The following is a 50,166-nucleotide window of genomic DNA, read 5'->3' on the forward strand; positions in this document are numbered from 1 at the left end:
CTCGTTGGCTCCCCGGCTTGGACTCGAACCAAGAACCTGCCGTTACTGTACCGCATGCTCCGGCCCCGCCGGACAGCGCCACATCCTGAACGAATAGTGACCGGAAAACTCCCGATCAGCCCATAGTTTTATGGAGCTGAACACGTGAGTTGACCTCAGCCCACGATACGCGTTGTTTCGTGTTGGATCGACATGATTCGGGTTATTTCGCGTGGGTTGAGGGGGTTTTCGGTGAGTAAAAGGTGAGCGCAACTGCGCCTGCCCGGGGACCCCGAGACTCAGATTCGGTAGTCGTCGTGGAGGACCACGCGGGCAAGTTCGATTGCCCCGCCGGGCATCGCCCAGTAGTGAAGGCGCCGCGCCGACGCGGCCTTCTGCTCGACGTACGAACGCCACGCGGAGGCGCCGTCCCCGCGCTCCGGACCCAGTCGGTGTGCGTCTCGATCTTGCCGAGTCAGCACTCGCACACAAGCCCGCGCGATTTTGTCGCGCAGCGCCGGATCAGCGCCCGCGACCTCTTCGACAGATGCTGCGAAGCTCTCCGAGAAGGTGAACGACGCGAGGGGAAGCTCGACCTTCTGCTCTGCGGGGATCTGCTCTGCCCACGTCGTGGTGATTCGGTAGTGCATGTCCTCGCACGTGTCGAGGAAGTAGCGGCCGAGCCTCATCGGGAGATCCGCGGTGCGCTGCTGCTTTCGGGTCTTCGACGCGAGCTGCCGGGCCGTGCTCAGCTCCTTGCTGAGTCCTTCGATTTGCTGGCGCGCCGCGGTGAGCTCCATCGCAAGGCCTTCCGCCTGCAGTCTCAGCCGGGCTATCTCCGCGTCGTTCTCCGTGAGTTGCGGCGTGGGTGCGGGCACCGCTTCGGGCTCCGGAGTCGAGGTGGTGAAAGTGCCACCGACTCGGTTCGAGACGTTGGCGACGACCCGAATGCCATCGGCCTCCGTGCGGGCGGTGAAGATCGGGGCCAAGTCTGCATCCAGCGGTCCTGTCGGGTACAGGCGGGTCGCTCCCCCGTACACGTTCAGGTCTGACCGTCCGAGTTCCTCGAGCCGTGTGGAGAGCCAGTTCGACGCCTGCTGAGTGACGGCGACCACGTCGGCCCGGTGGCTGATGGCGTCGATGAGCTCGGCGGCCGGCACGTACGGATCGGTGCGTCCCGCTGGCGTTGTCACGACAACGAGAGGGAAGAGCCGGCGTGGGTCAAGAATCTGCTCCGCCAAGGCCTCAGCAGCGTGACGGTCAGCGATGGTCACGGGCTTGCCGTTCGTGTTCATGCACGCCTCCCCTCTGGCGCCCACGATGATATCCGCATTCGCCGACGGCGGTCGTCGACGAGTACGCACGCGGCCTCAGTGCCCTTGCGCCCACCAGGCGATGGCGAGGGGCCGCCACCACCTCAGCCAGGCAGCGACGATGGCGCCGCCGGCGAGGAATCCGATTGTGAACTTCATGCCCGCCACATACCCGGTCCTTCCCCGAACGGGAGGCACCGGGTATGTGGCGGGCATGACATCTCTCGTTCCCGTTGCAGCCGAGCAGGCGTCGCTGCGCCGCACGACTCGGCGCCGTCACTTCCGCGACGACAGCCGGGATGTCCGCATCGCTCTCGCTGACTCGTACATGGCTGAGCGGACAGGTCGATTCGAGTGGCGTGCGGAGCGGTATCGCGCTGCGCTCGACGCCATGCAGGAGCTCGGCCTCAACCACAATCAGACCGTCCTCGATATCGGGGCTGGCTGGACGGAGCTTGATGCGGTGCTGCGCACGGACGGCCGGTGGCGAGGGCGGTACATCCCCGTCGACTTCGGCGTCGACGGAACAGACCTGGAGACCTGGACCTCGCCGCGTTCCGTGGACTTTGCCGTCGCGCTGGAGATCATCGAGCATTTGCGTGATCCGTGGCGACTCGTCGACGAGCTGCAGCGAACGGCACCGGCAGTCATCGTCAGCGTCCCGAATCCGGAGACCACCGACGTGCTCGGCATGGATGACGACCACAAGACGGTGATCCACCGGGCAGAGCTCGAGGATCGAGGATTCGTGATCTCCGATCGCACCTTCTACGGCGGCTTCTACTCCGCGGGTCTTCCCGACGCGCTCCTGGCCATCTGGTGTGCCTCGCCGACCAGCGTCACGCATACGCCGCCCGCGCCCCCGATGTACCGCCGTGGGATGATGCCCGCGGATCCCACTCTCACTCGACGAAGGGGAGACCGATGACTCAGAACCGCGCGAAGCAGCGCAGGAACGATGCCCGGGCGTCACGGGCGCTCGACCTGGGCGGAGTGCAGCTCCCCCTCGACCTCGTGACGGAATCGAATGCGCTCCTCGGGAAGAAGGGATCCGGGAAGACGACCGCCGGGATCGTCCTTTTCGAGGAGATCTACGGCGTCGGCGTGCCTGCCGTCTCGATCGACCCGAAAGGCGATCACTGGGGCGTCCGATCCGGCGCCGACGGGACTCCCGGGGGCGGCCTCCCCGTCCCGGTGTTCGGCGGCCTCCACGGTGACCTGCCGCTGGAGCCGGACAGCGGCGAGTATCTCGCTGATCTGCTGCGCGGCAAGAACCTGAGCGCGGTGCTCGACGTCTCAGAGTTCTCGACCGCCGAGCGTCGGAAGTTCCTGACCGCCTTCGTCGGACGCCTGTACCGGCGCCCCGAACGCGAACCGATGCATCTGCTCATCGAGGAAGCGCACGAGGTCATCCCGCAGCGCGTCGATGCGGGCGACGCACCGATGGTCGGCGCTTTCGAGCGCCTCGTGAAGCTCGGACGGTTCAAAGGCATCGGCGTCACGATGCTGTCACAGCGCAGCGCATCCCTGAACAAGAACGTGCTCACCCAGGTCGACAACCTATTCATGCTGCGCACCGTCTCTCCGCAGGACCGGGCAGCCGTCCGGGCGTGGATCGAGACGCACAGCGAGTCGTCCACGATCATCGACAGCCTCCCCTCGCTCGCGACAGGCGAGTGCTGGTTGTGGCAGCCCGAGCGTGGGGAGCCGGTGAAGTTCCGGTTCCGGGAGCGTCGTACCTACGATGCCGGAACGACACCGAAGGTGGGTGAATCGCCGCGGCCTCCGGCGACCCTCGCTGACATCGACCTGCGGGCCATCGAAACGGAGATGGCGTCGACGATCGAGCGGGCGAAGGCGGACGATCCGAAGGCGTTGCGTCGACAGATCACGGAACTGCAGCGGCAGCTCACCGCGAAGTCCGCAGTCGCCGCTCCGGAGCAGGTCCCCGTCGAGATCCCCGTGCCGGTGATCACCGACGCCGAGCGGAGGGACTTCGAGGCGATGATCTCTCGGTTCGAGCACCTGGTGGTGAACGAGTCGGGCGGACTCATCCGAGAGCTGAAGGACATGATGACCTCGGGTGAGGCGCTGGTTCAGCGCCTCCGATCGGCCATCGACTCCGCACCGACTCCATCGCGCGGTGAGGCCGTCGCCGCGCGAGTCGTCACTCGACGGACGCCTGCCGCGCACAAGCGGACCTCACCGGTTCCGCTCCGGCAGACAACCTCCAAGGCGTCGCCTACGCCACCCGCCGGCGACGATCAGAAGCTCACGAAGATGCAGAAGGCTATCGCCAGCGCTCTGGCCACGCACGGCACGCTCTCGCAGCGTCAAATCGGGCTCTTCACTGGCTATGCGCACAAGTCCGGATCGTTCGCGAACAGCCTGTCCGGGCTGCGCACGCGCGGGTACATCGAAGGCGGCGGGCAAGCGATCAGCATCACATCCGCTGGTCACGACGCTCTCGAGGCGAACGGCGGCTATGAGCCGTTGCCGACAGGACGCGACCTGGTCGACTGGTGGTTGAGTCGCCTTCCGAAGGCTCAGACGGCGATGCTGGGCGCGCTACTCAAGGTGTTCCCCGACCCGCTGAGCGTCGACGAGCTCGCGGAGCGAACCGGCTACGCGGCAAGGTCGGGGTCGTTCGCTAACAACCGATCGAAGCTGAACGTCGCCGAGCTCATCCATGGCGACCGAGATGCTCTCTACGCAGCGGACGCGATCGGCGAGGCGTACCCACACGGCTGAGGCGGAAGGGCGCAAGGGTTCCCCGGTTGCCGTCTTCGACGATCGATCTCGAACTCACGAACTACTGCGCACGGGCTTCTCGTCGGATGCTGTCCAACAGGGAGCGAATCATCCGACAATGTTCGATTTCGTCTCAGGCTGGGCAAACGACATCATCGATCCATCCATCACAGGTGAGCATTCGAGACATGCCCTCGATTGGGATTCGTCGTGCCTCTTGCTCTTAGGCCCGTAGCGCCCGTTTCAAGAGTCTCGCACAGATAGTCTGGTGGGAATGGTCCCGAAACTCCCTTCCTGGCAGCACATGCCCCGGAGCCGGAACCGAGTGATAATGAGGCTCGTTATCACTCTCTCGGTGAGTGTCCTCCTTTCGTTCGGAATTGCATCCACTGTCCATGGAGAGCTCAGTGGCGCCGGCAACCCCACGGCTGTCGCGAAGCTGGCTGGGACACTGGCCGATCCTGAGGCCCATGTGACACATGTCGGCACATGGGAGCCCGGCGACGCGGGAGAGCCCCTCAGCGGTTCTGTGCTCTGCCTCGTCGGCGCCTTGCTGGGGCTCGCCATCGTCTGGTGTATCGGGACGCGACGCGCACAACCCGAACGACGAGCGCTCGACTCCCACCTCTGGTCGGTTACCCTCGCGCCGTTCCCCCGTCGCCTCCAACGGTCTCGGGTTCTCCGTTTGTCACTGGCTCAACTAGCGCTGTCCAGGACCTGATTTTCTGAACTGCTCAAGAATCTCTCGCAGGCATCCCACGAGAGTTTCGTTGCCGCGCCGATGACACACTTGGAGAACTTCGATGTCCCGTCCTGATGCCCAGCCCGCGACCAGGATCGCTGCGCCCCTACGCACGCGTTCACCGCGACTCACTGCGATGTTCGCCGGCGTCGTTGGCGTTCTCCTGCTTATGGTCGGGTGCGCGCCGACCGTCGACTTGCAGCCAGCGGATGATGCCAACGTTCCCGAGTGTGCGGACGTGACAGTCCGCCTGCCTGATGTCATCGGAGATCTTCCGAGCCGAACTACGGACGCGCAAGCTACGGCCGCGTGGGGCGATCCCACGGCCGTCGTCTTCACCTGCGGACTCGAACCGCCCGCGCCCACCACGTTGCAGTGCGTCACCATCGGTGCGGTCGACTGGATCGTCGACGACTCGGACTCCCCAAACCTGCGCATAACCACGTACGGAAGGGAACCAGCCGCACAGGTGTACGTCGATACCACTCGTCTCTCGGCGGACAACGTTCTGGACGCCCTTGCCCCAGCCGTGCAGAAGCTGCCCAAGTCCGGCGCGTGCACAGCTCCCGACACTGATACGAACGCGACCTCAGCCCCGCAGCCGCAGTCCGAGGTCACGAAAGGCCTGTCGTGAATGCGCAGCCCCTGCGGGTGGCAGGTCCCGCCATCCTGGTCGCCGCCGGCATGCTCACCCTCGTTGTCGGCTTGATCATCGGAGGCGGTGCGGCCCCTCGGATGACTAGCGATCCAGGTGCTCTGGTTCGCTGGGGGCTACCGGCCGCAAAGCTCTTCGTGAACCTGTCCGCCGCGGTCATGGCCGGTTCTGCCGTGCTCGCACTTTTCGCGCTTCGTGCAGGAAAGAAGGAGTACGATGCGGCCCTCGACCTGGCATCGGCCGGAGCGGCTATCCTCACGGTCAGTAGCGGAACCACCGCGTTCCTCACCTTTCTGTCATCGTTCAACCCGCAGGTGTCGTTGGGGGCGGAGTTCGGTCAGCAGTTGGGGCGGTTCCTGCTGGAGACTGAGCTCGGGCGCGTGTGGTTGATCACCACGGTGGCCGCCGCAACGATCACGGTGCTCGCATACGCGTTCCGTGGCTGGGGCGCTGCGGCGCTTGTCGGTGCGTTGTCCCTGATGTGCCTGGTTCCGATGGCCACACAGGGCCACTCGGGCAGCCTCGCGAACCATGACTCCGCAGTCATGGCACTCGTCTTGCACATCATCGGCGCCGCCGTGTGGCTTGGCGGACTCGTGACTCTGATCTTCCTGCGTCCGTGGCTGCAGGAGACCCGGATGCGGGTCGTCGTCGAAAGGTACTCGACGCTCGCGCTGGTCGCGTTCATCGTCGTGTTCGTGTCCGGCATCGCGCGGGCGCTCACCTCGATCACGGGTTGGGGGGACCTGATCAGCGCGTACGGTGCCGTGCTCGCGCTCAAGGTCCTGGCTCTTGCCGCACTTGGAGGGCTGGGGATCGCTCACCGACGGAGATTCATCCATCGTGGCGTGGGAGAGAGGGGCGCATTCTGGGTTTTCATTGCCGTCGAGTTCGCGGTGATGGGGTTGGCCAGCGGCGCGGCTGCGGCGCTGGCGCGCACACCCGCGCCCGCTGACACCAGTGCGCCCCCGCTGACGACGCCGGCTGAGATCCTCACCGAAGCCCCCCTTCCGGTAGAACTCACGATCGGGCGCTGGGTCGTCGGCTGGGACATCGATTTGCTGTGGACCCTGGTCGCCGGCTTCGGAATCTTCTTCTATCTCGCAGGCGTCCACCGTCTCCGGCGACGCGGCGAGTCATGGTCCACCCCGCGTACGCTCTCATGGGTTGCGGGGATGCTCCTGTTGTTCTGGGTGAGCTCCGGCCCGATCGCGGTGTACGCGGACTATCTGCACAGCGTGGATGCGATCGGCCGAGCACTGCTGGCCACCGTCGTCCCGTTGCTTCTCGTGCTGGGTGCCCCGTTCGCGCTTGCGATGCCGGCGATCAACAGCCGCACCGACCAGAGCAGGGGCGTACGCGAATGGATGCAGGTAGTCGCCCGGTCGCGGCCGATGACACTTCTCACCCATCCCGTCGTCGCAGCCGTCCTGTTCGCGATGGTGCTGTGGGCGGCGAGTGCAACCGGGATTCTCCGGTGGACACTGGTCGACCCTCTCGCCCACGAACTCCGTACCGTGGCGCTGCTCGCCGCGGGCAGCATCCTGATGCACTCAGTGGTCTCGCCCCGGCGGGCGCGTTCTCGGGCTCTGCGGGCGATCGTCATCGCATCGGCCATCCTCACACCTGTTGCCCTAGGCGCATGGGTCATCATCCAAAACGGCCTCATCGCGGCCAACTGGTTCGGAGCGATGGGACGCACCTGGGGTCCTGATCCTCTTGCCGACCAGGGCACAGCCGGGTTCGTGCTCGCGACGGGAGCTGTCGGCGTCGGGCTGGCAGCTCTTCTCGGGCACCTCAAGCGAGCGCGGAAGCCATGAGCAGCATCCCTGATCCTCCCGACCGGGCGGCCCGGCGCGGCGTCACGATCGTCAGTCCCGTTGACAGGCCCCGGCGGGCGCCGCCTGAAACGCCCAAAGCCCCTCTCTTTCCCCCGGCCCCCTTCAACAAGACTCCGCCGCTTCTCAGGACAGCGCCAAGGACCAAACCATGCCCTCGAAACTCTCTCGCTCGATACGCCTGACCACGACCGCCCTCATTTCTGCTGCCATCGCGACCTTGCTGTTCGCCGACCCGGCTGCCGCCCACGACAATCTTCTCGACTCCACACCATCCGCTGGCGACACCGTCGCGAGCCTGGAGGCCGTCTCCCTCACGTTCAGCGGTGAACTGATCGACTTCGGGCAGGCGAGCTTCGCACAAATACAAGGGCCTGACGGGCTGTATTACGAGACATCGTGCTCGACCATCGACCTCAACGTTCTGACCACTCCGGTTGCACTCGGCGAGGCGGGGACCTACACGATCCTCTGGAACGCGGTCTCCAGCGATGGGCACCCGATCTCCGAGTCCTTCCAGTTCCAGTACGCACCGGAGGAGGGTGCCGAGCCTGCACTCGGATGGGATCTGCCCGCCTGCCAGAACGAGCAGACCCGCATCCAACCCGGCGCAGTCGCGTCGGCGTCGCCCACGCCTACCCAGAGCGGGCAGGCAGCAGCAGCCACCCCCGCTCCAGCCAAGTCGGACAGGGCATCCGACGGGTCCTCCGAAGGCATGTTCGTTCTTGTCGTCCTCGGAGGGGTGTTCGTTCTCGCCGCCGTGATCGCGATGGCCGTCTGGCTCATCCGAGCGCGTGGCCGCCGGTCCAAATAGGCACAGGTGGTGGCGGGCGGGGCTCTAAGGCGCCTCTGCTCGTCACCACCGACCGACATTTCAACCGTGAACTCCGCCGGACATGGCCTGCTCGTCGCTCCCTGCCCGCTCAAAGAATGCGCAAACATGGGACGAGTATAATTCGGAGGATGCACCGTTCGTTGCGGATCCCCGGTTCCTCGCGAACGAACGAGCAGCTATTGATAATGCGGCTCATTACCAGTACCGGACTGGCGTTGCTGTTGCTCTTCGGAGCGACCGCCACGATGGGGCATACGGATTCTCGGGGCGGCGAGGGCGTTCCCGTTGCCGTGACCGGACACGACAGCTCCGCTGTCGAATCGCCCGCAGCCGACCCCAGTCCCCAGCAGATCGTTGCTCTCTCGGGAGAAATGAACGCATCGCTGGGTGTCGCTCTGTGCACTCTGGGCATCCTGTGCGGGCTCACAGCGATCATCCTGATCGTGCGGCTGCTCTGGTCTTCTCGGCTGGCTTCCCCTCTCCGGGCCGGACCGCGCCCACTACCTCGTGTGTCGGTGTTCGTCTCCCCGCTGCGCACCACTGCGTTCTCCCTCTCTCAGCTCGGTCTCTCGCGAACCTGACGTCCGATGCGCCACCCTCGCGGTGGCGATACCGCGAGCTCACGCTCGTCCCGTCGTTCGTCTTGTCGTGTCATTGGAGTACCCCGTTGAAACCTGGTGTGAAAGCTGGCATCGTCACCGCTGCAGTCGTCGTAGTGCTGATGCTCGTCGTGTTCGTCGTTGTCCTCGTCAATCAGAACGGAAAGGAGCCGCCCGCGTCACCCGGCTCCGCATCCTCCGTCCCCGTCCAGCGCGAGAACTCGCATGTGCTCGACGAGGGCGGTGAGGGTGCCGTCACCGTGGTCGAATTCCTGGACTTCGAATGCGAGGCCTGCGGAGCCTTCTATCCGGTCGTCGAAGACCTGCGGACGAAATACGACGGAAAGATCAACTACGTCATCCGCTATTTCCCCCTGCCGGGGCATCTGAACTCCAAGAACGCCGCCGTCGCTGCCGAGGCCGCCGCGCAGCAGGGTCAGCTCGAGGGCATGTACCGCAAGCTGTTCGAAACACAGACGGAGTGGGCTGAGGCGCAGGAGTCCCGTGCGGACGTCTTCCGGGGCTTCGCCGAGCAGCTCGGCCTGGACATGGCAGCGTACGACAGGGCCGTGGCAGATCCCGCCACCGCCGAGCGCGTGGATCTGGACGTGAACGACGGCCAGGCGCTCGGAGTCGACAGCACGCCGACGTTCTACGTCGATGGCAAGAAGCTCCAGCTGCAGCGGTTTGACGACCTGGAGAGCGCCATCACGGCCGCGATGGAGACTCAGTGACGATTCTGGGACTATCGCATCGCCGAGCCATTATCGTCGGCGCCGGACAGGCCGGGCTGGCAGTCGCCTCCGCGCTCAGAACTGCGGGCCTTGCCCCGCAGCGAGACTTCGCGATCATCGACGCAAACCCACGCGGAGAGCGCTCCTGGGCCTCTCGGGCGGACTCCATGCAACTCCTCACCGACGCTCAGCACAGCGCCATCGGAGGCGTCCCCCTCCCTAGCGATCCCGCCCGCCGCCCGTATCCACCCGAGATGGAGCGGTACCTCACCGCCGTCGAGACATCGATCGGCGTAGCCACGATGTGGGGGATCCGCGCCACCGGAGTAGAACATCGCGGAACTGGCTCAACGCTCCTCCTGCGCACCGCCGAGGGAGCGGTCCAGACGCGCAACGTTGTCTGCGCCACAGGATTTGCCTCGCGGCCCTCGCTCCCCGCATGGGCGTCAGAGCTCATCGTGCCGGGAGTGATTCTTCACAGCGCGGACTATCGCCTCTCGCGTCAGATTCCTCAGGGTGACGTGCTGATCATCGGCGGAGGGGATAGCGGTACCCAGGTCGCCGGCGAGCTCGCTCACTCCCACGTCGTCACTTTGTCGACCAGATCTCGCCACCGGCACGGCGGACGCACCGCGCTCCCGCCCAGGGGCACCGTCCGCTCGTCTTGGTTCCGACGCCAGTCACCGACACCTGCGAGCGACGAACGACTCGACAAGCTGCTTCGGAGCGGGGTCACGTTCGCACCTGGTTCGATCGGCGTTGACGGTCAAGATGTCTTGTTCGCGGACGGTACGCGAGTGAAACCTCAGTCGGTGATCTTCGCCACCGGCTACCTACCCGGCGACCAGTGGCTTCCGCAGAGCGTGCGTGACGGGGCGCATCGCCGCCTACGACGGGGCATGACGACTATGCCCGGTCTGTTCGTGGCCGGTCATCCCCGGCACGGAAGGCACGGATCCGACACGTTCATCGGCGCGCAGCGGGACGCATCCGCGATAGTACGTCGAATCATGAATCGTCCCTGACACACAAGGAGAAGCGTATGGGAGCCGAACACAGTCACACCCCGGCGAGCACGCCTCGGCGGCGACTGATCATCGCCTTCGCGATCACGTCGACCGTCTTCGTCACCGAGGTGGTCGGCGCCGCGATCACGGGAAGTCTCGCGCTGCTTGTCGACGCTGCGCACATGCTGACGGACGTCATCGGCCTCTCTCTTGCGGTGACCGCCGCGCATCTCATGAACCGACCGCCCTCGGCGCGCCACACCTGGGGTCTGCGACGAGCCGAGGTCCTGGGTGCGCTCGCCCAAGCGGCGTTGCTTCTCGGAGTCGGGATCTTCGCCCTCGTGGAAGGCATCAGGCGACTGTTCGAGCCTCCGGAGATCGCCTCTGGCAGCTTGTTGTTCTTCGGCATCGTCGGCTTGCTCGCCAACGTCGCCTCTCTTCTGGTTCTCATGAGCGGCCGCAAGGCCAACCTCAACATGCGTGCCGCCTTCCTCGAAGTCGTCAATGACGCTCTCGGATCCGTCGGCGTGATCACCAGCGCCATCCTGATCGCCACGCTCAACTGGTATCGCGCTGACGCCATCGCCGGCATCCTGATCGCCCTGCTAATCATCCCGCGTACATTCATCCTGCTGCGCGCGTCCGGGAGCGTTCTGCTGGAGTCCACGCCTCCCGGACTTGACCTGGACGCTGTGAGAAAGCACCTCGAGGAGTTACCGCACGTCGTCAGCGTCCATGACCTCCACGCCTCCCAGGTCTCGACAGACCTTCCCACCCTGACGGCGCACGTGGTGATCAAGGACCAGCTGTCACAAGAGGACTCCGCGGCACTGCTTCGCTCGCTCCAGGAGTGCGTTGCCGAGCACTTCCCCGTGAGCGTGGAGCACTCCACGTTCCAGATCGAACCGCAATCCCACCCCGAAGAGCACACGACTCACGCGTGACAGCCCCCGTCGCGCCGTCAACGATCATCTATCGAAGGAGAACCATCATGAAATGCCCCGTCGACGGGACCGCCCTGCTCATCACGGACCGCTCAGGCGTAGAGATCGACTACTGCCCTCAGTGCCGTGGCGTGTGGCTGGACCGAGGTGAACTGGACAAGATCATCGATCGTGCCGCTGGCGCGATGCCTGCGCCCTCGGACGACCGTGGATACTACCCGCCCAGCGGCGATCACAATCGTGATCGCGGGCATGACCGCGGCCACGGTCACGATCGCAATGGCCGCAACGGTCGACGGCGTCGGGAAGGGTTCCTGGGTGACCTGTTCGACTTCTGAGACCCTCAGATCCCCTGTATGGCCCCCCGTCGTGTCCCGACGACGACGAACCCTCCTCGCTCTCATCGTGGTTGCAACGCTCGGCGTTGCGGCCCTGTTGGCAGGAGTGGAAAGTGCAGCTGCCAGCACGACTGCACCAACCGGCGACGTCACGACAGTCGCACCGTCGCCGACCGCGACGCCGCCGACCACGGCCTCCCCGTCACCGACGCCATCGCCATCCGAGACCCCCGACCGGTCGCATGAGAAGCGGAACGGAGAACAGGGCGTGCAGCGGGACGACCTCGGCTTCGCGGGCCTCCTGGTGGTCATCGCCTTCGCGTTCATCTTGACCATGGGCGCCTCCGGCGTCCTCTTGGCCGGCCGTGCTCGCCGCCGCCGAGACCGGGCCGAGGCGGCGGCGGCCGAGAAGGAGACCGGCGATGCGTAGGACGATTCCCCGGTATGCGGTCGCGTTCGTGGTTGCCGGGCTCGTGGTGCTGATCGATCAGGCAAGCAAGGCTGCAGCTCTCGCCGGTCTGAGCGAGACAGAGCGTATCCCCGTGCTGGGCGACCTGCTCGGTCTGCAGCTCGCGTTCAATCCCGGCGCTATCCTCTCCTTCGGCTCGGAGGCGACCTGGGTGCTCACCGTAATCGGCGTGGCCGCGGTGGTCGTGCTGTTCATCGGTGCCCGTCGCTCGCGTACGACGTGGTGGGCGGTCGGGATCGGCTTCATCCTCGGAGGGGCAATCGGCAACGTGCTGGATCGTCTGCTCGCGCCTCCAGGATTTGGTCGAGGTCACGTAACCGATTTCCTCGCCTACGGGAACTGGTTCATCGGCAACCTCGCAGATGTCGCGCTCGGGATCGGCTTCGTGATCCTGGGGTGCGGGCTCTGGATCCGGAGGCGGAGGATGGCGCACAGAGACGTGGGAGAGGCCCAGAGCGCGGGGGCTGGGATGAGAGGATCATGACGCCGAAGAAGCGCACCCCCTCCGTCTATCAGCGCAATGCTCTCGCCCCGAGCCTGATCGCTGCCGCCGTGCTGTTCCTCGCACCGGTATTGCTGACCAGCAGCTGGTCAACGGTCGTGCTGTTCGTGACGGCGATCCTGGCGATCATTGTCGGCTGGTTCGCCTTCCAGGCGCGGCAGTGGTGGTGGATACCCGTGTTCGTCGCCGTCGCGGTGATCTGGAATCCCGTGCTCCCATTCCCCTTCATGGGCCCCGTCTGGATCGGGGTGCAGCCCGCCGCTGCGGTGCTCTTCCTCGTCGCGGGCAGCTCGATCAAGGTCCTGAGGTCGTGACAGCCGCAAACGTCGCCTGCCGCGTCGTGCTGCGCTCCGGGCAAGCTGCGCAACAAAAGGAGGCTGCGACACCGCGATGACTCTGGCTCGCCCGCCCGTGCACGTCGCCGGAGCTGTCCGCTCTGGTGGCGACGTTCACCGTGCCCGGCGACGTCCATCGACGATGCGCGCGGGGCTCGTCGACATCCAAGTCGTGGAGTCTGTTCGATGAGCCCCTGGATTCCGGATTCTCCTCCGACGTTCGCCGACTATGTCGCCGTGCTCCCGGGGCCGTTCCCAGTGTTGCCGGTGCTAGCGGCGGTCCTGGCGGTTGCATACCTGGCAGGTGCGATCCGCCTGTGGCGCCAGGGGCGGCGGTGGCCGGTGTGGCGCACAGTCAGCTTCCTCCTGGGATGCGTGCTGCTCGCCGGTACCACCGGCCTTGGCGTCGAGGCTTACGGGTATGCGCTGCTGTCGGTGTTCATGTTCCAGCAGTTGACGCTGATGATGGCGATCCCTCCTCTGCTGGTCCTCGGCTCCCCCGGGACCCTCCTTCTGCGCGCCACCCCTCACCGTGGGATGGGACGGGGTCTTCTCCGAACGGCACACGCAGGCTTGCGGAGCCGTGCAGCCAGGTGGGTGCTCAGCCCGTGGCTGGCCCTGCCGATCTATCTTGCGGCGTTCTACGGTCTGTACCTGGCAGGCCTCGCTGATCGCATCCTCGCCACCATCGAGGGTCACGTAGCCCTTGAGGTCGCATTCCTCGTCGCCGGGGTCCTTTTCACCCTCCCTGTGCTCAGCTCAGACCCGCTGCCGATGCGGCTCAGCCACGGCGGTCGGGCGATCGATGTCTTCGCTGAGGCCGCCCTGCACGCGTTCTTCGGCGTCTTCCTGATGATGGCGACGACCATGCTCGTCACCCAATTCGTTGCGCCCACCGAGGCTCTCGGTCTCGATCCGCTCGAGGACCAGCGCCTTGCCGGCGGACTGGCCTGGTCGTACGGGGAGGCTCCCACCCTCCTGATGCTCGTGTACGTGATGCACCGATGGTTCCGCGAGGATACAGCCCGTGCTGCGGCGGAGGATCGGTATGCGGATGTGCACGGCACGAGCGAACTGGATGCGTACAACGCCTATCTCGAGTCGCTGCGTAAGAAGGACGCCTGAGAATGATGACGACCGCTGCGCTCCCCCGGCCCAAGCCGCCCCGAGCATCTCCTACAGCCCACTCCTCGGGACTTCCCGACACGCCGATGCTGCGTCTGCGCACCGCGCTGCCCCTCGCCGTCGTCGCAGGTGTCCTTCTCGATCTGTCCACTCCCGATGTGGGATGGTGGCCGCTCGCATTCATCGGCGTCGGGCTCTCCCTGGCGACTCTGATCGGACGAAGCATCGGGGGCGCCCTTGCAGTCGGGCTCCTGTTCGGCGCCAGCTTCTACACCCTCCACCTCGCCTGGGTGGGCGAGTTCCTCGGGCCCGTCCCCCGTCTCGCCCTTTCCGGGTTGGAGACGCTCTTACTGGGACTCGGAGCCATCCCTCTCTCTTTCGCCTATCGATGGACACGCCGCCTCCCGCCCCGTGGCGCGATCCAGCTCGCCGTCGTGTCGGTGATGATCGGGGGGCTGTGGACTGCCCGGGAAGTCGCCGTCGGCTCCTGGCCGTACAGCGGGTTCCCGTGGGCCCGCCTGGGGATGACCCAGGTCAATGGTCCGTTTCCGGAGGCTGCGTCGTGGATCGGCGTCACAGGGCTCTCGTTCCTCGTTGCCGTGACATCTGCCGCGCTGGTGCAGTGGATTCGCGCCGGCGGGCTAGTCTTCCCGCAAGGATCCCTCTTCCCCGTCGTCATCATCGGCGTCCTCGCCGTGACACCCCAGTTCCCGACCACCAGCGCCGGGACCTTCACCGTCGGGTGGGTGCAGGGCAACGGCCCTTCCGGATACTTCGATGACAAGTCACCGGGAGATATCCTCCGTGCCTACTCCTCGGCGACCGCGTCGCTGTATGGGAAGCAGACGGATCTCGTCGTGTGGCCGGAGGGAGCCGTCGACTCCGATCCGCTCCGCGATCGCGACACCGCTACGACGCTGGATCAGATCGCTACTGCCGCGGGATCACCGCTCCTGGTCAACGCCGCAACCACCCGCGAAGAGAAGACCTTCAACACCTCGATCCTATGGACGCCCGGGGCTGATAAGCCTCAGCTTCACGACAAGGTGAACCCAGTGCCGTTCGGCGAGTACGTCCCAGATCGGTGGCTGTATGAGAAGATCGCACCGGATCTCGTGCGGCTCATCCAGCGCGAGTACACCCCCGGGACGAACCCTCCCATCATCACCGTTGGCACCACCCGTGTGGGCCTGGCGATCTGCTTCGACGTGATCTTCGACGACGTGATCCGCGCCGGCGTCGAGGGCGGAGCGGAGCTCTACGTGTTCCAGACCAACAACGCCGACTTCCGCGGCTCCGACGAGAACCTGCAGCAGCTCGCCTTCGCGCGAATGCGCGCGATCGAGACAGGAAGAACGGTGATCAACGTCTCCACCGTCGGCACCAGCCAGGTCATCGATCCCACGGGGACAACCATCCAGTCGATCGGCGTCGACGTCGCCGCCGCCGACATCACCGAGGTTCAGCTGCGGACCGGTCTGACGGCAGGCGTCATTCTCGCTCCGTGGCTGTCCGTGCTCATCCCCGTGGCGGCGCTCACGCTCGTTGCCGCCGCCGGAGTACTCGATCTTCGTCGACGCCAGCCCGATCGTCGACCCCGCCCGCTGAAGAGGAGAACCACCCCTTGACTGTGCCCCGCACCCACGACGCGGCTCCCGAAGTACGTCTGCGCCGAGACCGCATCGCCAAGCCGGAACCTCACGCCGCCTCCCTTGTCGATAAGAACCGACCGCTCACCCGCGCTGACCTGCGGCGACGACGAGCGGCATCATCCTCCGCCGTGAGCGAGCAATCCGTCCGCACCTCGGAGGAGGAACGGATCCGGACCGTCTCCATCCCGGCGAGCGAAGCCGTGACCGAGACCGAGACCGTATCGACGACCTCTGCATCCCACCCCGCCACCGTGAGATCGCCGCGCATGACGCTTTCTGCCCCCGCAGGCAACCATGCGCGCCGCGTCAGTCGGAAGCTGGCCGCCATCGGGGCTCTGGTTGTAGCAGGGACGTTCACCGTCGGGATGACCTTTCCCGCCGCCGTCGTCGGCGGCCAGGCTTTAGGCGCCGCGACCCGGTACAGCGCCCCTGCGCAGGCCGCTCAGGTGCCAGACGATCAGATCCAGGCCTTCGTCACTCCCGGCGAGGTCCGCACCGAAACGTTGGACAGGCAGAGCGGCTTCAGCGTCGCGTCCACGGCGGATATCGCGGCAGTGGCGGGTATCAGGCACTTCACCGGAAGCAACCCTGTCGACCCGGACGCCGCCGTGCAATGGCCATTCCCCGTCGGCGTCCCCACCTCTTCCAACTACGGCCCCCGTGGTGGCCGGCAGCACGAGGGCGCCGATTTCACCCCCGGGGAGGGAGCAGAGATCCAGGCTATCGCCGGTGGAGTGGTGCGCATCGCCACCGAACAAGGAGGCGCCTTCGGCGTGACCGTGTACATCGAGCACGTTGTCGACGGTCAGACCGTCTTCAGCCGATACGCCCACATGCAGTACGGATCGCTGAAGGTATTCGAAGGACAGAACATCGGCGCTGGCCAAAAGCTCGGTCTCGTCGGCAACACGGGCAGAAGCTTCGGGGCGCACCTGCACCTCGAGATCACGACCGATGACGGGAAGGTCAACCCTGTGGCATGGCTGCAGGAAAAGACGCGCGACTAGTTGTAGTGTCCAGGGACGTTGTTTGATCTGGTTGCCGTGACATGACGAGAACCTCCGGTCAGAGTCGAGCTGCTTAGACACCCGCTCAAGTCCCGGAGGTTCTCGTGTCTCTCGGTAATGCGGCGCTGACGCCGCGCCAACGTCTGAGTATCGCGCAGTTGATCATCGACGAGGGATGGACGGTCGCGGCGGCGGCCGACTACTTTCGCGTCGGATGGCCGACCGCTCAGAAATGGGCGCGACGATATGTCGAGCTCGGTGACGCCGGCATGGCGGATCGGTCCTCCCGACCTCACTCGCATCCGTACCTGGTCAAGAAGATCGTCCACTTGCGCATTCGTAAACGATTCGGCCCTGTTCAGATCGCCGGTCGACTCGAGATGTCGCGCTCCACCGTTCACGCTGTCCTCACCCATTGCCACCTCAACCGCCTTACGCACGTCGATGTGAAGACCGGTGAGCCCGCCCGACGTTACGAGCATGACCACCCGGTCTCGCTGATCCACGTCGACGTGAAGAAGCTCGGCAACATCCCCAACGGCGGCGGCTGGCGCTTCGTCGGCAAGCAGCAAGGCGCCAGGAACCGTCAATCCACACCTGGTCTGGCTCGAAACACGCGCCGTCACGAGATCCTCGGCTACGCGTTCATCCACACCGTCATCGACGACCACTCCCGCGTTGCCTATGCGGAGATCCACGACGACGAACGCGCCGAGACAGCCATCGGCGTTCTCCGACGCGCGGTCTCCTGGTTTGCCGACCACGGTGTCCGCGTCGAGCGCGTCCTGTCCGATAACGGCTCGGCCTACCGATCCCACGCCTGGAAACGCGCCTGCGCGGACCTCGGCATCGCACCAAAGTTCACTCGCCCACGCCGTCCACAGACCAACGCAAAGATCGGGCGCTTCCACCGCACCCTCGCCGACGGCTGGGCCTACGTGAAGCACTACAACTCCGAATCAGCCCGCCGCGCAGCCCTCCCACAATGGCTGCACTTCTACAATCATCACAGGCCCCACACTGCCATCGGAAAGCTCCCACCGATCACCCGGCTCTCAAACAACCTGCCTGGACACTACAACTAGTCGGCACCTCTTCGGACGCCGCTGTGCCAACACTCCGACCCTGCCTCCGTCCCCGCCTGTGGCCAAATTCTCATCCACCGAGTTCCCCTCGACCGGACGACGTTCGCGGGTCGACGCCGTCGGTACTGGCTCCCGGAAGGTTGGCGAGGATTCCGGAAGGCGATGACGGACTGTTGGACGACAAAGATCACCGCGCCGATCGCAAGAACGACGAAGCCGTCTTTCCGTGATCAGGGCCGCTGCGATGCTCCCCGCAATGATGCACAACGCATACGCGGATGGTGAGGGGCCGATCTGGAAGCTTGCCCAACTCGGGTCGGGACTGGGGATGCTGGCAGGCAGATGCATGGAGACTCTCATCGTCGGCGGGTGCGACCGCCTAAGCCGTGGAGTGATTTCTCCACCGCTCCGTAGCCATCGGCCCCCAATTCGCCGGTGCAGATGCAGCCCGTTTCATCCATGACGCGCGGGTATGTGCCACGTCCACTCAGTCTGCGACTGTCCTAGCCGCTTCGCCGGAACACGCTCATCTCATGTCCAGGTATGCTTAGAGAGATGCTCTCGATGTCGCCCGATTCCCGACACGAGAGCAGCCGTCGACGCGCATCGATAACGAGTCTCATTATCAGCGTCTGCGTTGCGCTTCTCTTCGTACTGGGCGTCGCGTGCTCGAGCTCCCCCAGTGTTGAAGGCGCTGGCGCTTCCCTCTCTAACCTTCTCTTCCAAGTCGAGCAGACGGATGCGGATCTGGTGTCCGCCTCGAAGGTGACAGAGACAGATAGCATCCTAAGCACATCGGGCGGGTTTGGTCCGCTCATGACACCGATGATGTGCATCCTCGGCGTCATGTGTGGTCTACTTTTCACAGTCCTCGCGATTCGCTTGTACCGACGCCCAGCCCTCCCCGATCGAAGACTGGCCGCGATTCTCGCACTGTCGCTAGTCGTCGTTGCTCCTCTTCTGCGTCAAACCGCCCTTTCACTAGCGCAACTCCGGGTTTCGCGGACCTGAGCCCCTGGTGACAGAAGGGAGTGCTGCGAATTCCCGGTGAACCACGTCTGCCGTCGTCTTCCCAGCGTCCCCTCCAAGGTCGGGTTGCCGCTATCGCCTCCAGGAGGCCAAGACCGCTTCCGGTGATGACACCAAGCCCCCCCCCCCCGCACACGGATCTCGGGCAACAGTGAGCAGCGGGCTTGATGAGGTCGGCGAGGCGCCACATCTCTTGAGTCTCGCGGCCGACTTCCAGAGTTCCATCGAGCGACAGCCCGATGGAACTCCTTGGCCGAAGGCCCACACCGTACCCGATCCGCGATGACCATCTGCTCCACGTGGTGACCAGGGTGCTACCTATTCATCTACCCATGCAGGATCCAGTTATGAAACCCAAACGGGCCGGACAGCCCCACACCGAACCCGATTCCGATGGGCGCCAGGGTTCACCCCATGCTCATCAGCGGATCGACCGACATCGAGCCCGTGCCCGTCGACTCACGCGCTCCCTCCTTGCAGCGACACTTTCTCTGGGGATTCTGGCTGGATGCGCCTCAAACGACTCACTTACGCAGCAGTACCGACAAGGCGACGAGAAAGGGTACATCGCCGGCGACTTCCAAGTCGTAGAGATCCCCAAATCCGCGCGCGGCGAAGCTGTCGTGTTCGAGGGGGTCACGGAAACCGGTGAGGCCGTCTCCAGCGACGACTTCCTGGGCGACGTGCTGGTGGTGAACTTCTGGTACGCCGCGTGTGGTCCGTGCATCGTCGAGGCGCCTCTCCTCGAGCAGGTCTGGCAGAAATCCAAGGACGAGGACGTATCTTTCCTCGGCGTCAACACCTACGACCAGCCGGCCACGGCGCTCTCCTTCGCCAAAGACAACGGCGTCACCTACCCGAGCGTTATCGATGTCGTCGACGGGAGAGTCAAGCTCGCCTTTGCACAGGTCACGCCGATTCAGGCGACACCGACCACCCTCGTCATCGACAGGCAAGGACGGGTGGCCGCGCGGATCATCGGGCAGCTGGCCAGCGCATCGATCCTGTCGACCCTGGTCAGCGACGCGCTCGACGAGGATTCACCATGAATCCTGGAACCATGATCGTCGATGGCGCTCTCTGGGTCGCGATTCCCGTCGCACTCCTCGCGGGCCTGGTGTCGTTCGTCTCCCCGTGCGTCCTGCCGCTCGTCCCGGGTTACCTCGGATATCTGGGAAGCGCAACGGTCGCTCCCGTCGGCCCATCTCGACCGGGCGGAGCAGTGTCACCCGAACGTGCCCGACTCCTTGCGGGTGTTGCCCTCTTCATCGCCGGCTTCACGGTCGTCTTCGTCGCAGTGACAGTACTCGGGGGCGCCTTCGGTCTCGTGCTCCTGCAGTACGCCAACATCCTCACCCGGATGTTTGGCGTCGTCATCATCGTGCTCGGTTTCATCTTCGTCGGGTTCTTCGGTATCGCCCAGCGGAGCATTCGTCCGCGCGTTCAGGGCAGAGCTGGCCTGATCGGGGCGCCGCTGCTCGGGTTCGCTCTCGGAGTGGGGTGGACGCCCTGCATTGGCCCGACGCTCGCAGCAATCATCTCGATGTCATGGAATCTCGGCGATCCCGCCCGCGCGGGCTTGCTGGGGCTTGCGTACTCGCTGGGCCTGGGTATCCCGTTTCTTGTGCTCGCGGCCGGATGGGGTTGGGCATCGCGATCCGTGAAATTTCTGCGCCGTCATATCCGCGCACTGAACATCCTCGGAGGGTCGATGCTCATCGCCCTCGGTGTGCTCATGGTGACCGGTGCATGGGCCACGCTGATGTCCCAACTGCAACAGGTGGTGATCAATGTCCCCCTCCCGATCTGATGCCCGAACGGAAATGATGACGGATCCGCTGCGCCCCAGCGATCATGCCGACGCTGCCGTGCCTGCCGAGGTCGCCCAACCATCCTTGGGGCCCACCGGATGGCTCCGCTGGGCATGGCGACAGCTGACCAGCATGCGCACCGCGCTTCTTCTGCTCCTCATGCTCGCCATCGCCGCGGTCCCCGGGTCGCTGTTCCCGCAGCGCAGTGCCGATCCGAACGGTGTCACCCAATGGGAGAGAAACAATCCAGAGGCGTTCCCGATCGCCGATGCTCTCGGGCTGTTCGACGTGTACCTCTCGCCCTGGTTCTCCGCGATATACCTTCTGCTGTTCACCTCGCTGATCGGGTGTGTCGTCCCGCGCGCGAAGTATCACTACAAGGCGCTGCGCTCGCACCCTCCCCGCACCCCGGCCAGACTCCATCGGTTGCCGGCATACGCCGAGGTCACGTTTCCGGATGCTGGCGACGTCACGGCGGCGGGCGTGGTCGACATCGCCGCAGCGCAGTTGCGTAAGGCGGGATATCGGGTGGAGCGCTACGACGGGCGTGGTGCCTTCTCTGTTTCCGCAGAACGAGGGTACCTTCGTGAGACGGGCAACCTGATCTTCCACGTCGCCCTCGTCGGCGTTCTCATCTCCGTCGCGATTGGAGGATCGTTCGCCTATACCGGGCAACGCGTCGTTGTGGAAGGCACTACTTTCGTCAACGCGCTAAGCGACTATTCCTCCTTCAACCCGGGACGTTTCGTCGATGGCGCAGGCCTTGCCCCTTACTCCCTGACACTCGACAGCTTCGGCGTCTCATATCGACTTCCGGGGAGCGCCGGAGCAGGACAAGCTGGAGATTTCGACGCGCAGGTGACGATCCGCCAGCTCGGTAGGGAAGATCGCAAGCAGAACGTGATCGTGAACTACCCGATCGCCGTGGGAGGCGACCGCATCTTCTTGCTCGGGAACGGATACGCCCCCACCATCACGGTCCGCAACGCTGACGGAGAGGTCGTCTACAGCGAATCGCAGCCCTTCCTCCCTCAGGATTCGAACATGACGTCACTTGGCATCATCAAAGTTCCGGATGGCTTACCAGAGCAAGTCGGACTCGTCGGATTCTTCTACCCCACGCGCGGCGTGTTGAACTCTGGCGCCTACACCTCGATCTACCCGGACGTCGTTAACCCAGTACTGACCTTCAACGTCTTCAGCGGTGATCTCGGTATCGACGACGGCACGCCACGGTCCGTCTACACGCTCGATGTGAGTGGACTCACGCAGCACACCGGCGGGGACAGCAACCAGGAGTCCCTCGAACTCACCCCCGGCGCAACGGTCGATCTGCCGAACGGTTGGGGCACGGTGACCTGGGAATCGATCTCCGCAGAGAAGCCGGTGAAGCGTTTCGCTTCACTTCAGATACAGCACGATCCCAGTAGCGGTTGGGTGCTGGGATTCTCGCTGCTCGCAACGCTGGGGCTATTCGCCGGGCTCTTCGTTCCTCGCCGTCGCCTCTGGGTCAAGGCGCGGGCGAGCGCATCCGGCGTGCGTGTCGAGTATGCGGGCCTTGCACGAGGGGAAGACCCGGCCCTGCAGCGCGCCGTCGACGATCTCGCGATGCGTCACGCGGCTGAGCTGCGAAACGAGACATCGGAGAAGTCGCTGTGAAGATCACCCACACGCGAAAGAGCACGCCTGTTGCCGACTGCTCGGCGCCACCGATCCGACCCCAGAGGCACGCGACGACAGGGCGAGATCGCGTACTCGACGATCAGCGCCACGCCCGTCCAAGATCGAGTCACCGCACGGTGCGGCGGCGATCCCGCCAGAACCCAACCATCAAACGGTCGGCGCAAAAGGCGGCGATCCTTGTCGTGGTGGGCGCGCTCATCACCACCTTCGCTCTCCCCGCGTTTGCGAGCCCGCCCGTAGATCCCGCAGACCCGCGGACTCTTCAACAGGTCGCCGCGGGTGACTCGCAATCCCTGGTTGTCGCCTCCGACGTGTTGCCGTCGCCCCTTCAGCGGGGAACCTTCTCCGCGACGACACCGGATGAGATCGCGAAGAGGAAGGCTGCCGAAGCTGCTGCTGCCAGAGCGACCGCCAACGCCCAGGTCACCTCGGCTCGCTTCGACTTCAGCATGGTCTCACCAGGAAGCGGTCTCGTGCGCTGGCCCTTGGGCGGGCCCTTCACCGTAGGCGACCGCTTCGGGGCGCGCGGCGGTGCGCACATGGGTACCGACATGCTGGCCGAGGGCGGGACACCGGTCTTCGCGGCTCTCGACGGGGTCGTCAGGATTTCGCAGGATAGCTATTCCGCGTATGGCGTGGCGATCGTCCTGGAATCGGTCGTGAACGGACGGCGCGTCAGCACCGTGTACCCGCACATGCGCTCCGGAAGCCGTGAGGTCGGCGTCGGGCAGACCGTGTCCGCGGGTCAACTGATCGGCCTCGTCGGCAGCACTGGTCGGTCTACCGCGAACCACCTGCATTTCGAGGTGTATATCGACGGACAAGCCGTTGACTCGCTGAGCTGGCTCGAAGCGAATGCGGGCTGACCTGTCCTCTCTACCAGCTCGGCACCCCATCGCCCGTAACTGCCCTTTGATCGAGAGGATGATCTCGCATGAATGACGTCGCCCCGCTGTCCCTCGACAGCATTTCATTGCTGCTCGTGTGGACCGCGATCACCACCTACCTGCTGGCGTTCGTCGCTTTCAGCATTGACCTCGCGCAACGCGCCGCCCGCACACCAGCACCGCAACGCCAACATGAGCTCGTCGCAGCCGGCAGTTCTTCGCACACCCGAGCCCTTCTAGGTGTGGAGGATCCGCGAGAGTCGCCGGATAGCATCCGGGTTCCACCGTCGCAAAGGCCTCGACTACTGTGGGCGAGGATCGGGACGTCGCTGACGGCGCTCGCCTTCCTCTTTCATGTGGCAGGGACTGTCACCCGTGGCATCGCCGCCGAACGCGTCCCCTGGGCGAACATGTACGAGTTCGCCCTCACAGGCACCGTCCTGATCGTCGCGGTCTACCTCGCCGTTCTGCGGCGCTACGACCTCCGCTTCCTCGGCGCGTTCCTCATCGGCATGATCGTGCTCCTTCTCGGTGGCTCGTCGATCAGTTTCTACGTCGAGGTCGTGCCGTTGATGGATCCACTCAAGAGCGTCTGGCTCGTCATCCACGTCTTCGTCGCATCGCTGGCTACCGCCCTGTTCGCCATCGCCTGCGGCATATCCATCACCCAACTGCTGCAGAACCGGCGGACACGCCGACTCGCCCGAGCGTCGGCCGACGCTTGTCAGGAGCCAGGACCGAGCTTCCTGAACACCGTGCCGGCCACCGACACGCTGGAAACGCTCGCGTACCGCTTCGCGATCGTCGGATTCATGTTCTGGACCTTCACCCTGATCGCCGGCGCGATCTGGGCCAATGACTCCTGGGGTCGGTACTGGGGGTTCGACGTCAAAGAAGTGTGGACCTTCGTGATCTGGGTGCTCTACGCCGGGTACATCCATGCCAGAGCGACCCGCGGCTGGCGAGGATCACCGTCCGCGTGGTTGTCCATCGTCGGATTCGCCGCCGTGCTTTTCAACTTCACGATCGTCAACATGTACTTCCAGGGCCTGCACTCCTACTCAGGCCTATCTTGACCTCACCGACCCCCGCAACCGCTGGACACTGAAATGGACGTGCGCTCATTCCCAGCCTCACAAGAGCGCAGAACGCCCGGAGAGTGGATACGGTCGGGCGGCTGTTCTCAGACGTAGACGCCGCGCTCCTCCATAAACCTGACGGGGTTTGTGTATCCGCCGTTGATGTAGACCTCGAAGTGCAGGTGGCAACCGAAGGAACGGCCGGTGTTTCCGGCGTAGGCAATCACTTGCCCGGAGTTGACCCACTGACCGCGCCGCACGATGATCCCTCCGGGCTTGATATGCGCGTAACCGGTGCCCACTCCCCCGCCATGCTGGATGCGAACGTAGTTTCCGTAGCCACCATTTGCGCCGGCATAGTCGACTGTCCCAGAATTAGCGGCATAGATCGCCGCCCCACATCCGTTGGCGAGGTCCGCGCCGTAGTGGTAGCTCGACGAACAGCCCTGAGGCCCGCAGATCGGCGTTCTTGGACCATAGCTTGAACTGCGAGACCCTCCATGGGGGCGGACCCATCCACCGCTTTTTGCGGATCCGCCGCCTCCCCCGTTGCCTCCTCCGTTGGCGGCGGCCGCCGCGGCTTCCCGCTCGCGGCGGGCCTTCTCCTGAGCCTCTCGTGCCGCGACGCCGGCCTGGTATCCGGCAACGGTTTGCGTGGTGGTGTCTTTGAGAGCGGCCAGTTGCGCCTTCATCGTGTCGAGATTCGCCGCCTGTTCGTCGAGTGCGATCTTCGCTGCCTCTGCCGCTTGCTGAGCGGCTTCCATCTTCTGTTCAGCGATCTGCTGAAGGCGGTCCCGTTCTTCACGTGCCACCTGCGCCTGATCGGAAAGGGACTGCGCAGCGTTGCGTGACGAGGCCGCTTTGTCGTAGATCGACTTGTTGTACTCGAGGAACTTCTCCATGGTGCCCAGCCGGGACAAGAGCTCATCGGCGTTGTCGCCGGAGCCGGAGAAGAACAGTTCAAGAGCGGTGTCGTCGCCTCCGTTCCTGTAGAGTTGGGAGGCTACCTGGCCGGCTTTGCGCGCTGCTTCATCGGCGATCTTGGCCTGCTCGTCCGCCTGAGCCTGCAGGGATTCGGCTTCGGTGATCGCAGCGAAGTACTCCTGTTGCGCTGCAAAGAACTCGTCAGACGCGGTCTTCGCGGCTGCCTCCGTCTCGGCGACCTTTCGGGTTAGGGACTTGATCAGGCCCTCAATGCGCGTCACTTCAGCAGCCTTGGCGGCCTCGTTGTTCTTCGCGCGTTGGACATCATCCCAGCTGGGGTAGGAGGCCGCGTGTGCAGCTGAAACTCCGGAGGTGACGCCGAATGCGGCAAGAGCAACGACACTGAGCGCACCCAGGCCGAAGGCGTTTCGTCGCGTGATGCTCTTCGCCCAGAGCGACTCACGCTCCGCGGCGGTGGGTGCGCAACCGCAGTCTTGTGCGGCCGCGGCGTCCGTTGCGATCCGTTTGTTCACGGTGATCCTTCACGGGTCGTCGTGTTTCACCGGGCTGGATCGTGCAGGACTGCGGAGATCTCGCATCCGGAGAGTTCTGTCATTCTCATGCTCGCGCGGCGTCCATCTAGTGACACGAACGGCGCACCGAAACTCCGACTCTCCCAGGCGATCGATAAACTCGTCCAAAGACACGGACCTTCCCTGGGCGCGCTCCGTCAGGCTCGTCCTCGTTGATCGATCTGCGCGAGATAGGCGTTGTACTCTTCCAGCTCTGCGTCCTCGCGGGATTCGTTCAGGCGTGCCCGTCGGCGATCACGGGAATGCCATCGTGACAGGCAGACGATGAGCACGATCAGAAGCGGCAACTCTGCATAGGTCCACAGGAGCATGCCGGCGACAGCCTGGTCGTACATCGGGTCGGCGTCCAGGCTCTCACTCTCATAAGCAGCGAACAGCGGAGCACCGGCACGAATCAGGATTAGGCCGAGGATGGCGTGGATCTGGATCTCCACAAAGATGTCGATCAGACGGGCAGGGAACGACGGTGCACGTGGAAGCGGATCCGAAGACCAGAGCGGTACCGCTGCGACCAGGCCTACGAGCAGGAAGAAGGCAAGCAGGAGGTCCGCACCGACGCGACTGCCCATCACGAGGCTGATGCCATCGGTCAGGTAGAGGCCGGGGAACACCACCAGTGCGATCGCGATGGGCAAGAGCGGATGCAGCAGAGCGCGGGCCCACGTGGATCGCAGCCCGGTCAGAGCCGCTTTCAGAAGCAATAGGCTGGCGCTGTAGCGCGGGGTACTGCGGAGCAGAAGGCGCCCGGGGGAACCGACAATGAGCAAAGGTGGGATGACCGTCATCGCAGTGATCTGCTGAAACATCAACGCGGTGACAGACACCGACGCGTACCTGTTGACCCCGAAGGTCGCGATGCAGAACATCAGCGCGCAGCCGAGTACGAACGAGATCGTCCTCGGGATCGACCATCGGCGACCGTTCGCCCACAACCGGATCGCGCCACCCAGGTACCAGCCACACAACACCACGGCTGTGAGCGTGACGACCGGTGACGCGCCCGCAAGATCGAATCGGAACCAGTCCGAGAAGAACGGAAGAATCGCGTCGGTCGACACGCGGGCTCCTTGAATAGTCATGGTGGTCGACACCGGGGGATCAGAGGTATGTACCCTCCCTCGCGCCCGGGGCCTCGGCTCGCCGACGTTCCGCCGACAGATCCGGCCCCCAAAGGCTCAATGTCCAGGCTACCCAGCCCGGACGGAACGATCATCTCGTTCTCAGGCTGCGGGCTTGTCCTCATGGTCGATGCCGGCATGCTCCTGGCCTTTCTCGAACCCGAGGAGGCGCAAGGCGTTAGCGACGACGATCAGCGTGGATCCCTCGTGGATGAGAACCACAGCACCGATGGTGAGCCCCAGGAAAGTGGCCAGGATCAGGAACGCGACGATCGCGAGGCTGGCGATGAGATTCTGCCGGATGATCCGGCTCGTCGCCCGGCTCAGGCGTACGGCGAAGGGCACCCGTCCGAGATCATCGCTCATCAGCGCGATGTCGCAGGTCTCCAGCGCGACGGTCGATCCGGCGGCCCCCATTGCGATTCCGATGTCTGCGCGTGCCATCGCCGGGGCGTCGTTGACGCCGTCTCCGACCATCGCGATGGGGCCATGCGTCTCGGCGAGGCGGGCGATCTCGGTCACCTTGTCTTCGGGAAGCAGTTCACCGATCGCAGTGTCGATTCCGACCTCCCGTCCGACGGCGTCGGCGACGCGCTGGCTGTCGCCGGAGATCATGACCAGCTGGCCCACGTTCGCGCCTCGAAGGGCGCGGAGGACGTGCGCGGACTCTGCGCGGGAGGTGTCCATGACGCCGACGATGCCGAGGAAGGCGTTACCGCGCCGAACGATCATCAGCGTCTGACCGGAGTCGCGGGCGGTCTGATACGCGTCGGCCAGCGCGGTGGGAAGCTGCAGTTGCTGCTCCTCGAACATGCGGAGGTTTCCGACCTCGACGCGCTCCCCGCCGATGGTGGCCGTGACCCCGCGTCCGATGACCGCGTTCAGGTCGTCCGCCGCGAGTCGGCCGCCGTCGGCGAGGCGCGGGGCGAGGTCGCGGACGATGGCGGTGGCGAGGGGGTGGTCGCTGAGTGATTCGACGGCGACGAGCGTGGCGATCAGGTCCCCTTCCGTCACGCCATCGGCATGGACAAGCGAGGTGACGCGGGGGGCGCCCCAGGTCAGCGTTCCGGTCTTATCGAAGGCCATCGTCTTCACCCGTCCCAGCGTCTCCAGTGGACCTCCACCCTTGACGAGAACGCCAGCGCGGGCTGCTCGAGCCACACCGGCAAGAACGGCAGCGGGCGTCGCGATGGCAAGCGCACACGGGCTGGCAGCCACGAGCACCGTCATCGCCAGGTAGAAAGCGTCCGGGAAAGCCTCCGAGAACGCGAACATCGCGACCAGCAGCGTCACGCTGACACCGACGATCACACCGGGAACGTACCAGCGCTGGAACCGGTCGATGAACTGCTGGGTAGGAGACGCGGCCTGGTCTGCATTGCGGACGAGCTCCACGACCTTACTTAGAGTGGAATCCGCCGACGTCGCCGTGACCTCGATCTCCAGGACGCCCGACCCGTTGACCGTGCCGGCGAACACCCGGTTCACGGACGGCAGCGTGTCGAGCATCCGCATCGCCCGCGCCGGGTCCGCCACCGGCTCCTTCTCGACCGGGATCGATTCCCCCGTCACAGCCGATTGATCCACGGCGGAGACGCCCGCAATCACGAACCCATCCGAGGGGACCCGGGAGTTCGGACGGATGACTACGATGTCACCCACGGCGAGGTCCTCCACCGGCACTTCAACAGGTTCGCTCGCACCTCGTCGCACCAGGGCACTGCGCGGCGCGAGCTCGGCCAGAGCCTCGATCGACTTGCTGGCCCGGCTGAGCGCGTACTCTTCAAGCGCGTGACCGAGACTGAACAGGAAGAGGAGAACTGCGCCTTCTGCCCACCGGCCGATGAGCGCGGCACCGATCGCCGCCACCAGCATGAGAAAGTCGACCTCGAACTTCCCTCGCAGCGTCGACGAGATCGCCGTGCGGATCGTGAAGAACCCGCCGAAGAAATAGGTGGCGAGGAAGAAGACGAGAGGCCACCCGATCAGCGGAAAACCGAGAGCGTACTCGGAGATCATCCCTCCGGCGTAAGTGATCCCGGAAGCGATGGCGAACCACAGCTCCCAGCGTGCCGACCCGTGAGCGTGGTCATGTGTCTCAGCGGAAGATCGTGCGGCCGTTTCGATGGAGGGCATGCCCAAAAAATTACCTCAAAACATTGTGATATGTTGTAGATGTGAATGATTCTCATGTTCGGGTAGCTGCCCCCGGGGCCACCTTTCAGCTTTCGGCGACACTAGGCAGTGCCGAGCTGACGAACAACGAAGCGGAACAGCTGGCCGAGATCATGCAGGCACTCGCCTCCCCCCTTAGGCTGCGCATTCTCAGTTCTTTGCGCACCAGGCAGAGAACCGTAACCGAGCTCAGCGAACTCCTGAACGCGGGCCAGACCACCGTGTCGAATCACCTTCGGCTACTTCGCCACCTCGGCCTGGTCAACGGAGACAGACACGGACGCCACGTGCACTACACATTGTTCGATGAACACATCAACGAGTTGCTCGACGAAGCCGTAGGCCACCTGAAACATCTCCCCCAGATCCAGTAACCCCCTCTCGAGTCATGCACAGCAACTGCACACTAGGTGGTGTATAGTCAGCACATGCTGACCATTGCTTCACGCCTCGACGTCATGAACCGGCTCGGCCGGGCCATGGCCGACCCGACGCGCTCTCGCATCCTGATGACTCTACTCGGTGGCCCGAGCTACCCGGCCGTGCTCTCGCGCGAGCTGGAGCTGACCCGTTCGAACGTCTCGAACCACCTGACGTGCCTGCGCGACTGCGGGATCGTGGTCGCTGAGCCCGAGGGACGGCAGACACGCTATGAGATCGCCGACCCGCACTTGGCTGCGGCGCTCACCGCACTGGTGGACGTGACGCTCGCTGTCGACGAGCACGCGCCCTGCGTGGACTCTTCGTGCACGGTACCAGGCTGCTGCGGGACGGGAGCGGGCGAGTGAGCGCGGCGTGCGGCTGCGAGCACGACGAGCCGGAGACCGCTGTCGGCGAAGAGGCCGAGGAGGCGGAGCACCCCTGGTGGCGGGACCGCGCGATCATGGTCCCGGTGTTCTCCGGTATCGCGTTCCTTACCGGCCTGGTCCTGGAGTGGTCCGGGTTGGAGATCCCGGCGCTGGTGCTGTTCTGGATCGGTCTGCTGCTGGGCGCGTCGACCTTCACCCCGGGTGCGATCCGGAAGCTGTTCAAGGGCAAGCTCGGCATCGGCCTGCTGATGACGATCAGCGCGGTCGGCGCGGTGATCCTCGGCTACGTCGAGGAGGCCGCCGCCCTGGCGTTCCTGTACTCGATCGCCGAGGCGCTGGAGGACAAGGCGATGGACCGCGCCCGCGGCGGACTGCGGGCACTGCTCAAGCTCGTCCCGGAGACCGCGACTATCCGCCGCGACGGAGCATCGGTCGAGGTCGCCGCGAAGGATCTCCAGGTGGGTCAGCTGATGTTGGTGCGTCCGGGTGAGCGGATCGCGACCGACGGCGTCGTCCGTACGGGGCGTTCCAGCCTGGACACCTCCGCGATCACCGGGGAGTCGATCCCGGTCGAGGTCGAGCCCGGCGACGCCGTCTCCGCCGGGGCAATCAACACCGCCGGGGCGCTGGAGGTCGAAACGACCGCGGCGGGCACGGACAATTCGCTGACGACGATCGTCGACCTGGTGGAGAAGGCTCAGGCCGAGAAGGGCGACCGCGCCCGTCTCGCCGACCGCATCGCCCGCCCCCTCGTTCCCGGCGTGCTCATCCTCGCCGCGCTCGTCGCGATCATCGGGTCGCTGCTCGGTGACCCGGAGCTGTGGATCACCCGCGCCCTCGTCGTGCTCGTGGCGGCGTCCCCATGTGCGCTGGCGATCTCGGTGCCGCTGACCGTGGTGGCGGCGATCGGGTCGGCGAGCAAGTTCGGTGTGATCATCAAGTCCGGGGCTGTGTTCGAGAGGTTCGGCGTGATCCGTCACGTCGCCGTCGACAAGACCGGCACCCTCACCCGCAACGAACCCGCCGTCACCGCCGTGCTCACCGCCGACGGCGTGACCGAAGCGCAGGCACTGGTATGGGCGGCCGCGCTGGAGCAGCACAGCACCCACCCCCTCGCCGCCGCGATCACCGCTGCTGCGCCGGGCGCTCCGGCTGCGGAGAGTGTGACCGAGCAGGCCGGCCACGGCATCGAAGGCAAGCTCGACGGCGCGCGAATCACGGTCGGTAGCCCGCGCTGGCTCGACGCCGGGACGCTCGGGGACCGGGTCGCGGGGCTGGAAGAGCAGGGCATGACGGTCGTCATCGTGCACCGCGACGACATCGCGGTCGCCGCGATCGGCGTCCGCGACGAACTGCGCCCCGAGGTCCCCGACGAGGTTGTCCGCACGCTCGCCGCCCAGGGCATCGGGGTCACCATGCTCACCGGCGACAACGCCCGCACCGCCCGTGCCCTCGCCGCTCAAGCCGGGATCGGCGACGTGCGCGCCGAACTGCGCCCAGAGGACAAGGCCGCCGCGATCGGCGAGCTCAGCGAGAAGGGGGCTGTGGCGATGATCGGCGACGGCATCAACGACGCCCCCGCCCTCGCCGCCGCGGACATCGGGATCGCGATGGGCGCGACCGGCTCGGACGCCGCGATCGAGTCCGCCGACGTCGCGTTCACCGGCCACGACCTGCGCCTGCTCCCGCGCGCGTTCGACCACGCCCGCCGCGGACGCCACATCATCAACCAGAACATCATCCTGTCGCTACTGATCATCACCGCCCTGCTCCCGCTGGCCCTGTTCGGCATCCTCGGCCTCGCCGCCGTGGTCCTGGTGCACGAGATCGCCGAGGTCGCCGTGATCCTCAACGGGCTGCGCGCTGCCCGGACTCGGAAGGAGTAGACCGCATGAAGGTCGAACTGTTGCACATCGTCGACTGCCCGAACGCAGACATCGCCGAAACCAACGCACGCGCGGCGCTGGATGCGCTCGGGTTCGGGACCGTGGCTGTCGAGGTGGTGACGATCCGGACGGAGGCAGAGGCAGCGAGCACTCAGTTCGGAGGCTCGCCCACGATCCTCGTCGATGGTGTCGACTTGTTCCCGACGGCCCCGGTTCGCGCGCTCGCATGCCGGGTCTACGCGACCGAGAGCGGGTTTGCCGGAGCGCCCACGCCGGAGCAGATCGAAGCAGCGCTGCAATGCGCATCTCGATAGAGAGAGCGACCGGTGACAACGATCACTGGGTCACACCTCACGGCACAACGGTGTTCGCCGCAGGGACCAAGAAACCCGAAACACGGCGGAGGGGCAGGGCCATTGGCCTCTGCCCCTCCGGTGCTCACAGCTCCTCAGACGAGCAGTTCTGCGAGAAGGGTCTCGATCCGGGCCTTGATGTCGTCGCGGATGGGGCGAACGGCGTCAATGCCCTGCCCGGCCGGGTCGTCGAGCTTCCAATCCTCGTAGCGCTTGCCCGGGAAGAACGGACAGGCATCCCCGCATCCCATCGTGATCACGACGTCGGAGTCCTGAACGGCCTCAGTGGTGAGGACCTTCGGAGCCTCGGCGGTGATGTCGATGCCCTCTTCCTGCATGGCCTCGACCGCGATGGGGTTGATCTGGTCGGCGGGCATGGACCCGGCCGAGCGGACCTCGACACGATCACCCGCGAGGTGACGGAGGTAGCCGGCGGCCATCTGGGAGCGGCCGGCGTTGTGGACACAGACGAACAAGACGGACGGCTTCTGGTTGGTCATGGTTCTTTCGCTTCTTTCAGTCGGTGAGAGTGGCGAGGAGGCCGCGGACGCGGCCCTCGATGTCCTGGCGGATCGCGTCGACCCCTTCCGGGGAAGCGAGGGCCGGGTCGCCGACGGCCCAGTCTTCGTACCGGACGCCGGGGATGATCGGGCACACGTCCCCGCATCCCATGGTGATCACCACGTCGGCCGCGCGCACGGCGTCATCGGTGAGCGGCTTCGGGAAGGCGGTGCCAGCCTCGGTTCCGTCCTCGATCTGCGCGAGGAGCGAGCGCACGTGCGGGTGCACGTCCGACGCCGGAGCGGAGCCTGCAGAGCGGGCGACCACGGCACCGTCGGCGAGCCGGTTGACGATCGCGGCGGCGAGCTGGGAGCGGCCCGCGTTCTGCACGCACACGAACAGCACCTGCGGCACCCCGGCCGACCGATCACGGGTCAGATCGGCCAGGCGCTGCCGGGCGAACCGCTCGGTCAGCGGGATCATATGCGCCGTCAGCTTCGCCGAACGCACCAGGCCTGCGTAGGACTCACGGACGATCGCGATCACGAGATCCCGGTTCAGACCGGTCAGCTCGTCCGCGAGCTCCTCCGCGAGACGGGTCACCCGGGCGTCCATCTGCTGCAAGGCCTCGGCCCGTGCTGCGGTGTCCTCGGGCTCGTCGGTGACGGCAGCGGCGGGAGCGAACGCGTCGAGGAGGGCTGCAACGGCGCGCTGCTTGCCCGGGGCAACGCGGTAGTACACCCAGGTGCCGCGCCGCTCGGACAGCAGCATCCCGGTCTCCTTCAACACCTTCAAGTGGTGCGAGACGGTCGGCTGCGACACCTCGGCGAGGTCCGCGAGGTCGCATACGCAGGACTCGCCGCGCTGGTCGGTCGCGATCGCAGAGAGCATCCGCAGCCGCAGCGGGTCAGCGAGCGCTTTCAGCGCGCCGGCCACGGTGGCCGCGGCCTCAGTCCCGATGGCGTGCGCCGTGGACGGGGCGCACGCGTCGGCGTCGGCGATGACAGCAGCGTCGGTCATGACGTCCTCGATTCGGCGGTGGTGGCGTAGGGGTCGGTGTGGAACCAGGCTCGCGCAGCCCAGAGCGAGACGTAGACCAGGCCCACGAGCACAGGTACTTCGATGAGGGGGCCGACGACCCCGGCGAGCGCTTGCCCGGAGGCGGCGCCGAACGTGCCGATCGCCACCGCGATCGCGAGCTCGAAGTTGTTTCCCGCCGCGGTGAACGCGAGCGTCGTCGACCGGGCATAACCCAGACCGAGCCCCTTGCCGAGCAGGATGCCGGCGAACCACATCAGCGCGAAGTAGACCAGCAGCGGCAGCGCGATGCGGGCGACGTCCATCGGGTGGGAGGTGACCTGTTTGCCCTGTAGGGCGAACAGCAGCACGATCGTGAACAGCAGTCCGTAGAGCGCCCAGGGCCCGACCTTCGGGAGGAACCTCTCCTCGTACCAGTCGCGCCCCTTGCGCTTCTCGCCGATGAAGCGGGACGCGAAGCCCGCGACGAGCGGGATCCCGAGGAACACGAGCACGTTCAGGGCGATCTGCCAGACCGAGATCTCCAGCCCCTGCGCATCCAGCCCCAGCCAGCCCGGCAGCACGGTCAGGTAGAACCAGCCCAGCACCGAGAACATCACGACCTGGAAGACCGAGTTGATCGCGACCAACACAGCGGTCGCCTCCCGGTCACCGCACGCGAGATCGTTCCAAATCACGACCATCGCGATGCAGCGGGCGAGACCCACGATGATCAGCCCGGTCCGGTACTCCGGCAGATCCGGCAGGAAGACCCAGGCGAGCGCGAACATGACCGCGGGCCCCACGAACCAGTTCAGCAGCAGCGAGGAGACGAGGAGCTTCTTGTCTCCGGTGACGGCGGCGACCTTGTCGTAGCGGACCTTCGCGAGCACCGGGTACATCATCACCAGCAGGCCCAGCCCGATCGGGATCGAGATCCCGCCGACCTCCATGGCAGAGAGCGCGTCTGAAATGGCGGGCACGAAACGGCCGAGCAGGAGGCCTGCGACCATCGCGAGGCCGATCCAGAGCGGCAGCCACTTGTCGAGGGTGGAGAGCCGTTTCGGGGCGGTGCGGGTCAGGGTGTCGGTCATGCGAGCAACTCCTCGATCTTCGCGACGTAGACGGGTTTCGGGTGCGCGCCGATCAGCACGTCCACACGTTCCCCGGCCCGGTAGAAGCCAAGGGTCGGGATCGAGGTCACGCCGGCCGCGGTCACGGTCTCGGGGTTCTGGTCGGCGTCTACCTTCACGATCTTCACCCGCCCCGCGTACTCGCCGGCGAGCTGGTCCAGGATCGGGGCGATCGCCCTGCACGGGCCGCACCAGGTCGCCCAGATGTCGACCACGACAGGCAGCTCGGACTCGAGCACCTCCGCCCGGAAAGTAGCGTCGGTGACGGGAGTGACGGTACTCATGCGGAGACCTCCAGAACAGGTGCGGAAACGGTGGCGGGTGCGAGGTTCGACAGGTAGTGCTGGGCGTCCTGCGCGGCTGCGCAACCGGTGCCTGCGGCGGTGATCGCCTGCCGGTACGTGTGATCGACGAGATCCCCGGCCGCGAACACCCCGGCCAGGTTCGTCCGCGTCGACGGGTGCGCGACCCGCACATACCCGTCCGCGTCAGTGTCGACCTGCCCGGCCACGAGCTCGGAGCGCGGGTCGTGCCCGATCGCGACGAACACCCCCGTCGCGTCGAGCCTCCGCTCGGCCCCGGTGATCGTGTCGCGCAGCGTGAGCCCGGTGACCTGCTCGTCGCCGAGGATCGCGGCGACCTCGCTGTTCCAGGCGACCTCGATCTTCGGATCGTCCAGGACGCGCTGCGCCATGATCCTCGACGCCCGGAACTCGTCCCGGCGGTGCACGACGGTCACCTTCGATGCGAACCGGGTGAGGAACAGGGCCTCCTCCATCGCGGAGTCCCCACCGCCGACCACGACGATCTCCTGCTCGCGGAAGAAGAACCCGTCGCATGTCGCGCACCAGGACACCCCGTGCCCCGACAGGCGCTCTTCCTCGGGAAGGCCGAGCTTGCGGTACGCGGAACCCATCGTCAGGACCACCGACCGCGCCCGGTACGTCGCCCCGGCACCGGTCTCGATGGTCTTCACGTCGCCGTCGAGATCGAGGCGGATCGCGTCGTCGTAGACGATCCGAGCGCCGAACCGCTCGGCCTGCGCCCGGATCGACTCCATCAGCTCCGGCCCCTGCACGCCGTCGACGAAGCCCGGGAAGTTCTCCACCTCCGTCGTCGTCATCAGCGCACCGCCCGCGGTCACCGAGCCCGCGATCACGACCGGAGCGAGACCCGCACGCGCCGCGTAGACCGCCGCCGTGTACCCCGCGGGACCAGACCCGACGATGACCAACTCGACCTCTTGATTCGACATGCTTCTATATTGACACTTATCGAATCAGTCCGCGACTCTGAGATGGCATTGTCACCGGATGTTCACCTGTCGTGCTCACGCAGGACTGCCAGCACCTCTCGCGCGTGACCTCCGCATCATCGACGAACAATGCGCGAAAAGTGCACTCTTCAACAATCGGACCTACCAGTACGAGTCCTGGAGCGGTTCGCGAGCGAGGTCGACATCTATAGCATCGATGAGGCCTTCCTCACGATCGACCGACGCACGTCGGCGAACTGCGAGGCGATGACCGACCTGGGGCGCACGGTCCGCTCGGAGGTCCGGCGCCTGATCGGCGTGCCCGTGTGCGTGGGGATCGCACCGAACCGGACATTGAGCAAGCTGGCGAACCGCTGCGCGAAGAAGCTCGATGTCTTCGGCGGGGTCTGCGTCTGGCCCGCGACCCGGCCGGAGTGGCGGGAGCGTCTGATGCGCAGCCTCCCTGTCTCCGAGGTCTGGGGCATCGCGTCGCGCCTCGAGCGGCGATTGCGCACTCTCGGCATCGAGTCGATCTGGGATCTCGCGACAGCGGATCCGACGTTCATCCGGAAGCAGTTCAACGTCACCGTCATGCGAACGGCTCTGGAGCTGCGCGGCGTCGCGTGCATCGGCCCGGAGGAAGATCGGACAGGCAAGAAGGATCAGTTGATCGTCAGCCGCTCATTCAGCGAGAAGGTGACGACGGTGAACGGTATCCGCCAGGCACTCAGCATCTACGCCCAGCAGATGGCGTCGCGCCTTACCCGCCACTATCAGGTCGGCAAGACTCTTGTGGCCTTTGTCGGCACGGCTCACTTCGCGGAGCAGACGCACTACCCGCAGGTGAAGGTCCGTTTGCCCTTCCCGACAGCAGATCCCGTCGAGCTCACGAGGGCCGCCCATCAGTTGCTCCCCTATATCCAGGACGGTAGCCGGTATGCCCGAGCGGGACTCATGATGGTCGATCTCCTGCCTGCCGGCGTGCACCTGCCGTTGGAACCCTTCCGAGCCCCGCACGAGGACGCCGGGATCGCCGGCATCATCGACAGTGTGCAGAGGAAGGCCGGCAAGGAGGCGCTCGGGCTCGGGTGGGGCGGGATGCGTCCGGGGCCGTCGTGGCAGATGAAGCGCGAGATGCTCACCAAGCGCGCGACGACACACTGGGACGAACTCGTGACAGTGCGCGCCTAACGCCGGCGCTCGTGTCTGCACGGGACCTTCGGCAGAGCCTGCGCGAACACGGATGATCTTCGCGATCGCAGCGACGGCCTCCTCTCCGGGCTGTTCGATCTCGCGGCGCCCGTTTGCCGCAGCCTCCGCGCCGGAGGCGAACAGGGTCGCGCTCGTCTCGTAGGTGAGGCATGCGGCGTCGATCTCCCCGCTGATCACACCGAGACGGACCGCCAGCAGATCGGCCGGGTCTCGGTGCCCCAGCCAGCCCGCGCAGATGTCGCGGCTCCCTTGATGGCATACGAAGACAGCGGGCGGCTGGTCCACCAAGTCGCGGTCATATCGTTCGAGCTTGGAGTACTCCTCTTCATGCCAGATGCCGCTCGCGACCGAGGTCCTGTACGGGCAACTCGCACACGGCGTCCGCCGCGGTTTCGAGGCCGCGGCCATCAGAACGCCTTCCGATCGAATCCCGTTGGGTCGGCGCGGAGCGGGTCTTGCCATTCGAGGCCGGCGGCGACCGCCCGCGCGAGGCTCTCCAGCCCGAGTCCGAAGTAGCAGTATCCGTGCTCGAGCGTCGGGCACATGCCGTGCGGATGCTCGGCGCTCGACGGTGAGCACTCGACGCCGTGGACATGGAGAACCAGACGCCAGTTAAACAACGCCCGATGCACCTCTACGAAGTAGGTCTCAGCGGTGCGGATCCGGAAGCCGTGCTCGGTGGGCACGATGCCGGTGTTGGCCACGAGCTCGTGAAGGGTGCTCATGCGGTTCCGCTTCGCCGAGTCGTGCTCCCCTGGTGGTGCCGGCGCTCCTCCAGGGATCTGCGGATGGCAGTGCTGAGTGGCGGGGTATCCGCTCGGTGATGGTCGATGAGGTCGTGCGTCAGTTCTGCGCATCCGATGGCGAACTTCAGGATGTAGTCGATGTGTCCCGAGGCACTGGTCTCGATGCGGAGGATCGCATCCTCGTCGACGGGGAGGAGACCGCGGGAGGCTCGCAGCCGGTTGGTCGCGTCGAGCATCACGTGCCGTTCATAGAGCACCCATCCGAGCTCGCCGGTCGCCGTGTCGAAGTGGTTGCGCTGGTCACGCACGGCTGCAGCGTTGAGCAGCGCACCCTTCAGTTCGTGAAGATCCCGTCGGAACGTCTCGGACATGAAGTCAATCCTTCCAGCAGATGTCGCTTCGCTGCGGTCGCCGAGCCCTCTCCGGTCCATGCGCACCACATACCCGGCATCGGCCTCATGTTGTCGCGGCGAGCCCTTCTCCAATAGGTGCGTCTGGAAGGTTGAACGCGTCCGAGTTGAGGTTGTCGCTGATGACCGCGAGCTCTGTGGCCTGACGTGCCCGGTTCGCGGTGTTCCGGATGCCGAACGGGATGACGCGCCTCTCCGGGTAGAGGACGGTGGCGACGTCGGGGTGGTTGTCATAGGTGAGCAGCCATCGTGCTGCCGTGCCGTTGAGCGCGGTGGCGAGTCGCTGGTGAGCGGCACGGTCCATGCCGTGCGCGTAGAGCCGGTTCCCCTCGCGAAGGTAAGGCGGGTCGACGAAGAAGACGACCTCCTCGCAGATCCCGGCCTCGTCGACATTTTCGATGAATCGGATGCCGTCCGCGTAGCGAGACCGCAGGCGCGATCGCAGCGCGTGGACTCGACGGATCCGATCCGCGAGGGCGGGTCCGTTGAACCGTGACGCGAGCGTCCAACGACCGTCCTGAGCGCGTCCTCCGATAGGTCCGGATCGTGGCGCGATGATGCCGGAACGGGAGCAGCGGTTGACGATGAACGCGGCGAAGGCCAGCTCGTATGTGTCGACACCATCGGCCATCTCGAGAAGGGTCCGAGACCTCTCCCAGAGGCGCATCGTCGGGATGGTGCGCTCGACCTGGGTCGCGAGATGCTCACCGTCGGCCAGCACAGTCGCCCAGAACGCCGCGATCGCCGGATTCGCGTCGACGAGCCACGCTTCGTCGACGGCACCGCGTTCTACCAGGTTGAGTGCGGCGCCGGCGCCGCCAGCGAAGGGCTCGATCCAGATCTCGATGGGCAGCTCGCTCATCTGCCCGGTGAACATGTCGCCGAGCATCGGCGCGATGGACGCCTTTCCTCCGGGATAGCGCAGCGGGCTCAGGTACCGTTCCGCGCGGCTCTGTTGCATGCCTTCACATACCCCGCGCAACGCGAAGATGATGCAGGAGGCCACTCACGGCCGCCTGCCGGGCGTACCTCACATGACCAACCAGATCCTGGCCGGGAACCCGCATACGAGTTCCGTGAGCCAGTGGAATGCGCCTCTCTCCGCCCCGTAGCGCCCGTTTCAACGAGCGTTCAGGCGTTTCGTGTCCTGCGACATCCGATCAGGCCTGTCTCGGCCCTTGTCGGCGTTCGCTCGTCTCGCTCGCGGGAACCGCCGTCTGAGGGCGCGAAGTGCTCGCACAGCGAGGAAGATGATGGCCAACGGCCATCCCCACACCATGAGATAGGCCAGCAACCCGAGCAGAGCCGTCAGGTCAGCTGCGAGCAGGATCATCCAGGAGCCGAGTCCTGGATCGGTGTCGGAGGCGACGCCTTCCAGCCAGATCACTGTCGGCGCTGCGGCCATGACAGTCGCGGGCGCCAAAGCCGTGAAAATCGCGATCCCCGTGAGGACAGTCATCATCCGAGGAGTCAGGACTGGGAGCTTCATGCTGCCTGCTCCCGATGAGCGTGAAGACGGATCATCAGGATGGTCGCTTCCATGAACGAATCCGTGACCGGGGCGAGCCCGCGGGCTTCCGCCCACGGCGACGGAAGCCCGCTCTGCCATCGCTCGAGCTCTCCGGCCCACAGGTCCGCACTACCGCCGGATTCGATGAACGCCGAAAGGATGCGGTTGTGAACCGGACACTCCGGGTGCGGATAAGCGACAAGGTCACCTGGCTCACCGAGGTCGCTGCCGGTCAAGCACATGCCGTTGCAGTTCATGCCGGTCACATACCCGGCGCTCCGCCGAAGACCCAGTGAGCTATGCGACGGTAGTCAGCCAACTCCCGATTGCAGCGTCAAAGCCATCTGGATCGACGTTGTACTCCCAGGAATGGTCCGCGTCGGGTGCCGTGTAGAGCGTCACCCTGTCGCCACCAGCCTCAACGAACTTCTTCGTGATGGAGAATGGCACGGTTCGGTCCCCAGGTGAGTGGATGACCAGGGTCGGAATCGATAGGCGTCCAGGAATCGTCCAGTCCAGCTCCTGGAAGTTGGCCGGCGTTGTGAGGCCGGCCAATTGGCTGAGTGCCCGATTGGAGAGCATCAGATGCCCCAGGAGTCCAGCCGTCGCCGGGAGCCGTCGCCGCGCCGCGCCATGCGCGATGATCCCACGCCAATCCGATGCCGGAGAGATGAGAACGAGACCCGCAACCGCGTCGCGGGCCGCGCTGCGCTCGGCGACGAGGAGCGCGATGGATGCGCCCATGGACCAGCCAAAGAGGAAGACACGCTCGGCACCGTGGGCGACCGCGTATTTGACGGCAGCGTCTACGTCGGCCCATTCCGTTGTGCCAAGCGATGCCGCGCGACCTCGGGCCGCCGTGGTGTCGGCGTCACCCCTGTACGAAACGACCAGACTTGTATGGCCTTCCGCCGATGTCACCGGGACACTCCGCATTGCATTGTGCCGATCCGCCCGAATCCCGTGGATGTGGATTGACCACGTGTCGGCGCCGTCCGGCCCGAACTGCCACGCAGGACACGGACCAAGCGGCCCGTTGATTGTGATCTCGGAGTGCACTCCCATTTCGTCTGGGCTGAAGTGCGTCTCCCCTTCCCACCGAACCGTCCGAACGCCCGCGAGGCTTCCTCGCTGTCGGATGATGGTGCGCGTGACACGACGCCCGTCTGAATCGACGATGTCTCCGACTTGAGCGGCGCCGTTCGGAAAGTGCACAACGAACGTGCCCGGATGCGCGCTCTCGGGAGTGCGCTTGAAAGTGATCGTGGTGTCGTCGTAGGCCAGGACGCCCTCGTCGCGTCGGATCTTCCACGAGGCGGCCTTGCGTGCCAATACAACGCCCAGCACCAGGACCAACCCTGCTGCCACGATCAGGGAAGTGGCTGCCGTCAGCCAACTGAGGAGTCCTGATCCCATGTGCTTCCCTTTCGCAATCACCCGGCGGCCTCGATCATTTGTGGGAGGTCGGCTTCGACCCAGACTTCTGAATCGGCTACCAACGTGGCCTCAATAGGACTCAGGGTGAGGTTGCCGAGAATCCGGTGGTCATTGATGCGGATCAACAGGGAGTAGACCGTGTACGTGTCCGCCGGGTGTCCGACCTCGTCATCGAGCGATGGCAGCCCATTCCGAGTGATGATCTTGCGGAGACCGTCCGCCCGCCGTCGAATCCGGCGCGCCCGTGAGATCCGTCTAATCGAGAAGTAGACCATCCCGCTGGCGATGAGTATCACCCCTGGGTAGAACAGGACATCGAAGCCCCAGTACGCAATGTGGACCAGCGCTGGATTCCCGATCCGAAGGTGGTCGACCGTCATCGTGATGGCCTCAACGATGCAGCCTCCTATGATCGCAAGTCCGCCAGTACGGAACAGACGGTGCCCCGGAGCAGTGTGCCCGCGCGAGGCTCTGACGATGCCTCCGACGATCCAGCACAGTCCGGCCATGTAGATCAGCGCACTGACATAGATGGCGGGGTCGTATGCGTGGACCCGCGAGAAGTGCTCGACTGTCGGCCCTCTGTTCCGGCTTAGGAAGAAGGGGAGCGTGAACAGCGCACACCCGAGGACCGGAACAGGGATAGTTCGAAGCGGATGGGCGCCAATCCCGTCGATGGCTTTCGCTGCTTCCGCGAAAGCCCAGAATGCGAAGGTCGCCAGCACACACTGCACGAGCCACACGATGTTAGTACCACCGAGCCCGGAGTCCAGGACTTCAATCGGTATGACTGGTCCGAGCGTCATGATGGCGAGGCAGGCCAACAACACAGCCAGCCAGGTCATCCACGACTCTCGATTGCGAACTGCAGCCGGAATGCGTGCGATCAGGACGGCAATGAGGACGACGAAGACACCTAGGTAGAGGTACCTCATGTGATCAGCCGAAGATCCGCTCATCGTTGAAGTACTCGGGGCGCAAGAGTGACCGGGTGATGATCTCCCCCATCGCCTCCGCCTCACCTTCATGGAGCGCGTCACCCGCGAGTGGCGAGAGGGAGTTCGGTGTCATGAGCACTCGCCCTCGGACTTGGCCAGCTCCTGCAAGCCGACGAATACCGTCATCCATGGACAGCCCTTCGCACCCCGGGTGGCCCCAAAGCATGTGTCCGAACTCATGATGGAGGCCTCGCACCTGGTAGTAGACGCGATCCGTGGCCCTCAGAACCACCTTGGAGAGCTCTTCATACTCGATCCACAGGGCAGTCGTGTGCACGAGCGCGGGGTCATCCAGCTTCTCGATCCTGATCGGCTTGCCGGTGATCTCTGCAATCCTCGTCGTCAACTCGTGCGGGGTCCTGACCCGCGCCAGGTCATATTGCGAGAAGAGCTCAAGTGCTCGAGCCCTCATACTGGCTGCATCTTCCCACGGAGTCGACTTCATGCTCATGCTCCTCAACCCGAGCTGGGTTACCGCGTCCCGATCACTTGGGTGAGCGCGCGCAGCTCTGCCGCTGAGAGCGCTGAAAGCGATCGCGCGGCGATCCGCTGGACTCCAGATGCTGCCGCAACGCGCGAGAACTCGACGAGCGCCTCAACACGATCGGCATCCTGGTCATCCCCGAACTCCGTCAGGTAGGAGAGGGGAACGTTGAACTCGTCGGCGACCTCCTCAAGGTCCGAGAGCGCGAACAGGACCTCGTGGTCGCTGACTTGTCCGACCATGGACGGTGCAGAAGCATCCAGAAATGTGAGGCGACGAGCGAACTCGGCAGTAGGCACGAGCACTGTTTCCGTGTCTGCGTCTGCGTCTGCGACGACTGGTGCGCTGCGAGGATCTTCGACCTCACCGATCAAGTAGCCGACTGACGTCGACAGGGCGGCAGCGATGATGCCAAGGTCAGCGATGCGCCAGCGGCGCACGCCGGTCATCTTTAGGCTCAGCGTCGACCGGTTCAGCCCGGTCCTTCTGGACAAGTCTGCAGTACTTCGGATGCCGGCATTGAGCATCTGCAGCTCAATCCGACGGGAAATCTCTTCCCAGGGTAGGTCTGTGGTTCGGGTCACACGATGACCCTAGCAACAATTGGTTGCAAAATGAAGCACTCTGTTGCAGGCTCGTTCGCAGGCTTCGAGATCTCGGCGGACGGCTCCGCCCCGACCTCGGGATTGGAGGGGCGAATGGATGATGCGACGGAGGGGGAAGCGCTCGTGATCACGACACAGACGCGCAGGCTCTCAAGTCAGATGGCGGACGCGAGCCGGAGATTCAGACTCGCAACTCGGATTCGACTTGAGTTGGAGGCCTCGTGCCAGCGTGTGCCGCACAACGTGGAGGTCATCCGTGCAGCCGCACAGCAAGGCGTGCTGCTTACTGTTGCGGATGTAGAAGGCGTGATCGTCTTCGCTGCTCGCCATCGTCGCCCGCGCGCGATGACTGCTTGACCATGGTGGCTAGAGTCGAGCCAGCCAATCCAGGATGGCGTCGGAGAATCCGTCAGGATCCACGTTGTACTCGCGGGTATGAGCAGCGGGGGTCGTTTCGTGAAGGACAACCCTGCTCGGGCAACGGTCAGCGAATCTCCTAGAACTGCTGAACGGAGCTGTGCGATCGCCGCGCGAGTGTATTACCAGTGTCGGGATGTCCACCGTCCTGCGACCCGACCAGTCGAGTCTCGCGAAATCAATCGGTTCCGCCACCCCAGCCAGCCTGCAAAGAGGTCGTGTGCCGAGGCACATCGTGAGCAGCTCGACAGCAAGTACCGGCGCTGGCAACTTCATTCTCCGCGACGCGGTCTGTGCGAGAGCATGCCAATCGGTCGCTGGGGAAATCAGGATCTGCCCGCGCAGGAGGTCTTTGTGTGAGCTGTGGTCACCGAGCAAAAGGGCAATCGTTGCGCCCAGGCACCAGCCGACGAGCAAGATCCGATGCGCGCCGTTCCGCCTGCTGTAGGCGAGGGCCGCCTCGACGTCATTCCACTCGTCAAGACCGAGACGTGTCGCCCGCCCCATTTGCAGCGGGCCTTCCCCGTCCCCTCGATATGAGACGACTAGATGAGCAGTATCGGCGTGGCCAGACATCGCAGCAACAGACCGGAGGGCATTCATCCGATCGGCGTTCATCCCATGGATGTGTATCGCCCACGTTGTCGCTTCCGGGTCGCCAAAAAACCATGCCGGAGCTTCTCCTGACGGCGTGTTGACGACGATCTCACGGTATGGGCCAACCTCATCCGGTGAAGCGTGGATGTGTCCGTCCAGGACGCCGCGCCCACTCTGGAGTGATCCCGTTATGGTTTCGAGTCGCCTGACGACCGTCTTCCCATCATCGCTGAGGACGTCCCCGACGCGCGCATGGCCGGACTTGGTCCAAAGCCCGAAAGTCCCGGGGTGGCGCGTCAACGGTGTTGAACGGAACGCGGCGAGGTCGCCCACTATTCGGACATGTCTCCGCTTCTCGACACGTCGCCAACCTACGAGCAATCGGCAAAGCCTGCGCAACGCGACCGCCAGGATCGCTCCGACCAATAGAGCAACGGTGACTGCCCACCACATCAGTGCCGTCGCACCAGGATCAGCCGATACCCGTCCGGCACCACGGCCCGCACAGCGTCGATGCTCTCTCCCTCGACCTCGGCGAGATCGCCCCAGTGGGCCAGCTTGGCAGCCATCGACAGGCTGGGCACCTGCTTCGTCTTGGTGATCGGACTGTCGGTGACAACCCATCCGTCCGGAACCTGCGCCGCCAACCTCTCCCTCAGGTCCTCCGTGTCATCCCCAGTGAGAGTGAGTTCCTGGATCCTGGTGGATTGGATAACGCCGACGAGCATGCCTCCAGCCTAGGCCCGCATGATCACGTCACGTCGATGCCACACAGCCGGCAGCGCCGCATCGTCCCGGGGCTGTTCCAATCGCATCGGTCGTGGTTGCAGATCGCCTGCACGAGGTGGCACACACTGCACGTCACCAGAACCATCGACCCCTCAGGGAACACGAGCTCTCGCGGGTACTCGGTGAAGCTGCCATGCGACCGGTGCAGGTCGAGGGTTGGCGTCGGGTCGGACATGATCATCCACCGTCACGGTCGCTCTCGCCGATGTAGTCGCGGATGCTCTCCGCCAACCACTCGCAGGTCTCATAGGGCTTGTCCTGGTGCTCGTCGTTGTCGTAGAGCTCCACGAGCCGTCGCAGCTCGTCCGTGGCCGTGATCGGGTCACCGTCGAAGATGCACCCGTCGTTCACGTAGATGCGGGTGCGCTCCTGTGCGCCCGCTGTCGTGTCGATCTGCACGACGGTGTAGCTGATGCCCTCTGACGTCGTGTGCTGGTAAGCGTGGAGGTCCTCAAAGGGGCCCGCACGACGCGCACGATCAGCCTCGATCGACCGCGTGAGGAGTGCGTGGATCTGATCGCGCGCGAGGCTTTCGCCATCCACGCCGACCATCACTTCGTTCGCGAAATCCTCTGCTGAGCGGATGTCGTCCTGGGAGGCCGGTGTCGTACTGGTCATGGCTGTCACATACCCGGTCCCGCCGGTGCAGGCGGGACCGGGTCACGCCAGTCCGATTACGGCGAGGTCGGCGCCGGTCTGAGCGATTGCCAAGATCATGGTGTCGCGGCGAGTGACCTCACGTGGCGCGAAGCGGAGAACCATGCGCGCCTCTTCGGGTGTGCGGTCGGCCTTGGTGTTGTTGCATCGGCTGCACGCCGCGACCGTGTTCATCCACTCGTCCCGCCCTCCACGCGAGCGCGGCATGACGTGATCTACCGTCGTCGCGTGACGGCCGCAGTAGGCGCACTCATGGCCGTCACGGCGCAGCAGACCGGCACGCGACCATGGGACAGTGCCGTACCGGTAGGGCACGCGCACCATCTCTCGGAACTGCACGACGCGAGGCATCGGGAACTCGGCCTCGGCGGAACGGACAACCCTGCCAGGAACCGCGTCAACGATCGTGGCACGCTCACGTATCAGGAAGATCAGCGCGCGTTGCAGCGGCACGATTCCGAGCGGTTCCATGGATGCGTTCAGCACGACGACGCCGCTGGTGATCCTCACCATGGCGCTCTCCTCTCTGCTGAACGGTCGTGGATCCGGCATTTCCAGTCCTCGGAGTCCACAGCGGAACACGATGTGCGCTCGACCGGATTCGAACCGGTGACCGTCCGCTCCGGAGGCGGAAGCTCTGTCCATCTGAGCTACAAGCGCGTGGTGCCCTCAGGAGGAGTCGAACCCCCGACCTCCGGTGCCGTAGACCGGTGCTCTGTCCTACTGAGCTATGAGGGCCAGGTGGCGGCCGCGGGCAGTGCGCCCCGTCGCCTCTCCTCCTGCTGGTGCAGGCTGAGCTACCCGACCGCTGCGATGAACGCTTCGTCTCGCACGCCGGCGGTCTCGGCGCTTGCGACCCCTGCCGGATTTGAACCGGCGCCCTCCTGACTGAGAATCAGGCGTCCTCGACCATCTAGACCAAGGGGCCATCGCACTCCCCAAGAAGCTCCATAGGGAGTGCGCTCCCGCCGTTGACGGCAACGGGAGCTTGCGCGGAAGGATCCGCACCGGAGCAGCCTCGGTCCGCTCTCTCCGGCTGTCGCGGGCTTAGCCCGCGGGCTGACGGTGGGTCGTCACCCTGTTGCCGGTGCTTACCTGGCCGCCGGCAGCCTTTCAGTGTGCGCTCCCCGAGCAGGAATCGAACCTGCGAAGGCCGGACCCAGAATCCGGCTGGCCGTGCCAGCAGACCATCGGGGATCAGCCGCGTGTGCGGCGTCATGTGAAGTTGTAGAGCTCGCCCACCAGGGATCGAACCTGGGCGACCCGCTCCAAAGGCGGGCGTGCTGCCGTTACACCATGGGCGACTACGGGGACCCCGTCGCCTTACGCAGAACTGCGGATCGATGGTACTGACGCTCCCAGGTGGAACCGTCCGGGTTCCTGAACCGTATGTCGACGACTCGGATGAAGTCGAAGTTGACACCGGGCCGAACCTCGAGCACTTCGGCTTCCACGTCCGGCCACCCGTGGTCGTCGGGCACCCCCATGAACAGAACAGTGTCTCCCACGGCGATGTGCGCCGCTGCGACTTCCTGCTCTCGACTGTTGGACCCGAGTTCGCCCGATGGCTCGCTTCGCTGCCTGCCAGTGAACTGCCCGCCATCCGCCCCTTTGCCTCGATGCTCGCGGCCTGCCCGGTCGAAGGTGCTCATGACGGTTGCACGCCCGGCGAGCTTGCGTGGGTGGCCCGAGCCGGATTCGAACCGACGACGCCCCGTGTAGGAGACGGGCGCTCTTCCGCTGAGCTACCGAGCCATGGTCGCGATGGCGGGACTCGAACCCGCGACACCGGCATTATGAGTGCCGTGCTCTACCGTCTGAGCTACACCGCGCGGTCGGCCGGATGCAGCGACGAGGGCGATCGTTTGGTGTCCGCGCCCAACCATCCAGCGCGCTCACCCTCGTTCTCCTGTCGATGTCTGCGCGACATCCGGCCAGTGCCCACCCCGGGATTCGAACCCGGATGCCTTTCGGCAGCGCGTTTTGAGTGCGCCATGTCTGCCACTCCATCAGGCGGGCGTGGGGCACGGTGACCGTCGGAGTCTCGCGACGGCTGGACTCCCCAGAGAGGAGCGCACGCCCGCGCCACGCGCACTTCGACAGATTCCAGGCCCGGTACCTGACCTGCGGGCTGTCGCGCCCGTCGCGGAGGAGACAGGATTCGAACCTGCGTGAAGCTTCCGCCTCAACGGATTAGCAATCCGCCGCCTTCGACCACTCGGCCACTCCTCCAGACCGGTGACGAGTGACCCCATCACCGGCTTCTCCGCCGCCGAACACGGAAGGGGCTGGCCGCCCAGCGAGGAGGCCGTGGTGCGAATCCCGACACGCTCCTCCCGGTCGCGGTTGGCATCCGTGCCCGGCTCGACAACCAATGCTGCCGAAGTGCACTGGGAGGGACTCGAACCCCCGCCGGACTGGGTGTAAACCAGCTGCTCTGCCGCTGAGCTACCAGTGCGGACGGCCCCGCCCGTGAGCGAGGCCTGGTGCGCGTCGGCTCGGCACCGACGCGCTTCCCACTGTCGTGGGCGTTCCACCTGTGAAGGTGCGGACCGTGAGAGGCCGACGAGGTGCCGTAGCGTTCCCCTCTTCGACGTGACGGACCGTTCGCTCGTCTCTCGTGGCCACGGGAGACGAGGTCTGAGCCTCCTGCCGGGATCGAACCGGCGGCCCTCCGCTTACAAGGCGGACGCTCTGGCCATCTGAGCTAAGGAGGCGTTTCGCCCCGGCCGGCGCAGCCGGTGCTCGCGGGGCGCGGAGAAGGCGATGCGCATCACCATCTCCGACCAGCGCCACGGTCCTGCAGAACCGATGACGCCGACGTGGACCTGAGGGGACTCGAACCCCTGCGCTGCTCCTTGCAAAGGAGGTGCTCTGCCGCTGAGCTACAAGCCCTGGCGGGGCCGGTGCCGGCTATCACCGTGGAGCGGTGCGGGATGCGCGCGTCCCTTCTTCGCCGGTCGTGCCCCATGGCGCCGAACAGCATCCAGGCGGACGCGTCGGGTCGCCGTGTCCACCGCCGGGTTCGAACCGGCAACCTCTCGGGCTTCAACCGAGCGCTCTTCCATATGAGCTTGGAGGACGTGGGTGCAGGGGCAGGATTCGAACCTGCGACCTCCGGCGTATGAGACCGGCGGGCTGACCGAGCTGCCCTACCCTGCGCGAGCTTCGACCGGGATTCGAACCCGGGGCCTGTCCCTTACGAGGGGACCGCTCTGGCCTTCTGAGCTATCGAAGCGCAACTACGACGCCGGTGACACCAGTCCGGGCCGGAATCGAACCGACCTCAACGCGCTGGCGCCGCAGTCACCCGGGCTTGTACCGGCGCGGTGAAAGAGGCGCGACCTCGAGCACCGCGGTTTCGTCGCGCTGCAGCACGACAAGATCACATGGGGTGAACGACGGGGCTCGAACCCGCACAGAGCAGGTCCACAACCTGCCGCATTGACCGCCTCTGCCACGTCCCCAGCTCCCCCGGGTGGGATCGAACCACCGGCCTGCCGATTAACAATCGGATGCTCTGCCGCTGAGCTACGGGGGATCATGATCTCTTGATGGTCCGCGACCGACGAATCGAACGTCGCAGCACCGTCTTATCAGGACGGCGGCGTCACCAGCTGCTCTCGTCGCGGGCAGGCCTGGAGCAGTTCGTCCGACTCCAGGCCGCAAGGCAGCAGCTTTGCTTGGACTTCACCTGGCGGGCCACCGCGGGAGACCGCTCAGACCGTCGCACTGTCTTCTCCCGGGAGCTGGACGGCCAGTTGCTGTCCGAGATGTGTGCCCGACCGGGGAGTCGAACCCCGAACCTCCGGATCCTAAGTCCGGCGCCTCTGCCAGTTGGGCTAGACGGGCGAAGTTGACGCTCATGCGTACGATGGCGTCGTGAGCGCTGATGAACCACCACTCGACCTCGAGGACCTACTCCTCGCCGGCGGCGAGGAGCCCCGCTGTCCCGATTGCGCGATCGTGAAGAGGGTGGCGACTGCGGGGTGGGTCTGCCCTGAATGCGGGCATCTCGATCCGGTCGACGACGACGTCGAGTGGCCCGGCGAGGGCGAGGGCATCGGCAGTGTGCACGGCGGGTAGCTGTACTTCCCCGTGAGGTTGTGAACGCGTTCTGAGGGGGTCTGCCCGCCGATGC

50 protein-coding genes, 19 tRNA genes and 1 pseudogene are annotated in these 50,166 nt (G+C 65.3%); 28 read left to right on the forward strand and 42 right to left on the reverse strand.

Features of this window, described 5'->3' with window-relative positions:
- Nucleotides 1-278: 278 nt before the first annotated feature.
- The gene (locus tag M3C17_RS10355; protein WP_259977645.1) at nucleotides 279-1,274 is read right to left on the reverse strand and encodes a hypothetical protein; all 996 of its coding nucleotides are present in this window, start codon (nucleotides 1,272-1,274) and stop codon (nucleotides 279-281) included.
- 232 nt (nucleotides 1,275-1,506) lie between these two features.
- On the opposite strand from M3C17_RS10355, the gene M3C17_RS10360 reads away from it, so the two are divergent.
- The 21 genes from M3C17_RS10360 (at nucleotide 1,507) to ccsB (ending at nucleotide 24,396) form a co-directional block, all read left to right on the forward strand.
- Nucleotides 1,507-2,220, forward strand: coding sequence for a hypothetical protein (locus M3C17_RS10360; RefSeq protein ID WP_259977646.1), 714 nt, complete (start codon nucleotides 1,507-1,509; stop codon nucleotides 2,218-2,220).
- Nucleotides 2,217-4,043 (forward strand): ATP-binding protein, encoded by a 1,827-nt coding sequence (locus M3C17_RS10365; RefSeq protein WP_259977647.1) that lies wholly within the window; start codon nucleotides 2,217-2,219, stop codon nucleotides 4,041-4,043. Before M3C17_RS10360 ends, M3C17_RS10365 begins: the two co-directional genes overlap by 4 nt.
- An 878-nt stretch (nucleotides 4,044-4,921) precedes the next feature.
- Entirely contained in the window at nucleotides 4,922-5,419 is a 498-nt protein-coding gene (locus M3C17_RS10370; protein WP_259977648.1) for a DUF3515 domain-containing protein, read from the forward strand.
- Nucleotides 5,416-7,260, forward strand: a complete 1,845-nt coding sequence (locus M3C17_RS10375; protein WP_259977649.1) for a bifunctional copper resistance protein CopD/cytochrome c oxidase assembly protein — start codon at nucleotides 5,416-5,418, stop codon at nucleotides 7,258-7,260. The genes M3C17_RS10370 and M3C17_RS10375 overlap by 4 nt, the downstream gene beginning before the upstream one ends.
- A gap of 169 nt (nucleotides 7,261-7,429) precedes the next feature.
- Entirely contained in the window at nucleotides 7,430-8,092 is a 663-nt protein-coding gene (locus tag M3C17_RS10380; protein WP_259977650.1) for a copper resistance CopC family protein, read from the forward strand.
- A gap of 688 nt (nucleotides 8,093-8,780) precedes the next feature.
- Complete coding sequence (locus M3C17_RS10385; protein ID WP_031207733.1) at nucleotides 8,781-9,446, forward strand: thioredoxin domain-containing protein; 666 nt, start codon at nucleotides 8,781-8,783, stop codon at nucleotides 9,444-9,446.
- Complete coding sequence (locus M3C17_RS10390; protein ID WP_259977652.1) at nucleotides 9,443-10,471, forward strand: NAD(P)-binding domain-containing protein; 1,029 nt, start codon at nucleotides 9,443-9,445, stop codon at nucleotides 10,469-10,471. Before M3C17_RS10385 ends, M3C17_RS10390 begins: the two co-directional genes overlap by 4 nt.
- A gap of 17 nt (nucleotides 10,472-10,488) precedes the next feature.
- Nucleotides 10,489-11,397 carry a cation diffusion facilitator family transporter gene (locus tag M3C17_RS10395; protein WP_259977653.1) on the forward strand — a complete coding sequence of 303 codons (909 nt, stop codon included), beginning with the start codon at nucleotides 10,489-10,491 and terminating at the stop codon, nucleotides 11,395-11,397.
- Nucleotides 11,398-11,444: 47 nt separating this feature from the next.
- A complete protein-coding gene (locus M3C17_RS10400) occupies nucleotides 11,445-11,735 on the forward strand; it encodes a zf-TFIIB domain-containing protein (protein WP_259977655.1) in 291 nt (96 codons plus the stop codon).
- Between the two features lie 268 nt (nucleotides 11,736-12,003).
- Nucleotides 12,004-12,165: a hypothetical protein gene (locus tag M3C17_RS10405; RefSeq protein ID WP_259977657.1), complete on the forward strand. Its 162-nt coding sequence runs from the start codon at nucleotides 12,004-12,006 to the stop codon at nucleotides 12,163-12,165.
- Nucleotides 12,101-12,688: a signal peptidase II gene (locus M3C17_RS10410; RefSeq protein ID WP_259977658.1), complete on the forward strand. Its 588-nt coding sequence runs from the start codon at nucleotides 12,101-12,103 to the stop codon at nucleotides 12,686-12,688. The genes M3C17_RS10405 and M3C17_RS10410 overlap by 65 nt, the downstream gene beginning before the upstream one ends.
- Nucleotides 12,685-13,020, forward strand: coding sequence for a DUF6804 family protein (locus M3C17_RS10415; protein WP_021200788.1), 336 nt, complete (start codon nucleotides 12,685-12,687; stop codon nucleotides 13,018-13,020). Before M3C17_RS10410 ends, M3C17_RS10415 begins: the two co-directional genes overlap by 4 nt.
- 207 nt (nucleotides 13,021-13,227) lie before the next feature.
- Nucleotides 13,228-14,166: a cytochrome c oxidase assembly protein gene (locus tag M3C17_RS10420; protein ID WP_259977659.1), complete on the forward strand. Its 939-nt coding sequence runs from the start codon at nucleotides 13,228-13,230 to the stop codon at nucleotides 14,164-14,166.
- 86 nt (nucleotides 14,167-14,252) lie between these two features.
- The gene (lnt, locus tag M3C17_RS10425) at nucleotides 14,253-15,794 is read left to right on the forward strand and encodes an apolipoprotein N-acyltransferase (RefSeq protein ID WP_259977660.1); all 1,542 of its coding nucleotides are present in this window, start codon (nucleotides 14,253-14,255) and stop codon (nucleotides 15,792-15,794) included.
- A gap of 152 nt (nucleotides 15,795-15,946) precedes the next feature.
- Nucleotides 15,947-16,825, forward strand: a complete 879-nt coding sequence (locus tag M3C17_RS10430) for a M23 family metallopeptidase (RefSeq protein WP_021200791.1) — start codon at nucleotides 15,947-15,949, stop codon at nucleotides 16,823-16,825.
- Nucleotides 16,826-16,929: 104 nt separating this feature from the next.
- Nucleotides 16,930-17,910: an IS481 family transposase gene (locus tag M3C17_RS10435; RefSeq protein ID WP_021200792.1), complete on the forward strand. Its 981-nt coding sequence runs from the start codon at nucleotides 16,930-16,932 to the stop codon at nucleotides 17,908-17,910.
- A gap of 1,376 nt (nucleotides 17,911-19,286) precedes the next feature.
- Nucleotides 19,287-19,988: a TlpA disulfide reductase family protein gene (locus tag M3C17_RS10440; protein ID WP_311198442.1), complete on the forward strand. Its 702-nt coding sequence runs from the start codon at nucleotides 19,287-19,289 to the stop codon at nucleotides 19,986-19,988.
- Nucleotides 19,985-20,749 (forward strand): cytochrome c biogenesis CcdA family protein, encoded by a 765-nt coding sequence (locus M3C17_RS10445; protein ID WP_021200794.1) that lies wholly within the window; start codon nucleotides 19,985-19,987, stop codon nucleotides 20,747-20,749. Before M3C17_RS10440 ends, M3C17_RS10445 begins: the two co-directional genes overlap by 4 nt.
- Nucleotides 20,730-22,409: a cytochrome c biogenesis protein ResB gene (locus M3C17_RS10450; protein ID WP_031207745.1), complete on the forward strand. Its 1,680-nt coding sequence runs from the start codon at nucleotides 20,730-20,732 to the stop codon at nucleotides 22,407-22,409. Before M3C17_RS10445 ends, M3C17_RS10450 begins: the two co-directional genes overlap by 20 nt.
- Entirely contained in the window at nucleotides 22,406-23,299 is an 894-nt protein-coding gene (locus M3C17_RS18790; protein WP_311198443.1) for a M23 family metallopeptidase, read from the forward strand. The genes M3C17_RS10450 and M3C17_RS18790 overlap by 4 nt, the downstream gene beginning before the upstream one ends.
- Nucleotides 23,300-23,367: 68 nt before the next feature.
- A complete protein-coding gene (gene ccsB, locus M3C17_RS10460; protein WP_259977661.1) occupies nucleotides 23,368-24,396 on the forward strand; it encodes a c-type cytochrome biogenesis protein CcsB in 1,029 nt (342 codons plus the stop codon).
- A gap of 107 nt (nucleotides 24,397-24,503) precedes the next feature.
- On the opposite strand, the gene M3C17_RS10465 is transcribed toward ccsB, so the two are convergent.
- From M3C17_RS10465 to M3C17_RS10475, 3 genes are all read right to left on the reverse strand, one after another.
- Nucleotides 24,504-25,856, reverse strand: a complete 1,353-nt coding sequence (locus M3C17_RS10465) for a M23 family metallopeptidase (protein ID WP_259977662.1) — start codon at nucleotides 25,854-25,856, stop codon at nucleotides 24,504-24,506.
- A 197-nt stretch (nucleotides 25,857-26,053) separates the two neighbouring features.
- Nucleotides 26,054-26,974 carry a cytochrome c oxidase assembly protein gene (locus tag M3C17_RS10470; protein ID WP_259977663.1) on the reverse strand — a complete coding sequence of 307 codons (921 nt, stop codon included), beginning with the start codon at nucleotides 26,972-26,974 and terminating at the stop codon, nucleotides 26,054-26,056.
- 162 nt (nucleotides 26,975-27,136) lie between these two features.
- Complete coding sequence (locus M3C17_RS10475) at nucleotides 27,137-29,170, reverse strand: heavy metal translocating P-type ATPase (RefSeq protein ID WP_259977698.1); 2,034 nt, start codon at nucleotides 29,168-29,170, stop codon at nucleotides 27,137-27,139.
- Nucleotides 29,171-29,211: 41 nt separating this feature from the next.
- Between M3C17_RS10475 and M3C17_RS10480 the strand changes: the two genes are divergently transcribed.
- Genes M3C17_RS10480 through M3C17_RS10495 form a run of 4 tightly spaced genes read left to right on the forward strand, consistent with a single transcriptional unit; the run spans nucleotide 29,212 to nucleotide 32,218 of the window.
- A complete protein-coding gene (locus M3C17_RS10480; protein WP_259977664.1) occupies nucleotides 29,212-29,583 on the forward strand; it encodes a helix-turn-helix transcriptional regulator in 372 nt (123 codons plus the stop codon).
- Between the two features lie 54 nt (nucleotides 29,584-29,637).
- Complete coding sequence (locus M3C17_RS10485) at nucleotides 29,638-29,997, forward strand: helix-turn-helix transcriptional regulator (protein ID WP_016465417.1); 360 nt, start codon at nucleotides 29,638-29,640, stop codon at nucleotides 29,995-29,997.
- Nucleotides 29,994-31,904, forward strand: coding sequence for a cation-translocating P-type ATPase (locus M3C17_RS10490; protein ID WP_259977665.1), 1,911 nt, complete (start codon nucleotides 29,994-29,996; stop codon nucleotides 31,902-31,904). Before M3C17_RS10485 ends, M3C17_RS10490 begins: the two co-directional genes overlap by 4 nt.
- Before the next feature lie 5 nt (nucleotides 31,905-31,909).
- The gene (locus M3C17_RS10495) at nucleotides 31,910-32,218 is read left to right on the forward strand and encodes a hypothetical protein (RefSeq protein WP_259977666.1); all 309 of its coding nucleotides are present in this window, start codon (nucleotides 31,910-31,912) and stop codon (nucleotides 32,216-32,218) included.
- Between the two features lie 134 nt (nucleotides 32,219-32,352).
- On the opposite strand, the gene M3C17_RS10500 is transcribed toward M3C17_RS10495, so the two are convergent.
- From M3C17_RS10500 to trxB, 5 genes are read right to left on the reverse strand one after another with little or no spacing between them, the layout of a single operon-like run.
- A complete protein-coding gene (locus tag M3C17_RS10500; protein WP_259977667.1) occupies nucleotides 32,353-32,757 on the reverse strand; it encodes an arsenate reductase ArsC in 405 nt (134 codons plus the stop codon).
- 16 nt (nucleotides 32,758-32,773) lie between these two features.
- The gene (locus M3C17_RS10505) at nucleotides 32,774-33,778 is read right to left on the reverse strand and encodes a metalloregulator ArsR/SmtB family transcription factor (protein ID WP_259977669.1); all 1,005 of its coding nucleotides are present in this window, start codon (nucleotides 33,776-33,778) and stop codon (nucleotides 32,774-32,776) included.
- On the reverse strand, nucleotides 33,775-34,869 hold the full coding sequence (gene arsB, locus M3C17_RS10510) for an ACR3 family arsenite efflux transporter (RefSeq protein WP_021200832.1): 1,095 nt from the start codon (nucleotides 34,867-34,869) through the stop codon (nucleotides 33,775-33,777). Before arsB ends, M3C17_RS10505 begins: the two co-directional genes overlap by 4 nt.
- Nucleotides 34,866-35,192, reverse strand: coding sequence for a thioredoxin (trxA, locus tag M3C17_RS10515; protein WP_021200833.1), 327 nt, complete (start codon nucleotides 35,190-35,192; stop codon nucleotides 34,866-34,868). The genes arsB and trxA overlap by 4 nt, the downstream gene beginning before the upstream one ends.
- A complete protein-coding gene (gene trxB, locus M3C17_RS10520; protein ID WP_259977670.1) occupies nucleotides 35,189-36,163 on the reverse strand; it encodes a thioredoxin-disulfide reductase in 975 nt (324 codons plus the stop codon). Before trxB ends, trxA begins: the two co-directional genes overlap by 4 nt.
- Before the next feature lie 129 nt (nucleotides 36,164-36,292).
- Between trxB and M3C17_RS10525 the strand changes: the two genes are divergently transcribed.
- Complete coding sequence (locus M3C17_RS10525) at nucleotides 36,293-37,354, forward strand: DUF4113 domain-containing protein (protein WP_259977671.1); 1,062 nt, start codon at nucleotides 36,293-36,295, stop codon at nucleotides 37,352-37,354.
- An 87-nt stretch (nucleotides 37,355-37,441) separates the two neighbouring features.
- On the opposite strand, the pseudogene M3C17_RS10530 reads toward M3C17_RS10525, so the two are convergent.
- From M3C17_RS10530 to M3C17_RS10575, 10 genes and pseudogenes are all read right to left on the reverse strand, one after another.
- Nucleotides 37,442-37,837, reverse strand: a pseudogene (locus M3C17_RS10530) (DUF6283 family protein); the annotation flags it as partial.
- Nucleotides 37,783-38,100, reverse strand: coding sequence for a hypothetical protein (locus M3C17_RS10535; protein ID WP_259977673.1), 318 nt, complete (start codon nucleotides 38,098-38,100; stop codon nucleotides 37,783-37,785). The gene M3C17_RS10535 and the pseudogene M3C17_RS10530, both read right to left, overlap by 55 nt.
- Nucleotides 38,097-38,492 carry a hypothetical protein gene (locus M3C17_RS10540; RefSeq protein WP_259977674.1) on the reverse strand — a complete coding sequence of 132 codons (396 nt, stop codon included), beginning with the start codon at nucleotides 38,490-38,492 and terminating at the stop codon, nucleotides 38,097-38,099. The genes M3C17_RS10535 and M3C17_RS10540 overlap by 4 nt, the downstream gene beginning before the upstream one ends.
- A gap of 85 nt (nucleotides 38,493-38,577) precedes the next feature.
- Nucleotides 38,578-39,492, reverse strand: a complete 915-nt coding sequence (locus M3C17_RS10545; RefSeq protein ID WP_259977675.1) for a DNA adenine methylase — start codon at nucleotides 39,490-39,492, stop codon at nucleotides 38,578-38,580.
- Between the two features lie 159 nt (nucleotides 39,493-39,651).
- Complete coding sequence (locus M3C17_RS10550; protein WP_259977679.1) at nucleotides 39,652-39,993, reverse strand: hypothetical protein; 342 nt, start codon at nucleotides 39,991-39,993, stop codon at nucleotides 39,652-39,654.
- Nucleotides 39,994-40,016: 23 nt separating this feature from the next.
- Nucleotides 40,017-40,307 carry a hypothetical protein gene (locus M3C17_RS10555; protein ID WP_259977680.1) on the reverse strand — a complete coding sequence of 97 codons (291 nt, stop codon included), beginning with the start codon at nucleotides 40,305-40,307 and terminating at the stop codon, nucleotides 40,017-40,019.
- A 31-nt stretch (nucleotides 40,308-40,338) separates the two neighbouring features.
- On the reverse strand, nucleotides 40,339-41,457 hold the full coding sequence (locus M3C17_RS10560) for an alpha/beta hydrolase (RefSeq protein WP_259977681.1): 1,119 nt from the start codon (nucleotides 41,455-41,457) through the stop codon (nucleotides 40,339-40,341).
- Between the two features lie 17 nt (nucleotides 41,458-41,474).
- On the reverse strand, nucleotides 41,475-42,413 hold the full coding sequence (locus tag M3C17_RS10565) for a hypothetical protein (RefSeq protein ID WP_259977682.1): 939 nt from the start codon (nucleotides 42,411-42,413) through the stop codon (nucleotides 41,475-41,477).
- Between the two features lie 4 nt (nucleotides 42,414-42,417).
- Complete coding sequence (locus tag M3C17_RS10570; RefSeq protein ID WP_259977683.1) at nucleotides 42,418-42,927, reverse strand: hypothetical protein; 510 nt, start codon at nucleotides 42,925-42,927, stop codon at nucleotides 42,418-42,420.
- Nucleotides 42,928-42,947: 20 nt separating this feature from the next.
- Nucleotides 42,948-43,544 (reverse strand): helix-turn-helix domain-containing protein, encoded by a 597-nt coding sequence (locus M3C17_RS10575; protein ID WP_259977685.1) that lies wholly within the window; start codon nucleotides 43,542-43,544, stop codon nucleotides 42,948-42,950.
- A 3-nt stretch (nucleotides 43,545-43,547) separates the two neighbouring features.
- Here M3C17_RS10575 and M3C17_RS10580 point away from each other — a divergent pair, with 3 nt between their 5' ends.
- Nucleotides 43,548-43,922: a hypothetical protein gene (locus tag M3C17_RS10580; RefSeq protein ID WP_259977687.1), complete on the forward strand. Its 375-nt coding sequence runs from the start codon at nucleotides 43,548-43,550 to the stop codon at nucleotides 43,920-43,922.
- Nucleotides 43,923-45,031: 1,109 nt separating this feature from the next.
- Here M3C17_RS10580 and M3C17_RS10585 read toward each other — a convergent pair.
- From M3C17_RS10585 to M3C17_RS10695, 23 genes are all read right to left on the reverse strand, one after another.
- Nucleotides 45,032-45,307, reverse strand: a complete 276-nt coding sequence (locus M3C17_RS10585; protein WP_259977689.1) for a hypothetical protein — start codon at nucleotides 45,305-45,307, stop codon at nucleotides 45,032-45,034.
- Nucleotides 45,308-45,330: 23 nt separating this feature from the next.
- Nucleotides 45,331-45,549: a hypothetical protein gene (locus M3C17_RS10590; protein WP_259977691.1), complete on the reverse strand. Its 219-nt coding sequence runs from the start codon at nucleotides 45,547-45,549 to the stop codon at nucleotides 45,331-45,333.
- The gene (locus M3C17_RS10595; protein WP_259977693.1) at nucleotides 45,546-45,986 is read right to left on the reverse strand and encodes a hypothetical protein; all 441 of its coding nucleotides are present in this window, start codon (nucleotides 45,984-45,986) and stop codon (nucleotides 45,546-45,548) included. The genes M3C17_RS10590 and M3C17_RS10595 overlap by 4 nt, the downstream gene beginning before the upstream one ends.
- A 42-nt stretch (nucleotides 45,987-46,028) precedes the next feature.
- Nucleotides 46,029-46,538 (reverse strand): HNH endonuclease, encoded by a 510-nt coding sequence (locus M3C17_RS10600; protein ID WP_259977695.1) that lies wholly within the window; start codon nucleotides 46,536-46,538, stop codon nucleotides 46,029-46,031.
- 73 nt (nucleotides 46,539-46,611) lie between these two features.
- A tRNA-Arg gene (locus M3C17_RS10605) sits at nucleotides 46,612-46,685 on the reverse strand.
- A 1-nt stretch (nucleotide 46,686) separates the two neighbouring features.
- Nucleotides 46,687-46,763, reverse strand: a tRNA-Arg gene (locus tag M3C17_RS10610).
- A 115-nt stretch (nucleotides 46,764-46,878) separates the two neighbouring features.
- Nucleotides 46,879-46,953 (reverse strand) — tRNA-Glu (locus M3C17_RS10615).
- Between the two features lie 195 nt (nucleotides 46,954-47,148).
- Nucleotides 47,149-47,222, reverse strand: a tRNA-Gln gene (locus M3C17_RS10620).
- A 36-nt stretch (nucleotides 47,223-47,258) separates the two neighbouring features.
- Nucleotides 47,259-47,329 (reverse strand) — tRNA-Gln (locus tag M3C17_RS10625).
- A 379-nt stretch (nucleotides 47,330-47,708) separates the two neighbouring features.
- Nucleotides 47,709-47,780: transfer RNA gene (locus tag M3C17_RS10630), tRNA-Arg, on the reverse strand.
- Between the two features lies 1 nt (nucleotide 47,781).
- Nucleotides 47,782-47,857: transfer RNA gene (locus M3C17_RS10635), tRNA-Met, on the reverse strand.
- Between the two features lie 106 nt (nucleotides 47,858-47,963).
- A tRNA-Leu gene (locus tag M3C17_RS10640) sits at nucleotides 47,964-48,044 on the reverse strand.
- Nucleotides 48,045-48,171: 127 nt separating this feature from the next.
- A tRNA-Ser gene (locus M3C17_RS10645) sits at nucleotides 48,172-48,257 on the reverse strand.
- Between the two features lie 154 nt (nucleotides 48,258-48,411).
- Nucleotides 48,412-48,483 (reverse strand) — tRNA-Val (locus M3C17_RS10650).
- A gap of 185 nt (nucleotides 48,484-48,668) precedes the next feature.
- Nucleotides 48,669-48,742, reverse strand: a tRNA-Thr gene (locus M3C17_RS10655).
- Between the two features lie 106 nt (nucleotides 48,743-48,848).
- Nucleotides 48,849-48,920: transfer RNA gene (locus M3C17_RS10660), tRNA-Ala, on the reverse strand.
- A gap of 115 nt (nucleotides 48,921-49,035) precedes the next feature.
- Nucleotides 49,036-49,108 (reverse strand) — tRNA-Phe (locus tag M3C17_RS10665).
- 1 nt (nucleotide 49,109) lies between these two features.
- Nucleotides 49,110-49,187, reverse strand: a tRNA-Met gene (locus tag M3C17_RS10670).
- 2 nt (nucleotides 49,188-49,189) lie between these two features.
- A tRNA-Thr gene (locus M3C17_RS10675) sits at nucleotides 49,190-49,263 on the reverse strand.
- 152 nt (nucleotides 49,264-49,415) lie between these two features.
- Nucleotides 49,416-49,492, reverse strand: a tRNA-His gene (locus M3C17_RS10680).
- A 2-nt stretch (nucleotides 49,493-49,494) separates the two neighbouring features.
- A tRNA-Asn gene (locus M3C17_RS10685) sits at nucleotides 49,495-49,566 on the reverse strand.
- Nucleotides 49,567-49,580: 14 nt separating this feature from the next.
- Nucleotides 49,581-49,657, reverse strand: a tRNA-Ile gene (locus tag M3C17_RS10690).
- A 146-nt stretch (nucleotides 49,658-49,803) separates the two neighbouring features.
- Nucleotides 49,804-49,877 (reverse strand) — tRNA-Leu (locus M3C17_RS10695).
- 30 nt (nucleotides 49,878-49,907) lie between these two features.
- Between M3C17_RS10695 and M3C17_RS10700 the strand changes: the two genes are divergently transcribed.
- Entirely contained in the window at nucleotides 49,908-50,111 is a 204-nt protein-coding gene (locus M3C17_RS10700; protein ID WP_259977696.1) for a hypothetical protein, read from the forward strand.
- Nucleotides 50,112-50,166: the final 55 nt, after the last annotated feature.

It is taken from the genome of Microbacterium sp. p3-SID336, from assembly GCF_025143365.1.
In the GTDB taxonomy this organism is placed as follows: domain Bacteria; phylum Actinomycetota; class Actinomycetes; order Actinomycetales; family Microbacteriaceae; genus Microbacterium.

What these genes read in the sequence shown, in the direction of transcription:
- M3C17_RS10540 (WP_259977674.1), bottom strand. Translation starts at nt 38,492, where the DNA reads ATGTCCGAGACGTTCCGACGGGATCTTCACGAACTGAAGGGTGCGCTG.
- M3C17_RS10450 (WP_031207745.1), top strand. Translation starts at nt 20,730, where the DNA reads ATGTCCCCCTCCCGATCTGATGCCCGAACGGAAATGATGACGGATCCG.
- M3C17_RS10525 (WP_259977671.1), top strand. Translation starts at nt 36,293, where the DNA reads ATGCGCGAAAAGTGCACTCTTCAACAATCGGACCTACCAGTACGAGTC.
- M3C17_RS10355 (WP_259977645.1), bottom strand. Translation starts at nt 1,274, where the DNA reads ATGAACACGAACGGCAAGCCCGTGACCATCGCTGACCGTCACGCTGCT.
- M3C17_RS10415 (WP_021200788.1), top strand. Translation starts at nt 12,685, where the DNA reads ATGACGCCGAAGAAGCGCACCCCCTCCGTCTATCAGCGCAATGCTCTC.
- M3C17_RS10595 (WP_259977693.1), bottom strand. Translation starts at nt 45,986, where the DNA reads ATGACCAGTACGACACCGGCCTCCCAGGACGACATCCGCTCAGCAGAG.
- M3C17_RS10365 (WP_259977647.1), top strand. Translation starts at nt 2,217, where the DNA reads ATGACTCAGAACCGCGCGAAGCAGCGCAGGAACGATGCCCGGGCGTCA.
- M3C17_RS10495 (WP_259977666.1), top strand. Translation starts at nt 31,910, where the DNA reads ATGAAGGTCGAACTGTTGCACATCGTCGACTGCCCGAACGCAGACATC.
- M3C17_RS10570 (WP_259977683.1), bottom strand. Translation starts at nt 42,927, where the DNA reads ATGAGCATGAAGTCGACTCCGTGGGAAGATGCAGCCAGTATGAGGGCT.
- M3C17_RS10590 (WP_259977691.1), bottom strand. Translation starts at nt 45,549, where the DNA reads ATGATCATGTCCGACCCGACGCCAACCCTCGACCTGCACCGGTCGCAT.
- M3C17_RS10360 (WP_259977646.1), top strand. Translation starts at nt 1,507, where the DNA reads ATGACATCTCTCGTTCCCGTTGCAGCCGAGCAGGCGTCGCTGCGCCGC.
- M3C17_RS10500 (WP_259977667.1), bottom strand. Translation starts at nt 32,757, where the DNA reads ATGACCAACCAGAAGCCGTCCGTCTTGTTCGTCTGTGTCCACAACGCC.
- ccsB (WP_259977661.1), top strand. Translation starts at nt 23,368, where the DNA reads ATGAATGACGTCGCCCCGCTGTCCCTCGACAGCATTTCATTGCTGCTC.
- M3C17_RS10485 (WP_016465417.1), top strand. Translation starts at nt 29,638, where the DNA reads ATGCTGACCATTGCTTCACGCCTCGACGTCATGAACCGGCTCGGCCGG.
- M3C17_RS10550 (WP_259977679.1), bottom strand. Translation starts at nt 39,993, where the DNA reads ATGATGACTGTCCTCACGGGGATCGCGATTTTCACGGCTTTGGCGCCC.
- M3C17_RS10420 (WP_259977659.1), top strand. Translation starts at nt 13,228, where the DNA reads ATGAGCCCCTGGATTCCGGATTCTCCTCCGACGTTCGCCGACTATGTC.
- trxA (WP_021200833.1), bottom strand. Translation starts at nt 35,192, where the DNA reads ATGAGTACCGTCACTCCCGTCACCGACGCTACTTTCCGGGCGGAGGTG.
- M3C17_RS10445 (WP_021200794.1), top strand. Translation starts at nt 19,985, where the DNA reads ATGAATCCTGGAACCATGATCGTCGATGGCGCTCTCTGGGTCGCGATT.
- M3C17_RS10380 (WP_259977650.1), top strand. Translation starts at nt 7,430, where the DNA reads ATGCCCTCGAAACTCTCTCGCTCGATACGCCTGACCACGACCGCCCTC.
- M3C17_RS10400 (WP_259977655.1), top strand. Translation starts at nt 11,445, where the DNA reads ATGAAATGCCCCGTCGACGGGACCGCCCTGCTCATCACGGACCGCTCA.
- M3C17_RS10535 (WP_259977673.1), bottom strand. Translation starts at nt 38,100, where the DNA reads ATGAGCACCCTTCACGAGCTCGTGGCCAACACCGGCATCGTGCCCACC.
- trxB (WP_259977670.1), bottom strand. Translation starts at nt 36,163, where the DNA reads ATGTCGAATCAAGAGGTCGAGTTGGTCATCGTCGGGTCTGGTCCCGCG.
- M3C17_RS10545 (WP_259977675.1), bottom strand. Translation starts at nt 39,492, where the DNA reads ATGCAACAGAGCCGCGCGGAACGGTACCTGAGCCCGCTGCGCTATCCC.
- M3C17_RS10600 (WP_259977695.1), bottom strand. Translation starts at nt 46,538, where the DNA reads ATGGTGAGGATCACCAGCGGCGTCGTCGTGCTGAACGCATCCATGGAA.
- M3C17_RS10585 (WP_259977689.1), bottom strand. Translation starts at nt 45,307, where the DNA reads ATGCTCGTCGGCGTTATCCAATCCACCAGGATCCAGGAACTCACTCTC.
- M3C17_RS10565 (WP_259977682.1), bottom strand. Translation starts at nt 42,413, where the DNA reads ATGAGGTACCTCTACCTAGGTGTCTTCGTCGTCCTCATTGCCGTCCTG.
- M3C17_RS10395 (WP_259977653.1), top strand. Translation starts at nt 10,489, where the DNA reads ATGGGAGCCGAACACAGTCACACCCCGGCGAGCACGCCTCGGCGGCGA.
- M3C17_RS10370 (WP_259977648.1), top strand. Translation starts at nt 4,922, where the DNA reads ATGTTCGCCGGCGTCGTTGGCGTTCTCCTGCTTATGGTCGGGTGCGCG.
- lnt (WP_259977660.1), top strand. Translation starts at nt 14,253, where the DNA reads ATGCTGCGTCTGCGCACCGCGCTGCCCCTCGCCGTCGTCGCAGGTGTC.
- M3C17_RS10580 (WP_259977687.1), top strand. Translation starts at nt 43,548, where the DNA reads ATGACCCTAGCAACAATTGGTTGCAAAATGAAGCACTCTGTTGCAGGC.
- M3C17_RS10440 (WP_311198442.1), top strand. Translation starts at nt 19,287, where the DNA reads ATGAAACCCAAACGGGCCGGACAGCCCCACACCGAACCCGATTCCGAT.
- M3C17_RS10475 (WP_259977698.1), bottom strand. Translation starts at nt 29,170, where the DNA reads ATGCCCTCCATCGAAACGGCCGCACGATCTTCCGCTGAGACACATGAC.
- arsB (WP_021200832.1), bottom strand. Translation starts at nt 34,869, where the DNA reads ATGACCGACACCCTGACCCGCACCGCCCCGAAACGGCTCTCCACCCTC.
- M3C17_RS10560 (WP_259977681.1), bottom strand. Translation starts at nt 41,457, where the DNA reads ATGGGATCAGGACTCCTCAGTTGGCTGACGGCAGCCACTTCCCTGATC.
- M3C17_RS10505 (WP_259977669.1), bottom strand. Translation starts at nt 33,778, where the DNA reads ATGACCGACGCTGCTGTCATCGCCGACGCCGACGCGTGCGCCCCGTCC.